Source organism: Campylobacter sp., assembly GCF_030528245.1.
Classification (GTDB): Bacteria; Campylobacterota; Campylobacteria; order Campylobacterales; family Campylobacteraceae; genus Campylobacter_D.
Window position 1 is genome coordinate 1 of record NZ_JAUMZG010000006.1, and the last position, 52,660, is coordinate 52,660.

A 52,660-nucleotide genomic window follows, 5' to 3' on the forward strand; every position below is an offset into this window, starting at 1 on the left:
TAAGAAGAGGAAAGTCCGAGCTGCAAAAGACAAGCATTCCATCTAACCGATGGCTAGGGCGACCTAAGGGAAAGTGCAACAGAAAGCAAACTACCGCGAAAGCGGGAAAGGTGAAACGGCGGGGTAAGAGCCCACCAGCGATTTTGGCAACAAAGTCGGCTATGTAAACCCAATGCGCAGCAAGAAGGGGTGGTTATCGTCTTTATTTTTAACCCTTCGCTTGATTTTGTTTGCGAAAACAAAACCAGACAAATGAGCATTCACGACAGAACTCGGCTTATCGCTATGCTTTGATGTAGTTGAGAGCCTTTTGGATTTTTTGAATTTCTAGGGCCTGAGACTCTTTTTTGGCGCTTAAGAGCGTGGAGGCTTCTTTGAGGAAGGCTTCGATCTGGGGTAAAATTTCACTCAAGCCCTCTTTTAAATTTCCCTCTTCGGATTGGTTTTTTAGGAATTCTTTGAGATCAAGCTCATCCAAAAGCCCCTCAAGCCTCGCGCTATCCTCATCGATGAGCGCGAGCTTGAACTCATCTAGCCACCTGTGGATTTTCATGCACTTCTCTCCAAGCCTCAAGCAGGGCCTTGGTTACCTTGATGACCTCATCGATCCTCTCCTCATTATTTTCTAAATTCGCCAAGGATAAGAGCTGAAGCTCACGCGTGTAAAGTCCGCTCAGATAGTGCGCGACCTCCCCGCCCCTTTTGTAGTCGAGATTGTTGATGAGCTCGATGAAGATGGCCGTGATCCTCTTGATGAAATACACCCTCTGCTCTATGTCCTCGTTTCTTATCGCGTGCTTTGCCCTTGAACAAAAGCGCAAGATCCCCTCATAAAGCATCTCAACAAGCCTCTGCGGGGACTCCATCCCGACTTGATTTTCCGAGTAGGCGTTGAAAGCGAGATTATTTTGCATCCTTCATCCTTGATCATTTGGAGTTGTTCATCGCGGCTATCATGGCGTTGACATTTTTTGCTTGCAGATCAAGCTTGGTCAAAATGCTCTCGTATTTTTTAAACTGCTCCACCATAGTGTCGTATCGTGCGTCGATGAATTTCTGCGTGGCCTCTTGGCTCTTCTTGAGCTTTTTGGTGTCGTTCGTCAGTCCCTCATCGTATTTGGTCAGTGAGCCTTTTTTGCCCGTCATATTTTTAAGCGTATTTTTAAGCTTAGCAAAAATTCCTTTCCCCTCGATAGGCTGAGCAGCGATATTCGTCCTAGAAAGGCCAAATTTCTTAAGCACTTCTTCTTTCCCCTCTATGCCAAAGTCCGAGCCATTTTCGCTGTGGAATCTAAGCTTAAAGCCGTTTTTAGTCCCATCTCTCGCTTCTTCCATTCTCACGGTCAAGCCCTCTATACCAAGGCTGTTGATATGAGCGACAAGGTTATTCATCCTCTCTGCTTCATCTTTTCCAGCGAGTTTGAAATTTGTGCCGTCCTTATTTTTACCTAAGTCATGCACTTCGCCGTTAAAGACGATTTTAAAATCACCCGGCTTGAAGTCAATATCTTGGTTTAAAGCCTGCTGCGCATCAATAAATTCACTCTTATGATCGATATCTTTATATTTGGTCGTGCCAGAGAAAAAGCTTTCCGCAAGATCTGGATTTTCCTTCATCTTTTTATCGAAGGTGCTTTTTGAGAAATTCAGCGTCCCCTCCTTCGTCATCGTGATGCCAAAGTCCTGCATCGACAGCATCACGGTCGCATTGACATCGTTGCCATTTTTGTCCTTGACCTTACCCACCACAGGCTGGGAGTCAAAGAGGACTGAGGTGATGTTGGAGCGGATGCTTGTTACCTCAGTGATGCCGTTTAGCACTCCTGCGGTTTTCGTGTCTGTGTTGTAGTCGGTCGCGACATTGAGGTTGGTTATGAGGTCGTTGTAGGCATTGACTAAGTCCTCCATAGCCTTACTTACTGCTTCGGTATCTTGCTGCACTTCAAAATTTACCTCGCCTACTTTATTCAGCGTGAGCGTAAGCCCTACGCCTAGGTCGGTTACGGTATTGCTAGGGCGTATCATCTTCACCCCATCAAGGGTGAATTCCGCATCGCCGGCGGTTTTAAGGTGATTAGTTTGGTCTTTTAGTCCATAGCCCTTTTTATTTTTCTCCACATCTTCAGGTTTTAAAGAAGTGCTAGTATTAAGCTCCCAGCCTAAATTTTTAAAGATATTTGAAGCTTCATTGCTTTCTTGATATTTCCATTCTTTTTTTCCTGTTTGTTGGTTAGTTACCTCCACCTTAGAACCCGGATAAAAGCTTATGGCATTATCCTCGCCTGTTTCTTTACTTGTGATGGTAAGGCGGTAGCCATCAGGCTTTTCGCCTGTGTTGATGACCTTAGCGATGATGTTGCCTCCACTTGCGGTGTTAATCTTCTCCGCTAGGTCTTTATAAGTCGTGTTTTTATCAATGGTTACTGTGTAGGCTTTTTCATTTTGGAAAAAGGTGATTTTTGTTTCTTTTGTTAAGCTTGTATTGATAAAGCCTGTGTCGTTATTTAAAGCCTTACTTTGATACACATCTTTTTCGGCAAGTTTTTTCACATCGATGTGCATATTTTGCACTGCCACACCAGAGTCTGCCTTAAGACTAGCGGGTGGGTTTTCTGTGATGCTTGCTATCACTTTTCTCGCTGCAAAAGCAGTCGCATCGCCTAGTGAAGAAACGGCAGTTTGAAAGGCTAAAAGCTTGGTTTTTATCTCCGTGAGGTCCTTTTGTATCGCGGTATTTTTTTCAATGCCCTTTTTATACAGGCTGAGTCGATGCGTCTCTTCGTGCTTTTTGAGCTGATCGATCTTATCTTGCGTCAAAAGTCCCGAGCCAAAGCCCAAATTTGAAAGTGTCCCTTGTGCCATCTCGCCCTCCTTTAGCTTTTCTTGTCGAAAATCAACCCTATCACATCCCTAAAATGCTCAGTCAAGCGCATCGCCTCCTCGCTTGGGATTCGGCGTATCTCCCTGCCCGTGCTTTTTTCCGTCACGCTAAGATACAAGGAATTGATCTTGTCGTTATAGCCAAAGTGCAAGTCCGCCCCCAGCCTCTCCATCTGCTCGTTGAGCTTTTTGGCGATGCTATCAAGCTGCTGGGCGTCAAGCTCCTGCTTTTCTTGCCTTTGCTCTTGCTGCGCTTTTTGCTGCGCCACCACCTGCTGCGTCTTTGTTTCGCTTGCTTTTTGTGTGTTTTGCAAGGCCACCTCAGCCTGCGCGTTTGTCTTTGATATATCCATCTTACATCCTTGTTTTTTTTTTTTTTGATAGTATCAAAAAAACAACTTAGTACCGCTCATATCGGCTAAAAAAATTTTTTCTTAACCCCCTCCGCTTGAGCCAATTTAAAAGCAAAATTCGTGCCAATTTTCACGCCGCGCGTTTTGCTCCCCCGCATCGCCCTCGCAGGGCAAAAGCTTTAAAAAATTTCAAATTTTTTAAAAATTTCCGCCTCATCCTCCAAAATTTTACGCAAGATGAGGCTATCCACCACGCTTTTCGTGCAGTCGGTCTGCTGCGGCCACTCCCGCTCATAGCCCTCAAGCTCCCCCTTTGCCGTAGCATCCACGCCCACTCTGCCCTCTTGGATGAAAATATCGCGCGCCGCATCGATGCAGTTAGCCACCCTCCACACCAGCATGTAGGGATTTTCTAGGCGATTTTGCGGGTCCAAAAACACCAAAATTCTAAAATGCTTTTTAAATTTCAAAAGTCGCTCAAAGCTCTGCTTGACTTGCTCCCGCTTCTCGCACAAAATGCACACGATGGGGCTTTTGCTTTCTTTGTAAAACTGCCGCAGTTTTAGCTCCACCCCAAGCTCCCGCTCAAAAAAGCCCCTCAAATTTTCATCCTCTAAAATTTCAGGCCCCTCCGCGTCAAAATTCTCAGTCGCATCAAGCCCCGCCTTTCCCCCAAAGCAAGCATCGGGTGAGGCGTGATCAAGCTGATCGCAAATGCCCTGAGAGATGAGAATTTTCCCCGCATCAAAGCGGTTTAAAATGTAAGGAATGATAGCCCCATAGTCCTCCAAATGCGGCGCGTCCTTGCCCACAAAAATAGCATGCTTGACAAAGCTCATCTGTCCTGCTCCCCAAAGCGCGTGCATGATTTGCTGCGCATGGGCGGGGTAGCGGGGGTCGATTTTGGCTAGGATGAGATTGTGAAAGACCCCATTTTCTGGCATTTTATAATCAAGCAAATCAGGCACGGTTGTTTGTAAAAGGGGTAAAAATATCCTCTCCGTCCCCAAGGCCATCACCCTATCCTCAAGCGGCGGCTTTCCCACCACCGTGGCCTGATACACGGCGTCTTTTTTCGCATAAATTTTCTCCACCCTCATCACAGGAAAAAGCTCCGGCGGGGTATAAAAGCCCGTGTGATCCCCAAAGGGGCCCTCAAGCTTAAAATTATCTAAATCCACCCAGCCCTCAATCACAAAATCACTATCAAAGGGGACGAAAATCCCATTTTCGCACGGGGTGAGCCGCGCGTTTTGCCGCTTAATGAAGCCATAAAGTAAAAGCTCAAATATGCCCTTAGGAAGTGGAGCTTGTGCGCACCAAATGTAAAGTGGATCGCCGCCTATCGCCACGCTCACGGGCATCCTAGAGCGCCCAGCCCTTTTATACTCGTGGTAAAAATGCGCCCCGTCCTTGTGAATTTGCCAGTGCATCAAAAGCTCATTTTCCCCGCTCACCTGCAAACGATACATACCAAGATTATTCTGCGTCCCATCCACGCTTTGCGTATAAACCTGCCCCATCGTGATGAAGGGCGCCGCGTCCTGCTCCCAAGTCTTTAAAATAGGAAGTTCCTTGAGGCTTTTGAGAATCTTGTGCGCATAAAGTGCCTTTGTTTTAGCAAGGCGACGCGGCGGGGCAAAACGCAGCCTTGAAATTTGGCTGAAAAAGTCCAATTTCGCCCTCAAAGTCGTGGGGATGTGAAGCTTAGTGAGGCTTGAAATTTCAGCCGCCACCCCCTCAAAATCACGCCCAAAGGCTAGATTGAGGGCTTTTTGAGAGCAAAAGGTATTCATCAAAACAGGATAAGCGTAAGCCCCTTTCCCCCTCACAGGCTGGGTAAAAAGCAGAGCTCTGCCCGCTTCAAATTTTTTCGCCTCGATGTAGGCGATGTGCGCCATTTCAAGCTCCACATCCACAGGCTCATCGATGATTTTTAGCAAATCATTCTCCCGCAAAAGTTCCACAAAACGCCTCATAGCATAGCCTCCGCTCTTTTTAAAAGCTCCCGCGCGCCCTGCTCTAAAAATTCATCGGCTAATTTCGCCCCAAAGCCCACCACCTCGCTTTTTGATAGCACTTTTTTCTCGCGTAAAATTTCGCTCCCATCGGGCAGTCCAAGCACGGCTCGCACGGTGATTTGCCCTCCTGAAAATTCGGCATTGATGCCGATGGGCGCTTGACACCCTCCCTCTAAAACACGCACAAATTCCCGCTCTATCATACTCTCAATCATAGCTTCTTCATCATTAAGACACTCAAGCAGGGCTAGAATTTCGCCCTCGTCCCTAGCCTCAATGCCCAAAATCCCCTGCGCCGCGGCGGGGACTAGCTCATCTTTACTAAAAGGCGCGATGAATTTTACCGCCCCCTCAAGCCCCAGCCTTTTCACCCCTGCCATTGCTAAAACGATGGCGTCAAATTCCACGCTTTTTAGCCTTTCAAGGCGGGAATTAACATTGCCACGCAAGGGGAGGATTTGCAAATCCGGACGCAGGGCCAAAAGCTGCATTTTGCGCCGCAGGCTTGTGGTGCCGACTTTCGCGCCCTTTGGCAGGGCGGCTAAATTTGCATAACGCTCGCTCAAAAAGGCATCACGCGCGTCCTCTCTTTTTGAAAGAGCGGCGAGAACGAGGCCGCTAGGTAAAAGGCTGGGGACATCTTTGAGGCTGTGCACGGCTAGCTGCGCGCGGCCCTCCAAAAGCGCGTTTTCAAGCTCTTTTGTGAAAAGTCCCTTACCGCCGATTTTAGCAAGAGGGCTATCTAAAAGCGCATCGCCCTTAGTTTTAAAGCCCTCAAGGCTCACTTTTAACCCGTGCGTTTTTCTTAAAATTTCTGCCACAAATTCACTCTGGCATAAGGCTAGCGGACTTTTGCGTGTGGCTATGATGAGTTTTTGCATGCTTTTCCTTTATAGTAAATCCTCAGGCGCGAAAAGCCCTATATTTGCTTCTTTTAAGCGCCATTTATCCGCTATTTTTATAGCGACTTTTTCTAAGACATCGCGTATTAAATCCTCGCTAGGCACTACGCCATTTTTCATCATCGGTATGCACTCAAGGCAAACATCATCAAAGCTCACGCTCTTATTTTGCCTTTGCATAGACCTAAGATAAGAGACGATGAAATACTGCGCCCTTTTTTCTATGGGGATATTGTGGCTTTTTAGCTTCGCGCCTTTTTTAATGTGGTATTTCTTGCTCTCTTTATCATAGTCAAAATTTTCATTGATAAAGGGCGTTAAATCCACATAATCTTTTGCCAAGATATGCAAATACCCAAGCTCTAAAGCGTTTTTATTGATCTCCCCATAAAGCGTTTCTAAGTCCGCCCCGTCATTTTTGACGATCACGGCCTCAATGTGATTTAAGGCTAAATTTAAAACATCCTCCCCAAGCTCTACCATAGTCAAATGCTTAGGGTCTTTTACCTTTTTAAAATACATTATAAGTTGTCCGCTTAACACGGTAAAAGAATATTGCCTTTTTTTAAAGCTCGTTTGGCCGTTACTCTGCCTTACGCTTCCTACATACTCAAAGCCTAGCTTTTGTGCCTCTTCGACTAAAATTTGCCAAAGCTGCAAGTCTTGATGCTGAAAGACAAAGGCAAGCCACCTATTATATTTTAGCACCCTATACATTTCTTTAAGACTTGCTATCATAAGGTTTTTATACTCTTCTCTACCCTTATCTAAGCTTCCCTTCTCTATACACTCTTTTTTTCTCGTGCTTAAATCGACCTCTAAATCAAGCCACGCATTCCACATCGTGCTTAGGTCTAAATAAGGAATTTTAGCCCCATATGGTGGGTCGGTGTAGATGAAATCCACGCTTTCTTTTTGTATCTCTTTTAAATTCGTAGCGTCCGCTTGAAAAATTTTATCGCCATCAGTCTTTTCATAAAAAGCGTTGGTCCTAGCTAAATCCTCTTTTGCCATCCTTGGCTCTAAAAAGCTATATTTGAAATCTTTTATCACGCTACTTAAAGGTCTAAGATACACTTCATAAAATATAAGCGAGTCCTCAAGCTCTTTTTTGCCCTTTATCACGCGTTTGATTTTATTTTCAAAAATTTCGCTTGGGTTGAGAAAATCAGGTTTTGGAGCTAATCTATAACGGTAATATCTAGTAATTGCCGAAGCGGGTCCGCCCTTTGGTGCATTGTGATAAGTTAAATTGATAAGGCTAAGGGTATTATAAAACCCAAGCATCAACGAAACCCTAAGCCTCTTTCTTTTCTCCCAAAGCTCCTTATCCCTCGTTTTTGCCGTTTTTTCAAAGATGAGCTTTCTAAGAAGGGCAAGCTCAATTAATTGCAAGGGGCTAAAAAGCTTTAAAACGCTCTCTACATCACTACCCTTAGGTAAAAGCTCATCTTTAGGTATCCATAAGGTTTTTTGCAAAGCCCCACTTGCCACCTCGCCAAAGTCCTCGCTTATAGCGTTTGGGTAGTATTTAGCCCCCTTTAAAAGCTTTTTTGCTTCTTTTTCATCTTTAGGACGCGTGAGATTAAATTCCTCAATAATCTCTTGCGTCAAGTCCCAAAGCTCGCCCAAATTTATCTTAGTCGTCAAAGCCTTTGTCATAAAGATAGAAAGCGGATTAAGGTCGGTATGAATCCCCTGCCTGCCGTTCATCATGGCCTCCACCGCCGTTACCCCGCTGCCTCCAAAAGGATCAAGCACCACATCGCCAAGGCTTGTAAAATGCGTGATGTTTTTAGCCACCACATCCCAGCTTTGGCGCGTGAAATACGCCGTGCAGCCAAAATGCCTCGCCTTGGCTTGCTTTTGCGGGATGCTGATGCTTTCAGGCAATTCTTTCTTAAGATACCACGCATCATCCTTTGTATTGATAACATAATGCGGCCTTAAATCAGGCACTTCCGTGCTCAAATAATTCTTTAAAATTTCAAAAAGATAGCCCTCGCTTAAAATTTCACCAAGCTTATAGTCCAAAATCAGCCCCTGACTCGTGCCAAAAAGCTTAAATTCCAAGCCATTGCAAAGGGCGTAAAAAGGCGCCCTGAGCGCGTCATTGATCGCGTAGTAATAAACCTGCGCCTCGTTTTTGCTGCCCTTGTTGATGTTTTGATTGGGCGCTTTGGCGTCTAGGACGCAGTGTGCTTTGGAATTTAAAAAGAGTATGTAATCAGGCGTGATAAGATCCTTGACCTTAGAATTGGAGCCCGTGATGGTAGGGCGGCTTATGTGATGGGAGCGTAGCAGCTCAAGCGGAGCGTTTTTTTCTAAGCCCTTCTCCACAAAGCCAAGCCTTTCCAAAAGCGGCGCGATGAGCTTTTCACGCACGGAGTCCTCTTTAAAAGCCGCACGAAATTCTTTATCGTTTTGAAGTTTTTCCAACCATTTCATTGTCATCCTTACTTAAATTTAAAAAATGCACCATCTGGCCAAGTGCGATGGAGCTGTCATTGCAAGGATAGCGAAGTGGGACGAAAAAGACGAAATTTTTACGCTTTAAAATTTCAAGCAGGGTTTTGTTTTGAAAGACGCCGCCGCTTAAAATGACCTTAAATTCCTCCCCCACCTGCCCCCGCAAATCCTGCGAAAACCGCACAATAAAGTCCGCCAAAGCATTGAAAAAGCCTGTCACCGCCCTGCCCTTCTCATCCCGCAGCGCCCCCAAAACAAGCTCTCTAAAATCCACCTGTCCGTCCCTAAATTCAAGCGCGTAAGAAAAGTCTAAATCCGCATCATAAAAACGCTCGCACAGTAAGCCAAGCTCGGCCTCATAGCTGATTTTTTCCGTGCCAAAAACCAGCGCCGCAAAGCCGTCAATCACACGCCCGAGCGAACTCGTCCAAAGACTGGAAGCGCGGTGGATTTTTTTGAGATTGGACAATTTTTGCGGCGGGATTTTTGCTAAAAATTCCCCCGCCTCCTCCTCCAAATCATAATGCCAAATGAGACTCAGGGCCAAATTTTGCACATTTTTCACATCCGCATTGATGAGCTTAAAGCGCGCAAAATGCCCCACCCGCTCATACGCCTTCAAATTCGCCCACAAAAGCTCCCCACCCCAAACGCTCCCATCCTCCCCATAACCCGTGCCATCAAAAATAAAGCCCAAGGCCTTCTCGTCAGGGTCAAAATGCTCTTTAAATTCAAAATAGGCCGCACAAAAATGCGCGTAGTGATGCTGGATTTTAAGAGGCCCTTCGAAGGCCTTTGCGGCGTGAAAATGCGGGTGGGCATCGCATAAAATTCGCTCAAAATCAAGTCCGTAATTTTGCGTGAAAAAATCCAAGCTTTTAAAAAATCTCTCCTGCGTCCTCACGCCCCTCAAATCGCCGATGTGGCCGCTAAGCAAAAGCCTGTTGGCGTAAAAAATCACCCACTCGTTTTTAAGCTCGCTACCCAAGGCTAAAAAATTCCCACCACGCTCCCCATCACGCTCTCCAAGTCGCCCCCCCTCATACGCCACATAAGAGGGCCTAAAAGCCCGGCCCATGCGCAAAAACATGGGCTTTTCGTCAAAAATTTGCACGAGGCTATCATCGCTGGGATTGTGGATTTCCCTCTCGTGGCTTAAGACAAAGTCAAAAACGCCGCTGAGCCTTTCTTGCAAAATTTCATCGCGATGAATGATGCTCTCCCCGCTTAAATTCGCGCTGGTCGCCACCAAAACCCCGCTAAAATGCTCAAAAAGCAAAAGATGAAAGGGCGTGTGGGCTAGCATGATGCCGATTTTATGGATATTGGGCGCGATGAGAGGGAGGGGGGATTTTGCGCGCAAAAGCACGATGGGCGCTTCCTTACTCGTAAGAATTTGCGCCTCGATTTTGCCGATGTGGGCGAGTTTGCGCGCGGCACTCAGATCCGGGCACATCAGGGCAAAGGGCTTGGCGGGGCGGTTTTTGCGCGCCCTTAAATTTCTCAAAGCCTCATCGTTGAGGGCATCGCACATCAGGTGAAAGCCGCCGATCCCCTTCACGGCTAGGATTTTCCCCTCCCGCAAAAGCCGCGCCGCCTCCACAAAAGCCGCGCCATCACGAGCTAAAATCGCGCCCCTTTTGTCTTTGAGAAAAACGGGGATTTTGCACTCAGGACAGCTCACGGGCTGGGCGTGGAAGCGGCGATTTTTCGGGTCCTCAAACTCGCTTTTGCAAAAGTCGCACATTGGAAAGGCCGCCATCGTGGTGTTTGCCCTGTCATAAGGCAGGGTTTTGATAAGGGAAAAGCGCGGTCCGCAGTGGGTGCAGATGATGAAAGGATAGAGGTGGCGGGGGTTTTGGGGGTCGTAAAATTCCTCCCTGCATGCCTCGCATAGGGCGAAATCGCTCAAAATGGGCGTGGTTTTGGCATCGTCGGCGGAATTTTCAATGACAAAGCCCTCGTTTTTCTCGGCCCAAATTTTTGTGATTTTAAGGCTATCGATGCGCGCAAGGGGGGGGAGTCTGTGCCTTAAAATGCGGACGAATTCCTCGCACTTGGCCCCATCGCAAAACAAAACAAGCTCCACCCCAAAGCCCGAATTCCTCACCCAGCCGCAAAACCCAAGCTCGTGCGCTATGCTATGGGCTAGGGGGCGAAAGCCCACGCCCTGAACCAGCCCTGAAATTTCAAGCCTAAATGCAAAGTGGGACATGGCTTGTTTGGCAATTTTTGAGATGCTTTAAGGTATTTTTCAGCAAGGAAGTATGGCGAAAAAGCGAACCACTGATGATGGCACTTTGCACCTGATTTTTCTCCCGCAGCTCATCGTAAAAATCGCGCAGGAAAAAGGCCAGACTCTCCACTGCCCCGTAGGCGATATTTTCAGCCTCAACCCCCGCTAGCTTAAAGCTCATCGCGCTCCTTAGCGTGCGCGTATGATCAAGGCTCTTATCCTCGCGCAAACGATAGTCAATCTTCACCCCGCGGGGCATCTTTGTCCCATCGGCCACTTCCAAAAGTCGCCGCCCAGCGCCCACAAAATCCTCACTAAGCCCCAAAATCCTGCCCAAAATGCAAAAAAGCGAAAAGAAATTATTTTTCACCTCAAAATCCTCGTTTAAAAGGGGGAATTCTTGCTGGTAATTTTGCAAAAGTCGCGCTCCAACCGCATCCTCGTTGATGTCGGCGTAGAGCGTTTGGGAATTTTGCGGCAGGGTCAATTTGAGCAAATTGAAACTCTTATCAAAAAGCAAAAGATCCTCATAATCCTCGCTAAGCTCCAAAATCAAGGCACTTTCTTCAAGCGTGGAAAGCAAATAAGAAAGGCGCGCCATGTTTTTGTCCTCTTTGGCAAAAATCAGCTCCCTAGCCTCACGCCTAATGAAGTCAAATCCCCGCAAAATAAGCGTCCGCCCCTCAAAATTCAAAAGCTCAAATTCGTCTTTAAAATTTTGCAATTTTTTCACGCTTAAAAATTTAAAATCCTGCCCGTAAAGCTCGTGGCCAAGGGCAAAGCTGAACAAATCCTCGGCCATTTTGACGCGAAAATCCTTAGTGCCCAGTTTGTGATTTTGCCTGAAAATCGCACTGAATTTAAGCCACATCAAAGGCTTTTCAAGGCTGGCTAAGAGCTTGAGTTTTTCATTGGAGCAAATGAAGGCGGTGGGGAGGGCTTTGATGTCGCAGGGCATTAAAAAATCGCCCTTCAAAACCCCATCGTATAAAGAAAGCTCAAAAATTCCCCTGTGATTTTTGAGATAAATCGCCCCCCCGCTTGTGAGAATTTCAAGCGCGCTCCTCAAAAGGGCGGCAAAATTTTCCTCGCGCACCGCTTTAAAACTATCGCCATTTGGGGAAAATTCCACCGCGCAAAAAACGCCCCACTCGTTGGCTTTGAGGGTCTTGTTTTGCGTGTAGGCTTGGGTGTTAAAATGCGTGATGAGGGGGACTTTTTCGCTTTCAAAGGAGCGTTTTTGTGGCTTGAAATCCTCCCCCGCGCGCACATCAAAGCCCTGCAAAAAAACGCTATGACTGATCCGCTCCAAGCACTCACAAAAGGCGACAAGCTCCGCCTCGTCCCCCTTGATTTTTAGCAGCAAATTTTTTCCGCTAAAACTTAAATCATGGGCATGATTTTGCGCGTAAAAATTCAAAAGAAAGGCTAGATTGTCGTTATCTGCGTTGTATTGAAAGTCAAATTCCAAAACCATCTCTAGCCCACAAAATCCGCGATTTTCTCGCCAAATTTCACCCGCTCTCCCGCCCCAACCCTGAGGCTCAAAAAGCCACTTTGCGCCAAAATCACTATGGTAGATCCCAGCTCAAAATGCCCAAGCTCCTGCCCCTTTTTGAAGTGCAAATTCACATATTTTCGCGTGAAGTTGTGGGAATTTTTAGCGTTAGTTTGCAGCGCCTCATCAAAGCAAAAGCGCATTTTGCCGACATTTTGCGCCCCGACAAAAACGAGCCAAAACACCGACACGCCGCTTTTGCACCTGAGGCTGACGCGCTCATTTTTCGCATAAAGATTAGAAATTTTACCCACAAATTTCGCCGCCACGCTGTGAAGACTGCCCCGCGTGTAGGTCGCGCTTAAAATCTGCAAATCACAAGGGGCATGAAAGCGGTGATAATCCTTAGGCGCGAGGTAAATATTGACACCATCAAGCCCCCCCTCAAGCTCCTCCCTTTCAAAGCCATCCCTCAAAAGCTCGCCCACGCTGTAAGTGTGCCCCTTGATGCTGAGGGCAAAAAGCTCCCCCTCGCCCCAAAAACTGCGCCCACTCTGCAAAATTTCCCCATCGCTTGGAGAAATGAAGCCCTCATCCAGTGGGCGCGGGGTCCTCAAACCCCTAGTAAAAAGGGCGTTTAAACTCTCATACTTAGCCGGAGGGTCAAAGTCGCTCATGTCGATTTTAAAGCATTTCACATAGCTTTCGTTGATGAATTTTTGCACGAATTTGGGGAAACGAAGCCGTGCCAAAAGTCCAAAAAGTCGTGAGCTGTCCCTTGAAAAACTCATTGCTGTCCCTTTAAATTTAAAATCACAATCTCACTTTGCGCGAAGGTCCTAAAACTCGGCCCCCAAAAACCCGCGCCCGTGCTGACAAAAAGCCTCGTTTTCTCACCAAGCTCGTAAAGTCCGCTCACAAAGCCCTGCTGGAGCTTTACTAAAAGCCCGAAGGGGAAGATCTGCCCCCCGTGCGTGTGCCCGCTCAAGATCAAATCAAAATCGCTCACATCGTAAAGCAGGACTGTTTTGGGCTGGTGGGCTAGGAGGATGCTGGGCTTGCTGGCGTTTAAATCCGCCCTCACTCTGGCCAAATCCGGGGCCAAAACGCCCTTTTTAAGCCCTGTCAAATCGGCAAGTCCTGCGATGTTGATGAAGCCCAAATCCCTGCTTTCATTGACTAAAATTTGCATGTTGGTCTTTTTTCTCAAAAGCTCCAGCACCGCATTCACGCCGTGGTAGTATTCGTGATTGCCTAGGACATAGAAGGTGCCGTATTTGGAGCGGAGTTGATTGAGCTTGGAGATGTAGGATAAATTTTTAGGATCCGTATCCACCAAATCGCCCACGATGACGATGAGGTCGGCTTTTTGCTCATTCACCTTCGTGATGAGTCCGCTTAGAAAATCCTCGTGCAAATTTTTCCCCAAATGTATGTCTGCGAGTAGGGCTATGCTGAGGTTTTGCTCAAGGTTTTCTAAGTGCAAGTCCACGGTTTTTACCTGTGGAATTTTAAGGGCGCCGCCGACACTCTCATAGGTCGCAAAAATCGCGGCAAAAACGAGGACAAGCTCTAAAAAAAATCGCCCAAAAAGCGCGCATTCTTTGTAGTCTTTCCCCAATAATTTTAAAAAAAATTTCAGGGCATCAAAGAGTAAGGCGGCGAAAAACAAGCAGTAGGTGGGGGCAAAAGAGATGGCCAAAAGCCCATACCAAAAGTCGCCCAGATACTCACTGGAGCGGAAGATGATGAAAAAGGCCTGAATGAGGGAGAGGAGGAAGAAGATGGATAAAAAAAGCTTTTTGAAGGGCTGGCAAAATGAAATTTTGCCCACAAATCTCTTATAACTATAAAAATTTGCGAGGGTGAAAATAAGAGCCATCCCCAAAGAAAAAAGCACAAAAATCATAATTTCTCCCAAAATAGAAAGCCCGATTATACAGGCAAAAATTAAATATCCGTATAAAATTCTCTGCTACAATCGCGCCTTAAAAATAGCAAAAAGGTTAGCATGATGTATCGTTTCGCGCCCTCCCCCACCGGAGACATGCACATAGGAAATTTGCGAGCGGCTTTGATCAATTTCATCCGCGCGAGGCAGGAGGGGGAGGACTTCATTTTACGCATCGAGGACACGGACAGGGAGAGAAACATCGCGGACAAAGAGGAGGAAATACGGGAGCTTTTGAGGCTTTTTGGGGTGTCTTGGCAGCATTATTATGTGCAGAGTGAAAATTTAAAATTCCATCGTCAAATGGCCCTGCGACTCGTGAGTGAAAAAAGGGCCTTCGCTTGCTTTTGCACGGCTCAGGATCTGGAGGCTAAAAAACAAAGGGCTAAAAAGGAGGGCAGGGCCTACCGCTATGATGGCGCTTGTGAAAATTTAGAGGGTGCCTCCCTGCTGCAAGATGAAAGGCCCTTCGTCATCCGCCTCAAAAAACCAAACGAAACGATGAAATTTAAGGACCTTATCAGGGGTGAGCTTGGCTTTGAGCCTGAAAATATCGACAGTTTCATCATCCTGCGCGCGGACAAAACGCCCACTTATAATTTTGCCTGCGCGGTGGATGATATGCTCCAGGGCGTAAGCTGCATCATAAGGGGCGAGGATCATATCTCCAACACGCCCAAGCAGGAGCACATCCGGGCGAGTTTGGGCTTTGAGAAAAAAATGACCTACGCGCATTTGCCCATCATTCTCAACGAAGAGGGGCTGAAAATGAGCAAGAGGGAGGCGCACTCTAGCGTCAGATGGCTTTTGGATGAGGGGATTTTGCCCGAGGCGGTGGCAAATTATCTCCTGCTGCTTGGCAATAAGACCCCTTGCGAAATTTTCACGCTCGCTGAGGCGGCGGAGTGGTTTGATTTGGCCAAGCTTTCCAAATCTGCGGCTAAATTTGACATGAAAAAACTCCTCCAAATCAACCGCGAGCACATAAAAAGGCTTGAAAACGCGAGGCTCAATGCGCTTTTGGACTTGGGCAGGGATGTGGCGGATTTGGCTAAATTTTACACTCAGGAAGCGAGCACTTTGAAGGAAATCAAAGAAAAAATTCAAGGCATTTTCGGCCCTAAGGACTATGCGGAATTCAAACAAGAGGCCGCCATTTTAAAGCGCATACTCGCAGAGGATGGCTCGTGGGAAAATTACGCGCAATTTAAGCAAAATTTAATGCAAAAAAGCGCCCTCAAAGGCAGGGCCTTTTTCATGCCGCTTAGAATTTTGCTCACAGGCAGCACCTGCGGGCCTGAGCTTGCGGATCTTTACCCCCACATCAGACCCTTCATTAAAGAACTTTCAAAGGATTTTCAATGACCGATGCCCTCCTACTCTCCCTCGTGCAAATCGTGCAAATTTGCATCAACACCTACATGTGGATCATCATCATCCAAGCCCTCATCAGCTGGGTGAGTGCGGACCCCTACAATCCCATCGTGCAAATACTCTACAAGCTCACCGCCCCCGCCTACACCCTCATCCGTAGAATCCCCACCCGCATCGGTAGCGTGGATCTTGCGCCGCTTGTGTTGGTGCTGGGCTTGCAATTTCTCAACATCCTCGTTGCCAATTTAGCGGTGAAACTTCTATGAAAAAAATATTTTTGCTTTTGCTTTTTAGCTTCGTGTGGGCGAAGGATTACGATCTGCAAAGCCTGAAAAAATACGAAAATTCCATCGCTAAGGATTATTACATCCACCGACTTTTGGAGCAAAAGGCCATCGACAAAAAGCAAGCGGCGGGACTTGGCGCTCACATTTTTCGCTATGTGGGGAAGATCAAAGACGAGCTGGAGACAATCATCCCTCCAAAACCCTACACCGACCCAAAATTTGCCGCCTGCTACGGCTATGTCAAGGAAGCCATTTTGGATGCGAATGCTAGTTGTCAAGAGCTGCGCTTGCGGTCTAATTATTTCATCACGAGTCTAAAGCCCCAAACCCGAAGCGCCCTCGCCCTGGAATTTCAAGCGAAAAATCCTAGCTTGGCCGTTTTTTTGGAGGCCTTCAATCAAACAGACCCCCTCGCTCTCATCGTGCAAAAAGAAAGCGTGGGGGCCTTTTTTAGATACTACAATTATTCCAAAAAAAACGACCACGATTTGGGTGCGAATTTTGTCAATAAGCTGGCCCAAAACGCTAGCTTTAAGGCTTTTGCCCAGCAAGTCATCATCAGGCAAGAGGGGGAGAAATTTAGAAAATCCCTCCTGAGGGTGAGTCCCGAGCTTGTGAGCGAGGATAGTGCCTTTTATCTGGGCGTCAATGCCTTGGTTTTTGAGGATGAAAATTTGGCTTATGAATTTTTCAAAAGGGCTTATGAGAGCTTTAAAATGCAGAGCAATAAGGACAACGCACTGTTTTGGATGTGGAAGATTAAGGGCGATGGGGGGCTTTTGGAAGCGCTTGCAAACAGCGCGTCCTTGAACATTTACAGCATTTACGCTAAGGAATTGCTCGCTAGGCCCTTTGTGGAGCTTAGTGTTCTTGAGGCCAAGGAGACGGGAAGCGATTTTGACATGCAAGATCCCTTTGCCTGGCAGGATCTTGCGGTGAAAATTAGAAAGGCGAATGATGAGGAGCTAAAGATCCTCGCGCAAAAATTCAACACAAAAAACACCCTGCCCATCTACGCTATCATCATGGAAAAGCTGCATCAGTTCAAAAAACACTATTTCATCATGCCCTATTTTGAGCACATCAAGGGCTACGATCCCCAAAGACAGTCGCTCATCCTAGCCATCGCAAGGCAAGAAAGCCGCTTCATCCCCACCGCCATCTCGACCTCTTACGCCTTGGGGATGATGCAATTCATGCCCTTTTTGGCCAATCACATCGGCCATAAGGAGCTCAAAATTGAGAATTTTGACCAAGATTTTATGTTTGAGCCGCAAATGGCTTATCGGTTTGCTAACCACCATTTGGATTATTTGCAAAAGCACCTCCACTCGCCCCTTCTTGTGTTTTACGCTTACAATGGAGGCATAGGCTTTACGCGAAAGATGCTAAAGCAGGGTTTATTCAGGGGCGGAAAATTTGAGCCTTTTTTGTCGATGGAGCTTGTGCCTTATCAGGAAAGTCGCATTTATGGGAAAAAGGTTTTGGCTAATTATATTGCGTATCAACACCTTCTGAGCGGTAATACAAAGATTTCGGATATTTTTGAAAATTTAATTCAAAGCAAGCAAATTCCGCAGAACAAACCCTAACCCTAAGCTCCCCCTCCCCCTCCACACCCTCAAGGGCTACTTCAAAGTGCTGCGTGTAGGCGTTAGTGATGAGGTATTTTGTCCATTCGTTTTGCCTATCCAAGGCCTTGATTCGCGCTTCTTTTTCATTGATGAAGACCTGAAGTTTGCTTATTTTCACATCATCAGGCGTGAAAGAAAGGATGAAAATATCCTCAGGACTTTTCGCGTCCAAGATGGGATTCAAATAGCTCAAAATAGCGACAAAACTGGTATCAGCAAGGGCTATTTTTTGTTTTTTTGAAAACATGAGCGTCTGCGTTTTTAAATTCAAGTCCCTAAGCTGGGGGTTTTCAGGCACACAAGCGCTCAAAAAAAGGGTCAAAATCAACACAACACACCGCATACGATTTCCAAATTTTTTCCCAATTATAAGCTTTTAATCCTATTTTTGCTTTAAGAAGCTATAATTTTTCAATTTTTATGGCCTCAAAAATGATCGTTTGGCTTGAAATTCATGCCCACATTCTTAAATTTTAGGAGAATTTTACATGCAAGAAATCATCACCCACATACAAAAAGCCGTTTTGCAAATCAGCAAGGCCCTTAAATCCCCCGACACCTCCCACACCCAAAATAAAAACTCAAGCGGGGATGTGCAGCTTGGATTTGACATCCTAAGCGATGCGATCATCACCCAAAACCTCAGCCAATGCCCCAGCATCAAGGCCCTCATCAGTGAGGAAAAAGACGCGGCGCTTGCTTGCAACGATGGGGCAAAATTCATCCTCGCTTACGACCCACTGGACGGCTCAAGCCTGCTTGATGTCAATTTTGCCATAGGCTCCATCTTTGCCATCTATGAGAATGAGGCGGGGGCCAAAAACCTCAAAGCCGCCCTTTATAGCATTTATGGGGCTAGGCTTGAGCTTGTCGTCTGCACGGGGGAGAGGCCGCGGCTTTACCGCCTTGATGATGCGGAGAATTTCATTTTTGTCAGGGATCTTGCCCTGTCTCAAAGGGGCAAAATCAACGCCCCAGGCGGGACGCAAAAATTTTGGAGCGCCAAGCATCAAGCCCTCATCAAAAGCCTATTTGACGAGGGTTACAGGCTAAGATACAGCGGGGCTATGGTGAGCGACATCCATCAAATTTTACTCAAGGGCGGCGGGCTTTTCAGCTACCCGGCCACTGAGGATGCCCCGCAAGGTAAGTTGCGCGCCCTTTTTGAGGTCCTGCCCCTTGCATTGATCGTTGAAAAAGCGGGGGGCAAAACCAGCGACGGACTGAGCGATTCGCTTTTGGGGCTAGAATTTTCACAGCCTCACGCGACCACGCCCTGCTTTTTTGGCTCAGAGTATGAAATCACAAAGCTTTTAAGGGTCTACAATGACTAAGGATAAATTTGAACAGGATCTGGACGCCAAAAAGGAAATTTTGCAGCATTGTCAGCTTTCTAGGCGTTTGAATTCTTGCTACAATTGCGAGGAAATTTTCAACTGCCCAACGCGCAAAAACTATGTCAATGCCGTTTATAGCAGCATGTCTAAGGATAAAACCGATGGCGGATTTGATTTTTAGGGGAGAAGATGCGTTATATCACCACACCGATTTATTATGTCAATGATGTGCCCCACTTGGGGCATGCCTACACCACGATCATCGCCGATACCTTGGCGAATTTTTACCGCCTGCAGGGGCACGAAACCCTCCTGCTAACCGGCACTGACGAGCACGGGCAAAAGATAGAACAAGCCGCTAAAAACAAAAATTTCACCCCCAAAGAATACGCCGATAAAATCAGCCTAGAATTTAAAAAACTCTGGGATGATTTTGAAATCAAATACGACCTTTACGCAAGGACCACCGACTCAGGGCATGTCGACTTTGTGAGGGCGATGTTTTTGAAAATGTGGGAGGGGGGAGACATCTATAAGGACGCCTATGAGGGGCATTATTGCGTCTCGTGTGAGAGCTTTTTTGCCCCGAGCCAACTCGCCAATGAGGCCTGTCCTGACTGTGGCAAAAAGACGCAAATTCTCAAAGAAGAGAGCTATTTTTTCAGGCTTTCTCGCTATGCGGATAAAATTTTGGCCTGGTATGAAGAGGCAAGGCCCATACTCCCGCAAAACAAAACCCGCGAGCTGATCAATTTCATCAAGGCCGGACTCAAGGATCTCTCCATCACGCGCACGAGCTTTGACTGGGGCATCAGGCTGCCCGAACCAATCAACGATGAAAAGCACATCATTTATGTTTGGCTGGATGCGCTCTTCATCTATGTAAGCTCACTGGGAAAAGATGGGGGGCGATTTTGGCCAGCGCAGGTGCATCTGGTGGGCAAGGATATTTTGCGCTTTCACGCCATTTACTGGCCGGCTTTTTTGATGAGCGTGGGTCTGCCCTTGCCCAAATTCATCGCTGCGCACGGATGGTGGACGAAGGATGGGGAGAAAATGAGCAAATCCAAGGGTAATGTCTTGCATCCTAAGGAGCTCGCGGATGCTTATGGATTGGAGGCTTTGCGCTATTTTTTACTGCGCGAGGTGCCCTTTGGTAGCGATGGAGATTTTAGCGAGGCGGCCCTCATCAAGCGCATCAATACCGAGCTTGGCAATGAATTTGGAAACCTGCTGGGGCGCATCGTGGGGATGAGTGAGAAATACAGCGGCGGGAGGATTAGCAAAGATAGGCTTTTGGAATTTTTCAGTGCCGAGCTGGATGAGGCTAAAGACTGCCTCAAAAACGCAGAGGAATTTTTAGAAAATTTGCAATTCAATCGCTATTTGGAAGAGCTTTTTAGGGCCTTAGGCGTAGCGAATTTGGCCATCAGCAAGTATGAGCCTTGGAATTTGATAAAAAATGGGCAAGAAGACAGGGCGATCGCCCTCGTGTCCCTGTGCGCCAATATTCTCGCCCGCGCCAATCTCCTCCTAAGCCCCGTCCTGCCAAAATCTTGCGCTAGGGTTGCGGGGGCCCTGGGGTATGCTTTAAGCGGGGAAAATTATCAAAATTTAATCAAAAACGATGCGCTTTTAAATTTTCAGACCCGCAATTGCGAACCCCTGTTTTCTAAGGTAGAAGGGCCGCTTTTGCCTGCAAAAACCGAGCCTCAAAAAGAGCCTTGCGATAAAATTAAGCTCGAAGATTTCGCTAAAATCCACATCCAAGTCGCCCTTGTGAAATCCTGCGAGAGGGTGGAGGGCAGTGAGAAGCTTTTGAAATTGCGGCTTGAGCTTGCAAATGGGGAGCAAAGGCAGGTGGTTTCGGGCATTGCGAAATTTTACGAGCCCGGTGAGCTTGTGGGGAGGCAGCTGTGTCTCCTCTCCAATCTCAAAAAGGCAAAAATTTTTGGCCAAGAAAGCGATGGGATGATACTCTCGGCTAAAAGTGGCGACAAACTCGTGCTCATAGGCCCTGAAAGCCTTGTAGAAAATGGCTCTTTTGTCGGCTGATGCAAATTTCAAATCTCAGTGAGCTTTTAAACGCGACCCTCATCAATGAGGGCTCTGTGCTGAGTGTGGGGGGCTTTTGCATCGATCTTGCCTCGCTCAAACCTAGCTTTGCTTTTTTTTCCAATGATGCGAGCGAGGTGGATGAGGCCGTGCGGAAGGGCGCCTTTGTCGTGGTGAGTGAGGAAAGGTTTGCCGTCAAAGATGCGGAGGTGTTTTATCTGCAGGTGGAGAATTTGCAAAACGCTATTTTGCGGCTTTTGCGCTTTTTGTGTGAGGAGAAGGGACTTGAATTTGTCCTGTGCGAGGGGGGGGATTTTCGGCTTTGCGAGGGCTTTGGCTTGAAGAAATTAAGCGGGAGAGTTGCTTGGGACTTTGAGCCCTTAAGCCGTGCGAGGGCTGGGGAAATTTTCTGCTGCGAGGCTGCGGATTATCTTTTAAAACTCGGTGCGTTTTATGGACGCCTAGAGGATGAAAACTATGAAATTTTAAGCCGCTCAAGCCCCTTTTATACCAGTGTGCTGTGTGAGAATTTGTATTTTAAAAACATCCCCTTGCCTCTTATTTATGCTGAGAATTTTGCAAAATGGGTGGGCTTTTTGCAAAAAAGGGGCCAAAAGCTTCGTTTTGATGCGGGGAGGCTTGATTTTTTTAAAATTTATTTTGTCAATGAAAATAATGAAATCCTAGCCTTTGGAAAAGGGGCTAGAGCTTTTATTGTGGTGTTTTGCGAGGAGGATTTTAACTTTTGGCTGGAAAATTTTAGGCCGCAAAAGGAGTTGAAAACGGCCTTAAAAAATTCTTTATTTTGTGATTTTTCTTATCAAAACCTTGCGGATTTAAAGAATTTTAAAGATTTTCGCTACTGCCTTGTGCTGGTGGATGATGAGGGGGAATTTGTGAGAAATTTTGAGAAGAGGGAGGGTGGGGAAAAAAACTTATTGAACCCGTAAAAATTTCGTAAAATCAAATCCTTTGACAAAATGATGTTGGTCTTAGCCCTCGTTAGCTACACAATTTTATATTAATTTGTAGCATATTGCTTATGATGAACTCATGTCCTATAGTCTATAAATTACCTAAAAGTCACTATGCTCGACGATGTTTAACAATCAATACAAACTTATTTTCAATGCCTCCTTAAAATCATAAATCATCACAACAATACTATGTCCCACCGCTCACATTTCCATCCTAGTAACGATGCAATTTGTATCCTCGTAAATTTCTAGAGGATTGACCTTCGTATCACTCTATAATCATTATCATCTTAAATTCCACAACCATTGGCAAGATTTATATTTGTAACTTAAAGTTTCTTGAATCGATTTTTCATTGTCGTTAACTCTTCATATAAAAACATTTTGAGGTTAAGTGATTTAAATTTTCCACAACAAATGTGGCAGTTTAAATTAAAGCCACAATGCCCTCTTGGGTATATTAAAATATTATCTTTCAGCATCCACAAGTCGATGCGAGCTGCAAAATTTCAAAAAATTTAGCTTACTGCTCAAAGCCAAATTAGGTTGTTTGATTGCTCTTAAATGTTCTTTATGGTGTAGCCGATTATCATATTTTCATATTTTTTAAGGTTCCATAAAATAAATTGCAAACCATTGTATTTGAACAAATGGCAAATTCATCAACGCTCTATCGCAAATATCTTGTAACTTTTAACAAAACAAAAAAGTAATTTTTCCAAACAAAGCACCAAAATTTACATCCGCTGTGAAGTATCATATTAGCCCCCTGCTAAGGTCACTCAAATCATCATTTTCTACACCTAAGGGCTATTTTCTTTAAAAATTTTTTACACCTTGCACAAATCCTCATCATTTCAAAATTTCTTAAACATATTTACTTTAAATATTGGTTAAAAGATCCCGCTACAAGGCGCATCCACCTGCTTATCCATTCCATCACTTTTAAAAAGATTGGCCAATTTTCACACTTAACTAACGAATTTATATTAATTTTGAGAAAAATTTTTCCCTCAATAATTCTTTAGAATCTCACAAATAAGCGCGTCTCAGTTTATAATTTTTCGCAAGTGCACCGTTTAAATTTTTTACAATTGACAATATTTAAAGCCTAATAAAATTTCATCAATACAAAATAGTCCCATCATAAATATCCATCAAGCTTAGAGATTTGACCCCCTTGTCGCTTTATAAATATAAAAATAAATCATCAGTTTTATCGAGAAATTTCGATTTAGGATTAAATTTCCCTGTATCATTCAGTAACAAAACCAAATCTCATTGCCGATTTTAAATTTTTTTTATTCTTTAAAGGCTAAAATTCCAAGAAAATCACAAAGGAGCCAACATGTCTTTCACGCAAGATTATCAAGAGTCAGTCGCCCAAAGAGCCGCCCTCGCTGTCCCCCCCCTCCCTCTCAATGCCGAGCAGACTAAGGAGCTTTGTGAGCTACTTCAGGGCAGCACAGACGAGGCTCTGGCACAGCTTTTGCAGGATCGCGTCAGTCCCGGCGTGGATGATGCCGCCCTTGTTAAATGTGAATTTCTAGCCTCCCTTTTGAAAGGAAAAATCACCTGTCCCATCATCGACAAAAAAAGGGCCCTAAAGATGCTAGGCACGATGCTTGGCGGTTATAATGTCAAGGTCCTGATCGAGGCTTTGGGGGATGAGAATTTAGCCCCTCTGGCCGCGGATGAGCTTAAAAACATCATCTTCATCCACGATGATTTCCACACTCTGGCAGAACTCAGCCGCACCAATCCCCACGCAAGGGCGATCCTGCAAAGCTGGGCAGATGCGGAGTGGTTTTTAAAACGCCCCAAACTCCCCGCAGTCATCCCCTGCATAGCCTTTAAGGTCCCAGGCGAAACGAATACGGACGATCTGAGCCCTGCTGGCGATGCCTTCACGCGAAGCGACATCCCCCTCCACGCCAACGCCATGCTAAAAGTGCGCCAAGCCGGCTCACTCGATATCATCAAAAAGCTGAAAAAAAGCGGCCGAGAGGTCGTTTATGTGGGCGATGTGGTGGGCACGGGCTCAAGCCGCAAATCGGCGATAAATTCCATCCAGTGGCATTTGGGAAAGGAGCTTGAAGGAGTGCCGAACAAGCACAGCGGGGGCATCATCCTAGGATCAACCATCGCGCCGATTTTTTTCAACACAGCCCAAGATAGCGGCGCCTTGCCCATCGTGTGTGATGTGAGCGCACTGGAAACGGGCGATGAGTTTGAGATCCACACCTACGAGGGCAAAATCATCAAAAAGGGCCAGTGCATCGCGACCTTCACCCTCACGCCCAACACCCTGCTCGATGAAGTGAGGGCTGGGGGACGCATCCCCCTCATCATCGGGCGGGGACTTTGCGCGAGGGCGCGAGAATTTTTGGAGCTTGAGGGGGAAGAAATTTTCACCAAGCCTGAGCAGCCGCAAAATTCAAGCGGGGGCTACACCCTAGCGCAAAAAATGCTCGGCAGGGCTTGCGGCGTGGAGGGGGTGCGTCCGGGGATGTATATCGAGCCTAAGACCTTAACCGTAGGCTCTCAGGATACCACAGGGCCGATGACGCGTGATGAGATTAAGGAGCTTGCGAGTCTGGGATTTAATGCGGACTTCGTTTTGCAGAGCTTCTGCCATACCGCCGCCTACCCGAAGGTGAGTGATTCTAAGCTTCACAAAACCCTCCCCGCCTTCATCACGAGCCGCAGCGGGGTGAGTTTGAGACCCGGAGATGGGGTCATCCACTCCTGGCTCAATCGCTTCGTCCTGCCCGATACCGTCGGCACGGGCGGGGACTCGCACACACGCTTTCCCATCGGCATCTCCTTTCCAGCCGGAAGCGGGCTCGTGGCCTTTGCGGCGGTAACGGGCGCCATGCCGCTCAATGTGCCTGAGAGCGTTTTGGTGCGCTTTAGCGGGGAGTTGCAGCCGGGCGTAACGCTTAGGGATCTTGTCAATGCTATCCCTTATTATGCGATTAAAGAGGGCTTACTCACGGTGGAGAAGAAAAACAAAAAAAATATCTTTGCGGGGAAAATTTTGGAGATCGAGGGGCTGCCAAATTTAAAGGCTGAGCAAGCCTTTGAGCTTAGTGATGCGAGTGCGGAGCGCAGTGCGGCGGCTTGCTGTGTGGATTTGAGTATTGAAAGTGTGAGTGAGTATATGTGCTCCAATGTGGCCCTGATGGAGGCGATGATAGAGGCGGGCTATGAGGATAAAAAAACCCTCGCCAGAAGGGCGGAGAAGATGAGGGCGTGGCTTGAAAATCCTAGCCTTTTGAGAGCGGATAAGGATGCAAAATACGCGCATGTTTTTGAGATCGACTTGAACGAAATCACCGAGCCGATCTTGGCCTGCCCTAATGACCCTGACGATGTGGCGACTTTGAGTGAAATTTTGAGCGATGAGAAAAGGCCAAAGAAGATCGATGAGGTTTTTGTGGGCTCTTGCATGACAAACATCGGGCATTATAGGGCCTTGGGTGAAATTCTTAAAAATCGGGGCATACTCAAAACCCGACTCTGGGTCGTGCCGCCTACGAAGATGGATAAGGCGCAGCTTAGTGCGGAGGGCTATTATAGTGTTTTCGGTGCGGCGGGGGCTAGGATAGAGGTGCCGGGCTGCTCGCTGTGCATGGGGAATCAGGCTAGGGTTAATGACGGGGCTGTGGTTTTTTCAACCTCAACGAGAAATTTTGACAACAGAATGGGCATGGGCGCGAAGGTCTATTTGGGTAGTGCTGAGCTAGCGGCGGTGTGTGCGATTTTGGGTAAAATCCCTAGCAAAGAGGAGTATTTGCAAATCGTGCGGGATAAATTGAGCGATGAGTCTAAGGCGGAAATTTATAAATACTTAAATTTCAATCAAATTAAAGATTTCAAGCTGGAAGATTAGCGCGTGCGCGGTGGGTGCGATGATGAAGGTATTTGCTAAGGATTTTGGTTGAAAAATTGGCTGTTTGTCGTCTTTCTCCTTGCTGGTTTTGGCATCGTGCAGGCTAAGACTTGCGAGGAGCTTAAGACTGGAAGTGGGGGTTTTTTTGATGCGGGGGCCGACTTTAGCGATAAAAATTTGCTCGAATGGATCGACACTTGTGAATTTTCTTTGAAAAATCAAGCATTCACGAAAAAGCTCTATCAAATCGCCAATCAAATTCGTGGCAATAGTAGCGTTTGCTCGGGGCTTTCTTACTTGGAAAAACTACGAAAATTTCAATACCTGCTCCTGCAAATCCCCCTAAACCCCACAACTTACCAAAAAAAACTTCAAAAAGCTGAAATTTTAGAGCAAAAATACGATGTCCTTAAGGCTTATTTTAGATACTGGGCCTATCAAAGCATAGGAAATTTCAGGCTTTACCGTGAATTTTGGCAAGAATACAACAAGGCCCTAAAGCCTTTGGAGGAGTATTTTGAAAGCAATTTCAACTTTGACAAGGGCAGTAATATCTATTACACCAGTAATGCCCTGAATGAATTTTTAAACTGGGCAGTGGGTGGGACGAAGATTCACAAAGATATATCCGCTTTGTCAAGATTCGTCGCCAATAAGCACAATGACGCAATGCGCCTGGAGCAATACATCCTCGCCCATCAACCCACCCCATCCGAGCTCACTCTAGCCCTGAGATCTGCCCTGCTCAATCAAAGGGATGTGAAAATTTTAGGGACCTTGCTTGAATTTGGAGCCAAATTTGATGAAGGCTATGAAAGTGCGATATTTTACGCCCTAGAAAATGAAGCCAACACGGCTTTTTTGATCGACAAAGGAGCTGATGTCAATCACAGCAATGCCTTCGGGAAAACCCCGCTTTTTTACGCCATTGAATTTAACGATAAAAACATCATCAAGCTTTTGATCGAAAGGGGCGCGAACATCCACCAAAAATATATCAACAATAACGAAAAGCTGGCCCTAAGTGCCAATATAGGCAGCGATACGCCCTATTTTATCACCCTTTGCGCTTTGGAGCACACCTCTAAGAATGTGTTCATGCACGCGGCGAGCTATGCGGATGTGGAAATTCTTAAATTGCTAGTGGCTGGGGGTGTGGATATTTTCGCTGTGGATGATTTGGGCTTTAACGCACTGGATTTTGCCCTCATAGCAGACAAAAAAGAAAACGCCGCCTACCTTGAAAAATTAGGACTTAAGGCCAATAAAAATTTATTTTACGGGGACAGATTGGAATGAAAACAGCCCTCATCACAGGAGCGAGCTCGGGCTTTGGTGCCGCTTGCGTTAGAGCCTTCATCGGAGAGGGTTATCAGGTCATAGCCCTTGCCCGCCGCAGAGAGAAATTGGAGCGCTTGAAGCAGGAATTTGGAGACAAAATTCACCCTCTTTGCGTGGATGTGAGGCAGCAAAAAGAGCTTTTTGAGGCCATAGAAAATTTACCCCAAGCCTTCAAAAATATCAGCATACTTTTTAACAACGCAGGCCTAGCGCTAGGCCTTGAGGAATTTGACAAACTAAGCCTCGAGGACATCGATACTATGGTGGATACGAATATCAAAGGCTTTTTATATGTCGCAAGGGCGATCATCCCTCTTTTGAGGAAGCAAAAGGACGCGCACATCTTCAATATCGGCTCCATAGCGGGTAACACGCCCTATTTTGGTGGCAATGTCTATTGCGGCACGAAGGCCTTTGTGCGGCAGTTTTCGCGAGCCTTGCGTAACGATTTGAGGGGCTCAAACATCAAGGTTACCAATATCGCCCCAGGTCTTTGCAAGACAGAATTCAGCAAGGTGCGCTTTAAGGGCGATGAAGCGAGGGCCGATGCGCTCTATGAAAACACGCACTTCATCACAGCAGAGGACATCGCGAAGCTCGTGCTTTCCCTCATCGCCCTGCCAAGCCATGTCAATGTCAATGAAATCGAGCTCATGCCCCTAACGCAAACTTGGGCAGGAACCCACACAGAAAGGATACAATGAAAATATTATTACTATGCTTCACGCCTTTATTTTTATTTGCCGATGCGAGGGCCAATGCCGAATTTTTTGGCGCTTTCACGCTTTTACCGCCCCTCATTGCCATTTGCCTAGCCTTCATCACTAAGGATGTGATTTTGTCCCTTTTCATCGGGGCACTCAGCGGGACCTTTATGCTTTCTTTCGTCGAGCACAATGCCCTTCACGCCCTTGTTTTGAGTTTTTCCATCTTTGTAGAAAAGGCGGTGCAGTCCCTCTCAGATCCCTCAAATGCGGGCATCATCCTCCAAATGCTCACCATAGGCGGCATGGTCGCCCTCATCACGAAAATGGGCGGGACAAAGGCTGTGGCGCTGTGGTTCGCGCAAAGGGCCAAAAAGGCCAAAAGCTCGCAGCTTGCTTCCTATTTTTTGGGCTATTTTATATTTTTTGACGATTATGCCAACTCCTTCATCGTAGGCCCCATCGTCCGTCCGCTCACGGATAAATTCAAGGTCTCAAGGGAAAAACTCGCCTTCATCATGGACTCCACTGCCGCGCCCATAGCCGGACTTGCCATCATTTCCACTTGGATAGGCTTTGAGCTCTCTGTCATCAAAGAGGGCTACAATCTCGCCAGCGAGGAGCTTTTAGTCGGCCTTCATCAAAGCAGGGAGCAAATCAACGCCTTTGAAATTTTCATCCAAACCCTACCCTATAGGTTTTACAACATCCTCATGCTGGCCTTCGTTTTTTTCACCATAATACAAGAGCGTGAATTTGGACCCATGCTAAGGGCCGAGAGGGCAGCGAAAAAATCACAACAAGGCATCGATGCCCTGAGTGAAAATTTAGAAGACAAGCTTTTAGAGCCCAAAGAGGGCATCAAAATTCAAAGCTCCAACGCCCTCCTTCCCCTCGCCGTCCTCATCATCTTCGCCTTTGTGGGCTTTTATTTTAGCGGGTTTGCCAGCATCACAGATCCAGATCTCAGGGCTCAAATTCAAGCCGCCCCGCTAGGCCTCACCGCCCTGAGAGAGACCTTCTCGGCGGCCAACACCGCCACCGTCTTGTTCCAAGCCGCCCTACTGGCTAGCATCACCGCCATAGCCATGGGCGCATGGAGGAAAATTTTCAGCATTCGTGAGGGCATCATCACCTGGACCTACGGCTGGCGGATGATGATCATCACGGTGATCATCCTAATGTGCGCCTGGCCGCTCTCATCAGCGATTAAGGACTTGGGCACTTCGATTTATTTGGTCGATTTGCTCTCGGATAAAACCCCGCTTTATTTATTGCCCATGGCGGTATTTTTGCTCGCCTCCATCGTCTCCCTCTCCACAGGCACAAGCTACGGCACGATGGGGATTTTGATGCCCCTCACCATCCCCCTAGCCCTCGGCGTGGGCTCTCACAATGCCCTCGTCGGGGCCGATTTGCACTACTATGTGGTTCTTAGCATTTCAGCGGTTTTAAGCGGCGCGATCTTTGGCGATCACTGCTCGCCTATCTCCGATACCACCATACTCTCAGCCATGGCTAGCAAGTGCGACCTCCTAGCCCATGTCAAAACGCAAATGCCCTACGCCATCTTCATCTGCGCCATCTCACTTTTTGCGGGCTATTTGCCTGTGGCTTTGGGGCTTAGCATCTGGCTCGTTTTGCCCTTAAATTTAGTCCTCATTGCCCTCTTACTGCGCATTTTTGGAAAAAAAGTTTGCTAGTTTCTGAGGATTTTGACGCAAAAGTGCATTTCGCAAAAAAATTTTTCGCCCCCTTTTTCACGGGGGAGTTTGAGTCCTTTCCCTCGCCCCTTGCGCATTATCGCACGAGGGCGGAACTTAGTTTTTACCACGAGGGGGATGAAATTTTTTACGCGATGTTTGACCCTCTGAGTAAAAAAAAATACAAAATAAAAAGCCTCAATTTTGCCGATGAGAAAATTTGCGCCCTCATGCCCCCGCTTTTAAAAGCGCTCAATCAAAGCCCAGCCCTCAAAACCAAGCTTTTTGGTGTGGAATTTTGCGCCAGCAAAACAGAGCTTTGCACCACCCTGCTCTACCACAAGGACATCGAGCTCATCCGTGGCGATTTGGAAAAATTAAGCTCAAATTTAGGATCAAATCTCATCGCCCGTAGCCGCGGCAAAAAGCTCATCTTCGGCACAGCAGAGCTACGTCAAAGCCTCAGCATCAAGGGAAGGGAATTTTTCTATACCTTTGATAATGACTGCTTCATCCAGCCCAACACCCTCATCAATGAAAAGATGATAGAATGGGCGCTAGAGAGGCTCAAGCGCCCCCGCGATCTTTTGGAGCTTTATTGTGGCTATGGGAATTTCACCCTACCCCTGGCCCCGCATTTTGGGCGCGTTTTGGCCACGGAGCTAGCTAAAAATAGCCTCCGCTTCGCCGAGCAAAACCGCCAACAAAACGCCGCGCACAACATCACTTTTTTGAGAATGTCCAGCGAGGATTTAAGCCGCGCTTTGGCCGGAGAGCGGGAATTTTTCAGGCTAAGGGGGCTTGATTTAAACGCCTTTGATTTTTCTCACATCCTGCTAGACCCCCCGCGAGCCGGACTTAGCCAGAGCGTGATGGACCTAGCGCAAAAGCACCCCCACATCCTCTATTTTTCGTGCAATCCCACCACCCTCCACGACAATCTCAAAAGCCTCACGCGCACCCACCGCGTGGAAAATTTCGCCCTTTTTGACCAGTTCGCCCTCACCCCGCATCTAGAATGCGGCGTTTTTTTGAGTAAAATGGGACACTGAAAGGACGATGATGATAGCACTTGATCAAATTTACAAGGCTAGAGAGAGGATTAAAAATTTCATCCTCAAGACCCCCCTCACCCCTGCGCCCCTTTTGAGTGAGCTTTGCAAACGGGAGGTTTTTTTGAAAAATGAAAACCTCCAGCTCACGGGCGCCTATAAAATTCGCGGTGCTTACAATAAGATCGCTAGCCTCACCCCTGCGCAGCTTCAAAGAGGCGTCATTTGCGCGAGTGCGGGCAACCACGCGCAAGGCGTCGCCCTGAGTGCGAAAAAATTCCAAAGCAGTGCCACCATCATCATGCCCGAATCCACCCCCCTCCTCAAGGTGATGGCGACCAAAAATTTAGGCGCGGAGGTGCTTTTACGGGGGGATAATTTTGACGAAGCCTACGCCTTTGCTAAGGAATATGCGACTAGGGAGGGCTTGTGCTTCATCCATCCCTTTGAGGATAAGCTCGTGATGGCAGGGCAGGGCACGGTGGCTCTTGAAATTTTGGAAGAGCTTGAAAATGTGGATATGATGGTCGTGCCAGTGGGCGGCGGTGGGCTTATTAGCGGGGTGGCAAGCGCAGCTAGGCAAGTAAGGCCCGAGATAAAAATCATCGCCGTCAGTGCCAAGGGGGCGCCTGCGATGTTTGAGAGCTTTCATGCTAGGGCGCCCTTAAATTCTCCTTTCGTGCGCACCATCGCCGATGGCATCGCCGTGCGGGACACGAGCCGTGTGAATTTGGACCTCATCTTGGAGGGCGTGGATGACTTTGTGCAAGTGGATGATGAGGAAATCGCCGCTGCGGTGCTGTTTTTGCTTGAAAAGCACAAAATCATCGTCGAGGGCGCAGGGGCCGCTCCCGTAGCCGCCCTTTTGCATCAAAAGGTCCCCCTCCACGCCGCGCAGAAAATCGCCCTCATCCTAAGCGGGGGCAATATCGACGTGCAAACCCTCAATCTCATCATCGAAAAGGGGCTTTTCAAAGCAGGACGCAAGATGCAGATCAGGGTTACTCTCATCGACAAACCCGGCGCCCTCATGGCACTCACCGATAGCCTCAAATTCGCCGGAGCAAACATCGTAAAAATCGACTACGACCGCTTTTCGACCAAGCTAGACTACGGGGAGGCGATGATCTTCATCACGCTGGAGACTAAGGGGGAGGCGCATCAGGAGCAAATCCGCCAAATTCTTAGCCAAAAGGACTTCATTTTCTCGGAGAATTTTTGATGATCGTGAGCAAGGTTTTTTTTACGCCCTCCTGCGATGATGTGGAGCTAAAACTCAAGCGCAAGGCAAGGCTAGAATACCGCGTGAGCTATGATAGCGCCCGATCGCCTAGGGCTGTGGTTTTTATGGTTGGGGGCTGGGGGGCGACTAAAAATCCTAAGCTCTGGGACTTTGAGCGCGAGTATGTGACTAAGACCTTTGGCGTCATTTGCGTGCAGGTTTATCACCACGGCATACACCGCAGGGAGTCGATCGAGCCTAGGTATAGTGCGAAGAGAATTTTTGAAAAAGAGGATGTGGAGCGCGTGAAAAAATACTGCCAAGGCATAGGCTGGGATGTGAGCGTCGATGCAGACAATGCCTTTAGCATCGCACACAATCTTACAGAGCGGGTCAAAATTTTAAAAGAGCAAGGAGCCTTGGCGCCTGATTTTAGGCTTGAATTCACCCTAGGCCTCATCCCCGCACGCGACAAATACGAAAACGCCGGCCTCATGTCCGCTCTGGATACCCTCAACGCCCTCAAGGCCTTGGATAGAGTGATGGGGGGGGGGGGGGGGGGTGAAATCTTGAGCCTGCCTAAAATTTACGCGGGAGGCAGCTACGGGGGCTACCTCGCCCTGCTGTGCGCTAAAATCGCCCCCTGGCACGCGGATGCCGTCCTTGACAACTCAGGCTCGGCCCTGCCTCAGGTGCGTTTTATCCTAGGCCGTGAGATGCAAACCTGTGATATGGTCGAAAATTTCCCGCACAATCAAATCCAATACTTCACCCGCACCCTCTGGTCGCGCCGTGAGGGAGCGAAGCACTATTTCAGCGATGATGCCTACCTTGTGCGAGCGATTTTAAACGCCGAGCATCTCAAGATCCAGCACGCGGCAAACCCGCACACCATCTTTGTGAGCTATCACAGCGCGCAAGATGGCCTAAATCCCGTCGCGGATAAGAAAAACCTCTATGAAATTTACGCGCATCTTGGCTTTGATGCGACTCTGAATTTGGCGCGCGATGAGGGCGATGTGGATGGGCGCCTCATCAAGAGCCTAGATCACGGGCTTAGGATGAGTGATAAGGCGATGATCCGAAAAGAACTGCCCCTCGTTTTAGAAAAGCTGCAAGGGAGGAAATTGGCGCCTGCCTCAAAAAATCTCGCTCCGGAAAATTCTGCCGCTAAAGATCCCGATGCGGGGGGCGATTTGGCTCCGGTCCCAAAAAATTCTATCCCTGCAAATCCTGCCGCCGCACGAGGACTGGGCGCAAAAAATCCCACCGACGGGAGCGCAGAAATTTGCTACCCCTGCAAGGATAAAATTTATCGCTTCAGGGAGACGGAGGCTGGCTTGGTGTGCGAAATTTTAAAAAAGGAAGCCGATGCTTAGAGATGAAAGGTTTGAGATAGATCCCAGCGAGGACGCCGAGCTTGGCGTGGCTAGAGGGGGGAGGCTGGAATTTTGGGTGAGTCATGAGGAGGAGGTGCGGGGGATCTTGCTCCTCGTGGGAGGTCAGGGGGCTAATGAGGACCTTTGCGCCCTGCATGCGCTTAGAAAATGGGCGGCTTCGCGTTTTAAGATCGCAGCGGTGAGCGTGTTTTACCATGGCTTTGATTGCCGTTTTAGCGAGGATGAGGCGCATCACCCCAGACTCGATGCTGATTCGGTGGAAAATTTGCGCAAAGGCTTGGCACGCATTGGCATCAAGGCCGATGAGCTCAATGAGAAAAACTACCTTGCCTTTTTGGATTTTTACAATCAGGCCCTTGGCTACATGGGACTGGGGAGCAAGAAGGAGCTAGAATTCACGCTCATCCCGCCCAATGGGGACTATCAAAATCACGGCATCTTGGCCGCACTTGACTGCCTCAACGCCCTCAAAGCCGTGCGGAAAAAATTCGCACAAGCGGGGGGGGGGGGGGGTAGGCTCCCGAGCATTTTTTATGGCAGTTTTTACGGGGGCCACCTCGCCCTGCTGTGCGCTAAAATCGCCCCGCAGGCTGTGGACTGCGTGATCGAAACGGCGGGGGAGGCCCTGCCCGTGCTTGAGCGCATTTTGGCTAAGGACTTGGAGCGGCACGAATTCGTGATTGAGTATGAGAAGGTGCGTTTGAACTGCCACACTTACGGCCTCTGGTCGCGCCGTGAGGGAGCGAAGCACTATTTCAGCGATGATGCCTACCTTGTGCGAGCGATTTTAAACGCCGAGCATCTCAAGATCCAGCACGCGGCAAACCCGCACACCATCTTTGTGAGCCTTGGCGCGCGAGAGGATGGTGGCTTTAAGGACAAGCAAACGCTGCATCTAGCGATGCAAGAGCTGGGTTTTAGGGCGCGGCTTGAGGCCTATGCGGGGGAGGGCGATGCGGAAATTTTAGAAAGAGAGCTGCCCCCAATGCTTGAAGCATTATCCAGTTTTTTTAGCATCAGTCCCGCAGCCCAAAACCCAGCGCAAAATCCTGACGGGCAAAATTCTACCGCCACAAATCCCGCCGACGGGAGCGCAGAAATTTGCTACCCTTGCAGGGATAAAATTTATCGCTTCAGGGACACGGAGGCTGGCTTGGTGTGCGAAATTTTCAGTAAATGACGCGGCGCAGATAAAGCCCGCACGCTGGGGCTAGGAGGCGGTGGTGGCACTTTTGCGCGGCGATTTGCTCCCTCAAATTCTCCGCACTCAAATCCCCCCGCAAAACGGCCAAAAGCGCCCCCACGCTCAGGCGCACTTGGGCGCGTAAAAAGCCGTTGGCCTTGAATTTAAAGACGCTCAAATCGCGATGCGCGTAGGCCCCGGCTTCAAAAATTTCGCGCACCGAGCTTTTGGAATTGCCGCCTTCTTTTTGAAAAAATTTAAAATCCCTCACGCCTACGAAGTCCTGCAAAAGTGCGTTCGCTCTCACCATATCAAAGCGAGGGGCAAAACACACAAAGCGCGCAAGAAAGGGGCTGAAAGTGCCGTGATGAAAGACATAGCGATACTCCCTAGCCCTCGCGCTAAAACGCGGGGAGAAATTTTCAGGGACCCTTTCAATCCTCTTAATGTGGATGAAGGGGTGGGCGAAGCGGTTGAGCTGATTTTGTAGATAAAATAAATCCGCAAAATGCTCCCCGCAATCAGCACTCGCCACTGCTCCAAGCGCGTGAACGCCTTTGTCCGTGCGGGAGGCAAAGAGGGGACGGGAGAAAATCCCAAGCCGCTCAAGCGCGCCTTGCAGGGCATCGGCCACGCCGCGCCCGTGAGGCTGGGAGGCTGAACCCAAAAAAGCCGAGCCGTCATAGGAAAAGGTGAGTTTTAGGCGCACTAATAGCGCCTCACAATCATCTTTTGAAAGCAAAGTAGCCCCGAAAAAAAGGTCGCGCAAAAGATCGTAAAGATGGCCAAAAGGGGGGGGGTGTGAAAATTCGCCAAAAGCCCAAAATACACGCCGATGACGCCTAGCATACCCGCATAAATGAGGCCCCTTTCATAGCGATAGGTTACGATGCCAAAACTGAGCGCGAAAAGGGTGCTAGCCAGTGGAAAGAGGCTGATACAAACATACATGACCAACTCCTTCGCGCGAGCCTTATTGTGGCTAAAATCGCTCCAGTATTGGTAAAAATTCCGCACCTTTTGCATGGAGTCGTTGAAGATGGTATGGACAATCAAACGCTCAAAATCTCCCACAAAAAGCCTCTGCTCGCCCTCAAAATTATAAATTTTGCCCGCCTTCAAAACGAAGGAAAGTCCCGCGTCATTTTTCTCCACCCTAGCCTCTTGAGCGATGATGAGCTGCTCTTTGTCCTCTGCGGTGCGTTTGGGGTGATACATGAGGATGTTTTCGTATCGGTCTGCGCTTTGATTTTCGATGAAAATCATCCATCCTAAGAATTTTTGACCGAATTCGCCCGTTTTGTAATTGAATTTCACCTGTGTTTTTTTGTAATCCACAAAATTATCCTGAAGCTGAAAGACTATGGGTATCATCACAAGGGCTAAAATGAGCATCAGGCCGCTGAGTAAAAGGGCGATCTTGAGGAAAAATTGCGCCATTTTCCACGGCTCAAAGCCCAAAGTGAAGAGCACGATGCTTTCATTTTCCCTTGATAATCTGAACAAACACAGCATCAAGGCCACGAAAAAAGCCACCGGCAGGGTGAAGAGCAAAACGCGCGGCAGCATGAAGCCATAAAGCATGAAGAGGTCGAAAAAATTCACTTCTATGTTGGAGGTGATGTTGGCCACGCGTAGGAAAAATATCATGGAAACGATGCCAAAAAGCACGAAAAAGATGGATAAATAGGTGCTTAGGAATTGATTGAGGAGGTATTTATAAATGCGCTTCACGCGCCCCCCTTTAGAGCCAGAAGGAGGAGCTGGAGTGAAAAGGCGGCGTGAATGAGGGGCAGGAAGGCTAGCTCTTTTTGTCCTTTTTGACGCATCCAAAAGAAAAAAGGCAGGGCTATGAGGGAGGCAAAAAACAGGGTCAAAAAGGCGAATTTCAAGCCAAAAAGTCCCGATAGAGCTGATAAAATGATGATGTCTCCATCGCCTAAATTGTCCTCAAGGGACTTATTTTTGAGATTTTTCAGGCTTTGCAAGAGGCTTTTTAGCAAAAAAACAAATCCCGCAAAAAGCAGGGCATCCCGCAAAAAACCCTCCTTAAAATGCTCAAAAATCAGCAAGTGCAAAAGCTCATTGGGGTCAAATTTCAAAGCAGTGGCCAGAAAAAAGGCCAGCCAAAGCGCAGGGCTTGGCACGGCTTTGAGCCTCAAATCCACCAAGGAGAGAAACAAAAGCGTGAGCGAAAAGGCCGACAAAAGTGCAAAGTCCTTAAAATTTTCCGCCACAAAAAGGGCCAAAATCACCCCAAAGGCGCCCAAAATTTCACTCAAAAAAATCCGCAGCGCAATCCTCCCCCCGCAAAAAGCGCATTGCCCCCTCAAGAAAATATAAGAAAAAACGGGCACGAGATGCCAAGCGGGGAGGGAATGGCCGCAAGAAAAGCAAAACGATCGCATCTTAAAAAGGGGCCCTTTTTCGCAAATCCTATCCGCCAAACTCGCGATGAATGAGCCCCAAACCGCCCCCGCCACGCCCGAAAAAACAAGCAAAAGACTATTTTCCAAAGGTGCGTTCTCTTTTTCTAAATTCTTTAACAATCTTTTTAAATTCCCGCTTGGTGAGTGAGGGGAAAAGCGTTTGGCTGAAATAAATTTCCGCATAAGCGCTCTGCCAAAGCAAAAAATTTGAAAGGCGCTTCGCATTACCCACGCGCAGCATCAAATCCACATCCAAGGGCAGGTCCAGATGCGCTGCTAAATTTTCCTCACTCAGCTCCAGCCCCCGCTCCACCACACGCCGCGCCGCACGGATGATCTCGTCCTTAGCGCCGTAACTGATGGCTAAATTCACACAAAGCAAATCACAATGCGCCGTCGCCTCCTCCACGCGTTTGATTTTTTCCCGCAAAGGCGCATCAAGGCGCGACAAATCCCCGATAGCCCTGAGGCGCACCCCGTTTTTTTCAAACTGCTTCAAAGCATCATCCAAGCAGCGATGCAAAAGCTCAAAAATAAAATCCACCTCATCCTTAGGACGAGCCCAGTTTTCCGTGCTAAAGGCAAAGAGGCTTAGTTGGGAAATTTTTTCCTCCACGCAGGCCTCCATGAGCTTTCGCATCGTCTTCACGCCCTGAGAATAGCCAAGCTTGGTCAAAAAGCCCCTCGCCCTCGCCCAGCGTCTGTTGCCGTCCATCACCACCGCCAGATGCCTTAGCTCATTCATCGCTAACCCTTAAAATCGAACAATTTTTTAAACGCAAACAGGGGCTCGATCTTGCCCTCGCACAAAATGGGAATTTCTAGCTGCGTGCTTAGGAATTTTTGCACCTTCAAAAAGGGCGTGAAAAGCCTCACTCCCGCCTCATCACTCAGCATTTTCAAGGCCCCAAAAACGCTAAAATACAAATAAAGCTCCAAATTCCCGCCCCGCTTTTTCATTTGAAGCAAGCAGGCCCTGCCCTCAAAAACGAAGGGGATGTGAAAAACCCCCTCAAGGCTCGCAAAAAGCATCTCCTTGAGGACGCGGTAAGTGGCGCTATCCTTACACTGGGCTAAATTTTCCACAATATAGGCCTGAAAATCCAAATCCCCCTCCAAAAGCTCCACGATGAGGCCAAGCCCCTCCTCAAAGGGACTGATTTCGGGGCAGCGCGACAGATGCTTGAAATGTATCATCCCCGCTTGCATGTAGGGCTCGGCTAGATACTGCGCCCCCAGCTCAAGCTCGACATAGCTTTTTGTCTTCATTTCTTTGTGATTCAAAAGCAGGGTATAGTGCCCAAGTCCTGATTTTGCCACGACCTTTATCAAAATCGGCAGGGTAGAATTGATCAAATTCACAGCCCCTCGCACCTCCTAACGAGCCAATAAGCAAGGTCCTTTTTGGGACAGAGGGGGCTTTTTTCAAGTTTCCAGGGCGTGATGCAATAAAGCTCATTTTCCTCGCTGCCAAAATGATTTTTCTCGCCCAAAATATTGAGGCAAATCATATCCAGCCGTTTTTCTTCAAGGGCGGCTCGGGTGTTTTCTAGGGCGTTTTCGGCATCAAATTCCATCTTAAAGCCGATTTTTTTGCCCTCAAAGGGCGTATTGGCAAGCAGATCCTCGCCCGGTTTTAAATTCAAAACGAGCCCCTTGGGGAAGTCTCTTTTTTTGAGTTTGCCCTCGTGAAATTCGGGCACAAAATCACTCACCGCCGCCGCCATCACTAAAAAATCTGCCTTTTTGTATTTTTCCAAGAGTTTTTTCAAATCCTGTGAGCTTTCAAAACACTCCAAAATGTAGGGCACGCTCAATCCCACCGCGCTCAAAAAAACCACCTCCGCCCCGCTAAAATAAAACGCATCCGCAAGCGCCTTGGCCATCTTGCCGCTGGAAAAATTACTCACGCAGCGCACGCAGTCGATCCTCTCTCTCGTGCCCCCGCCCGTGATGATGACGCTTTTTCCTCGCCAAAAATCCGCCCGCAAAAGCTCCCTTTTAGTGCGGGCAAAAATTGCCTCAAGCGGGGCCAGCCCCCCCACGCCCTCGTCCTTGCAGGCGAGCTTTTTGCGCACGGGCGGGATGAGGGTGGCGCCGTTTTTTTCAAGCAGGGCTAGGGAATTTTGCGTGCTAAAGTGCAAAAACATCGCCGTGTTGGCAGCTGGGGCGATGATGAGCTTTGCGGGGGGGCAGGCGAGGAGGGTTTGGATGAAAAGCGTATCGGCGATGCCCTGGGCGAGCTTGTTGATGGAGTTGGCACTTGCAGGTGCCAAAAGCACGACATCGGCGTCCTTGCTAAAAGCGATGTGATTGTTCGTGCCGCTCCAGCTTTCATTACCCTCGTGAAGTAGGGCATCGCACAGGGCCTCAAAGCTAGCAGGGGTGGCAAATTTCAAGGCGCCCTTTGAGAGCAAAACCTTCACCCCAAAGCCTTCTTTTTTGAACAAAGAAATCAGCTCATAAGCCTTGTAAAAAGCTATGCTGCCGCTCACGGCTAGGAGGATGGTTTTCATTTTTTAAATTTTTTATAATAAAAATTTTGGACCATGCTAGCCGGGGCCCTGTTGATGAAAAGTGCCCCGCTTGGCACATCCTCACTCACCGTGCTGCCGGCGGCGATGATGACCTCATCCTCCACCTTCACGGGCGCGATAAACTGCGTATCCGAGCCGACAAAGACCCTCTTGCCGATGAGGGTTTTGTGTTTTTTCACGCCATCATAATTGCAAGTGATCGTCCCGCAGCCGATATTGCTCCCCTCGCCCACCTCGCAGTCGCCCAGATAGCTAAGATGTCCGGCCTTTGCGCCCGTGAGCTTGGCATTTTTGCACTCGACAAAATTGCCAATGTAGGCGTTTTTCAGCACGCAATGCGGACGCAAATGCGCCAAGGGTCCCACATCGCTATCCTCCACGATGCTCTCCTCGATGACGCTGGAGCTTTTGATGAGGGAGCGGATGATCCTGCTTGCGCCCTCGATCCTCACATTTTCCTGCACCTCGCACTCGCCGACAAATTCCACATCCGCGCCGATGAAAATGCTGGATGGATTACGCAAGATCACGCCCTCGCGCATCCAGTGGGATCTGATTTTTTCCTGCAGCAAATTTTCAGCCCTGCTCAGCTCTAATTTGTCGTTGATGCCCATGAATTCATCCTCATCCACAAAGATGGCTTGAATTTTCGCATCCCTAGCTCTGGCGAGTTTCACGATGTCGGTGAGGTAATACTCCCCTGCGTTGTTGTTGTTTTCAATCAGGGGCAAAAGCTCCCTCAAAAGTCCAGAATTCAGCGCATAAACGCCCGCGTTGCAAATCGTTATAGCCCTCTCATCCGAGGAGGCGTCTTTGAATTCCACAATCCTCTCCACGCTCCCGCCGCAAAGCACGACACGCCCGTAACTTTTCGCGTCTCTAGCCTCAAAAACGGCCAGCCCTAGCTCCGCCTCGCTTGAGAGTAAATTTTCTAGGCTTTTTTGACCAACCAAGGGCATATCCCCGCACAGAATCAAAGCTCGCTCATATCGTGGCTCAAGGCCCCTCAAGGCTCCCGCTGTGCCGGGGAAACGCTCCAAATCCTGCTCTAAAATTTGCGTCTGCGGGAAGTGCTTTAGAATTTCTGCAGAAATTTGCTCTTTTTGATGGGCTAAAATCACGCTCACATCATCGCTCAAAGCAAAGGCCTTTTGCAGGATGTGTAAAATCATACTTTTGCCGCAAAGTTTTTGCAAAACCTTGGCGTTAGGGGATTTCATCCTCGTGCCCAGCCCTGCGGCGAGGATTGCTATGGAATTTTTCATCGTTTGGACCTTGGATTGATGTTGCAAAATACTAGCAATTTAAAGTTAAAAAACACGCCCATAGGTGCTAAAATTTTAAAGCTCTTTTTTAGTCATCAAAAGTTAGAATTTCGGCTTTAGAATTCATTAAGGTTACGAAATTTTGAAAAAAATATTTTTTTTATTTTTTGCTTTGAACGCATTCGCCGCGCCTGAGGCGACCATACCCACGGTGAATTTAAGCCTCAGCGCCCCCGACACCCCCAATCAACTCGTAACCACGCTCAATATCATCATCGTTTTGACCATACTCGCCCTCGCGCCTAGCATCATCTTCATCATGACCTCCTTTTTGAGACTCATCATTGTTTTTTCTTTTTTGAGGCAGGCCATGGGGACGCAGAGTATGCCGCCCAATACCATTTTAGTAACGATGGCTTTGATTTTGACCTTTTTCATCATGGAGCCTGTGGCGAGCAAATCCTACAACGAGGGCGTCAAACCCTATCTGGCCGAAGAAATAGGCTATGAGGAGGCCTTCGCTAGGGGGGTGAAGCCTTTTAAGGACTTCATGTTGAAAAATACCAGAGAAAAGGACCTCGCCCTTTTTTACCGCATCCGTAACCTCCCCAATCCAAAAACCATAGACGATGTGCCGCTGACGGTGCTGGTGCCTGCCTTTATGATTTCTGAGCTTAAGACGGCTTTTGAGATCGGCTTTTTGATTTACCTGCCCTTTTTGGTTATTGACATGGTGGTGAGCTCGGTTTTGATGGCTATGGGTATGATGATGCTGCCGCCTGTGATGATTTCTCTGCCCTTCAAGCTGCTCATTTTTGTCCTCGTTGATGGCTGGAATTTACTCGTGCAAAGGCTTGTGGAAAGCTTTGTAAGTTAAAATTAACTTACAAAATTCCACAATTTTTAGAATTTAAGCTTTAAAATCCACTTAGCCTCGATAATTCTTTTTAAATAATTTGCCAAAATTCCTCGTATGCTGACCCCTCCTATGACGCCCACAGCATAGCTGTATCCTACGGAGCATATGGTGCCTTTGTTGTTGTAGGAAAAAGGCTCGGAGCTTGTTAAATTGCTGTTAAAAATGCCCGCTAAATATTTACCTTGCTGCTCGGCCATTTGCGCGGTGGGTGGGTAAAATCTCCCTGTCGCTTCGTCCTTGAGTGCTGCGCAATCTCCAAGCACAAAGATGTTTTTCATTTCCTTTTTCTGCTGGATGGGATTTAGGAAAGCATTGACCTCCACCTTGCTGCGTGCGGTTTTGAAAAAGGGTGAATTTTGCATCACTTCATTGCCCTTAACTCCAGCCGTCCAAAAGGTAAAATCGCTTTTAAGCTCTTTTTGTTCGCCATTTTTTTCGACGATGACGCTATTTTGTTTTAGCTCTAAAATTTTAGCCCCAAGCTCAAAATTCACGCCCCTCTCTTCAAGATAATTTTTAGCTTTGAGGGCCAAATCGCTATCAAACATCGGCAAAATGGCAGGCATGGCTTCTACGCAGTGCAAATTGGCCTTGCTGGCCCAATCATTCGCTAAATTTCCTAAGAGCTCTATGCCCGTAAAACCAGCTCCACAAACAACAATATCCTTTTGACCCTCTTGCAAAAGCGTTTCTAGTTTTCTGTGAATATCTAGGCTATTGTGGTAATTCACCATGCTGTGAGCGTAGTCCTTAACGCCCTTGATGCCAAAATCATCGCTGCTAAAACCAAGAGCTATAACCAAAATATCGTAATTGTATTCGGCTTTTTTCCCCACAACTGCGGCGTCTTTAATCTCCTTAATCTCATCTTGGATGAATTCAATTTGTCGTGGCAAAATTTTTTCATACGCTAGGGTTATATTTTTACCCGCACTCGCAACATTGTGCAGCAAAATGCTCGTGTAATGCTCATTTTCCTTACTGATAAGAGTGAATTGATAATCACCCAAAGCGTCCAAATGCAGATTTTTTATGAAAGACAAGCCCGCATATCCCCCACCGAGAATCAAAACTTTTTTCACAATTAAGCTCCTTTGAAAATAAAATTTAAATTTAATGCAAATATTAGCATATTTTATGCTAAAAAAAATTTCAATCATGAGAATGGCTGGGGATTTAAATGTCGCTTCTGGACCTTGAAGATTGTTGAATATATCGAGCTTGTAGCCCTGTTTTGCTGGGAAAATAGTCTTAATTACAAAAAGTAACATAGATTTAAATTTAATTTTTAAAATATTTACCATTTTTAATATTTTGGTGTTACAATGAAAACACTTACATCTAAAAAGAAAGGAGAGTAATGTAATGAGTAAGTATAAAGATAGTTCTATCGTATTTAAATCTCAATACGAGAACTTTATAGGTGGCAAGTGGGTCGCCCCTGTAAAGGGACAATACATAGAAAATAAAAGTTCAATCAACGGCTCTGTGTTGTGTAAGGTGCCACTTTCTACCGAAGAGGACATCGAGCTAGCCCTTGATGCTGCACATAAGGCGAAAGACAAGTGGGCGCAGACGAGCACGACGGAACGCTCCAACATCCTTCTAAAGATCGCCGATAGGATTGAGGCGAATTTAGAGCATATCGCTTATGCGGAGACTTGGGACAATGGCAAGGCAGTGCGCGAAACGCTCAATGCGGACATTCCTTTGGCGGCGGATCATTTTCGTTATTTTGCAGCATGCCTAAGAGCACAGGAGGGAAGCATCAGTGAGATCGATAAGGACACCATAGCCTATCACTTTCACGAACCTTTGGGCGTGGTCGGACAAATCATACCGTGGAATTTTCCCATCCTCATGGCAGCGTGGAAGCTTGCCCCAGCTCTAGCGGCAGGCAACTGCGTCGTCATAAAGCCAGCCAGCGCTACGCCTGCTAGTATTTTGGTGCTTTTTGATTTTATTGCCGATTTGTTGCCTGAGGGCGTGGTTAACATTGTCAATGGTAGCGGCGGTAAGATTGGCAAGGCTCTAGCGACAAACCCACGCATTGCAAAAGTAGCCTTTACGGGCTCTACAAGCGTTGGTAAGCAAATCATGGAGTACGCGACTGAGAATATCATTCCATGCACGCTTGAGCTTGGGGGCAAGTCGCCAAATATTTTCTTTGAGGATGTTTTCACGCACGAGGATGAATATTTGGACAAGGCGGTTGAGGGCTTGGTACTCTTTGCTTTCAATCAAGGCGAGGTTTGCACCTGCCCTAGTCGCGCACTCATCCATGAAAAAATCTATGATAAATTCATAGAAAAGGTCCTAAAAAGGATAGAGGCCATCAAAGTAGGCAATCCTTTGGATTTGGATACAATGATGGGAGCGCAGGTTGATGAAAATCAAGTCAAAACCATTCTTGGTTACATCGAAGCGGGTAAAAAAGAAGGCGCCCAATGCCTCATAGGCGGTGAGCGAAATCAGCTAGGAGGCGAGTTGGCTAATGGTTGCTATATCAAGCCTACCATCTTCAAGGGGCACAATAAAATGAAAATTTTCCAAGAAGAAATTTTCGGTCCTGTGCTAGCCGTGGCAACCTTCAAAAACGACCAAGAAGCCCTAGAAATCGCTAACGATACGATTTACGGACTGGGCAGTGGCGTTTGGACTAGGGACATTAACAGAGCCTATCGTTTCGGACGAGGCATTCAGGCGGGTCGTGTTTGGACAAATTGCTATCACGCATATCCAGCGCATGCTGCCTTTGGTGGGTATAAGCAATCAGGTGTGGGTAGAGAAACGCACAAGATGATGCTTGAGCATTATCAACAAACCAAAAATGTGCTAGTAAGCTATTCCATTAACAAACTTGGATTTTTTTAATCATTAAATTTTTTGAAAGGATAAATTATGAGCATACCAAAAACTATGAAAGCAGCTGTTTCTAAAGAATTCGGCAAAGCGCTTGTTATCGAGGAAGTTCCTGTTCCACGCCCAAAAGCGAGAGAGGTTCTAGTCAAAATTGAGGCTTGCGGTGTGTGCCATACCGATCTTCACGCGGTGGATGGAGACTGGCCTGTAAAACCTAAATCCAACCTCATCCCCGGACACGAGGGCATCGGTAAGGTTGTGGAATTGGGCGAGGGTGTTACCCATCTCAAAGTGGGAGACATTGTGGGAATTCCTTGGCTTTATAGTGCTTGCGGACATTGTGAGCATTGTTTTGGAGGTTGGGAGACCCTGTGTGAGGGACAGCAAAATGGCGGCTATTCCGTTAATGGCGGCTTCGCAGAATACGCCGTAGCGGCAGCAGATTATGTGGGAGTGTGCAATCCAAATTTAACCCACAAAGAGCTCATCGATATGGCTCCGATTTTGTGCGCAGGCGTTACCGTTTATAAGGGTCTTAAAATGACAGAAACGAGGCCGGGTGATTGGGTTACCATTTCAGGAATCGGTGGATTGGGACACTTGGCTGTGCAATACGCAAAGGCCATGGGGCTGAGGATCGCTGCTGTTGATGTGGCTGATGATAAGCTTGAGCTTGCGAAAAAATACGGCGCAGAAGTGGTTGCAAATGCTAAAACCGAGGATGTGGTGGAAAAAATTCGCAAGGCTACCAACGGCGGCACACATGGCGTTTTAGTTACGGCTGTTTCGCCGAAGGCCTTCGAGCAAGCGGTAAAACTTGCAAGACGGGGCGGCACTGTAGCGATGAACGGCCTACCACCGGGGGAATTTCCGCTTGAAATTTTCAACATGATTTTAAACGGCGTAACCGTGCGCGGCTCTATCGTGGGCACAAGACTTGACTTGCAAGAAGCGATCGAATTCGCTCAAACTGGCAGGGTAAAAGCGCATGTGAGCGCGGCTGTCAAGCTGGAGCAGGTGAATGAGGTCTTTGACAAGATGAGAAAGGGACAAATAGAGGGCAGAATGGTCCTTGATATGGGTGCCTAAATATAGGCCCCGCTTTAATGAAATATAAAGGAGGGAAGTTATGTCCATAAGAGGTTTTGCAATGCTAGGCATTGGTAAGGTCGGTATAATTGAAAAAGAGCATTTGGAGGAGGTTACTACGGGCAAAAAGCTCGAATTGGGTCCTTTGGATGCCATACTTCGTCCCATAGCGGTGGCGCCTTGCACCTCCGATTTGCATACTTGCTACGAGGGGGGCATTGGCGAGAGAACGAATATGTTTTTAGGCCACGAGTCTGTCGGTGAAATTTTGGAAGTCGGAGCCTTGGTTAAGGACTTCAAAGTGGGGGACAAGGTCATCGTCCCCGCCATAACACCCAACTGGAACGCCATCAACGCTCAACGAGGCTTTGCCCAGCACAGTGGCGGACCACTTGCGGGATGGAAATTTTCAAATTTCAAAGACGGGGTCTTCGCGGAAAGATTTCATGTCAATGACGTGGATGGGAATTTAGCCCATCTGCCTGAGGGCGTGGATCCTGTGGAGGCCGTTATGCTTTGCGATATGGTTACTACGGGCTTCCATTGCGCTGAAAATGCCAAGATCGTCCCTGGTGAGCGCGTGGCCGTTGTGGGCTTGGGTCCTGTGGGGCTTATGGCTTGCGCGGGTGCGAATTTGATGGGCGCTAGCGAAATTTATGCGGTTGATTGCGTGGATTTTCGTTACGAGGTGGCGCATAAGCATTATGGCGCGACCCATTACATCAACTTTACCAAAGCAAGCTTCCAATCTCAAATCATGGAGCTCACCAAGGGTGAAGGAGTGGATAAGGTCCTCATAGCAGGAGGTGGATTGACCACTATAGGCGATGCTTGCGAGTGCTTGACGAATGGCGGTATCGTTTCTAATGTTAATTATCTTGGAAGCGGTGAGCACATCACCATACCAAGAGTGGCTTGGAATGTAGGCATGGGGCATAAGAGCATTCAGGGTGGCTTGACCCCTGGTGGTCGGTATAGGATGGAAAAACTAGCCCGACTTTTGCAAACCAAAAAACTCAATGTGAGCCCTATCATCACGCACAAGCTCGAGGGTAAATTTGAAGCCATCGAGCAGGCCTTGGCTATGATGAAAGATAAGCCAGCAGGGCTGATCAAGCCGGCCGTTAAGCTTACTTGGTAGCACCTTAGGATGGGTTTTTGCCCATCCGCCTCAAAACCCTTTCATAATCCTCCAGCGTATCAATCCCCACACTCTGCGTTTTGATTTCAAGCATTTTGATTTTTTTGCCATTTTCAAGAGCCCTCAACTGCTCGAGTTTTTCAGCCCTTTCCAAGGCCGAAACCTCCCAGCTGCAAAATTCTCGCAAGGCTCTTACCCTATAAGCATAAATTCCCAAATGCACCCTAAAATCCTCCCCAAAACTCTCCCTTTCATAAGGAATTTTCGCTCGGGAAAAATACAAAGCAAGGCCCGCTTTGTCGCACACCACCTTCACCAAATTCGCATCCTGCGCCTGCTCTGCCTCCACTCTTTTATAGCAGCTCATCATAAAAGCATCCTCACAAGAGAGGGCAAAGTCCCTAAATTTCAGCACATTTTCCCGCTCGATGAGGGGCTCATCGGCTTGGACATTGATGATGAGCTCATCATCTTTGAGGCCCAAAAGCGCGCAGGCCTCATTGATCCTATCCGTGCCGCTTTCGTGATTTTTTTGAGTGAGGATGGCATCAAAGCCGTGATTTTTAGCGATTTCAAGCACACTCTCCTCATCCACAGCGATGCAAATTCTATCCAAGCCCTCCACGCGTCTGGCCGTAGCGATGAACATCGGCACATCCCCGATGGGGCGTAGAATTTTTTCCACGAAGCGGCTGGATTTTAGCCTTGCGGGTATGATGATCATCCAAGCCCCCTTAAAATTTCAGCATCCAAACCCTCCAAATCATAACTCTCAAAGGGCTCACCCTCAAGCGCGAAAAGCCTCAAAATCTCCTCTTTGACCCCATACCCAAAGGCCGCGGCGATGCCCAGCAAATCCGCCCTCTCATCCACGCAGGCCCTACCATAAAGCGCCCGAACCATACTCGGCGTGAATTTCGTCCACTCGGCTGTGCTGGTGATGACTTGCGTTTTATCCCCCCCCACGAGCTTGAAACAGGTCGCCGTGTGCGGATCGATTAAAAATTCACAGCCCCTAATGAAACCCATCGCCTCCTCATCCGTGCAAAAATCCGCCTCAAAGTCCTCCCGCAAGGCCTCAAGCTCCTCCCCATTCAGCACAAAAACGCCCTCGTTTTGCAAATTTTGCATCAGTTCTTTTGTGCGCGCGTCGCCAAATTTAGCAAAAAGCAGGCGCTCAATATTGGAGGATACCAGTATATCCATGGCGGGCGAAATGGTCTTTATGAGCTTCTTGCCCCGCAGGTCGTAGCGGCCTGTGTTGAAAAATTCGCTCAAGATATTGTTGGCATTGGAGGCGATTTTGATCTTATCAATCTCAGCGCCCATAAGCTTGGCATAATAGGCCCCAAGAGCGTTTCCAAAATTCCCACTTGGCACGATGATGTCAAGCTCACGGCCGATTTTTACCGCCGCATAGTAGTGGTAGATGATTTGGAACAAAATTCGCCCGAAATTGACAGAATTTGCCGCGCAAAGCTCATACCCCCTCCCCGCTAAATTTCGCTTAAAATCCTCGCTCGCTAGCAAATTTTTAAGGATGCGCTGCGCCGCGTCAAAATCGCCCCTAAGCGCTATGCTTCGTAGCCCACGGCCGTCCATCGCCCTCATTTGCAGGGCTTGGATCTTGCTCGTGCCCTCGCAAGGGTAAAGGCAGCAAACCTTGACATTTTGGGAATTTTCAAAGCTTTTTAGGGTCGCAGGACCCGTATCCCCACTGGTCGCGCATAAAATCAAAAGCCTTCTGTCCCTAGCCAATGCCTCAAGCAGGACGCCAAAGGGCTGCAGGGCCATGTCCTTAAAGGCCCTCGTGGGCCCGTGGTAAAGTGCGTTGAGGTGGAGCTTCTCTCCTATTTTTTGAAGGCTTAGGGGACAGCTTGGATCGTCAAATTTTTCATAGCTTTTTAAGGCTTTTTTGAACAAATCCTCATGGCCAAATTCAAAGCTTTCGATGAGCTTGAGCGCAAAGTCCTGATAGCTCAAATCCGCGTGCGAATACCCACAAAAGCGCGGTAAAAATTCAGGACTATAAAGTCCCCCACCGGCGGCGCTAGGATGCAGCAGGGCCTCCTTAAAATCCACAGAATTTTTAGCATCCCTGCTCTCAACCAGCCTCATTTTCAAACCCCTCAACATAATTTTTCAAGCGCCTTTTCAAGGGCTCGCCCAGCTCGATGTGAAGCTCGATGATTTGGCACTTGAAGCCAAATTTTTCCACCCGAACGAAGTCCTTAAAGGTCAGCATCAAAGTGTCGCAGTGATGCCTAGCAAGCAGGGCTTCAAGCTCTTTTTTTTTGAAGGCGTAGTGGTCCTTGAAAAAATAACAGGCCCGCGCCTTGATAAAATGCTCATGCAGCCTGAAAGGCTTGGCGATGGCACTCACCAGCACGGCCTTGGGATTTTCTTTGGTCGCGCTGTATCGGTAAAAATCCTCCCCTTCCCGTGCCACAAAATCCGCCCTTTTGGCGAAAAATGGGGGCAGCCTGTATGCCCCGCTTGGCAGGACAAAGTCAAAATAAGGACGGGGCCTTCCCTCGAGCAAAAGATTCAGTTTGACGATGTGAAATTTAGAAAAAGCATCATCAAGCAGGACGATTTTAGCGCCCATTTCAAAGGCCTTTTCTACGCCCAGAACCCTATTTGCGCTCACTATCACGCCCGCAACGCTCTCCTCATAGGCATACTCCATAGCCTCATCGCCACCTTGCTCAAAATCGCACAAAATTTCACCCCCGCATTTGACGAGGACAAGCCCCTTGCTTTTTCTCTTATACCCCCTAAGCACGACGAAAACGCCCTCAAATTCCCGCGCCACCGCCTTGCAAAAGGGCGTTTTGCCCTCGCCCCCCACGCTCAAATTCCCCACGCTGATCACAGGCTTTTTAAAATCCACCCTCCTGCGAGAAAGGCTATTTAAAATCGCCCCGAGTGCGTAAAAAAAGCTCAAGGGCAAAAGCAAAAAGGCCAGAATTTTCTGCGCCCAAGAAGGCTGATAAAAATAACGATCCAGCCAAGTCATAAAAGTCCTCTTAGCTCCAAAATTTCGGGCATTTTTCTTTTGAACGCGTTGCGTTGTATCCTTTGCTTTAGCATGGCAAGCAAGCCCGCATCCAGTCTGGAAATCGCCCCCTCATCGCCCTTTTCCAAGGCCTCAAGCCCCGCATCAATTTGTGCGTAAGAAAAGCCCAAATCCCCCTCATCGCTCTGATCCTCCCACAGGTCCGCGCTGGGGGGCTTGGTTAAAAAGGCGGAGGGTAAATTCAAAAAGGCCGAAAGGGCATAAATTTCGCTTTTATACAGGGAGCCGATGGGGTTGAAAGCGCAGGCCAAATCCCCGTAAATCGTGCCATAGCCTAGCATCAATTCGCTTTTGTTGGAGGTGCCAACGACCAAGTAATCTTTCAGGGCGGCTAAATCGTAAAGCAAGCTCATCCTGATGCGTGCGGCAAAATTCCCCATGCGAAGCGAGCTAGCGCCAGCACTCTGGGCCAAAAAAGCGTCCAAAATGGGCTGGATGGGGAGGATTTTGTGGGCTAAATTCAAATCCGCGCAAAGCCCTAGGGCGTCGTTAAGATGAGCCTTGGCGGAGTGTTTTGTCGGCATCAAAAGGGCAAAAACCCTCTCCCCCAAGGCCCTCTTGCAAAGCAGGGCGACCAAGGCAGAGTCCACCCCTCCGCTAAGTCCCAAAACCACACCTCTAGCCCCAGCGCCCCTTACGCGCTCCCTGATGAAATCATCGATTTTTTTTAAAATTTTCTCCCAGCCCATCAGCCTAGCCTTTAAAAATAAATGTATAATTGTAGTCCTAAAAAGCAAATTGAAAGGCGATGAATGCAGATTTTAAAGCAGCCTTGCGGGGCGTATGAGACCAACTGCTACATTTTAAGCACGGATGAGGGAGAATTCATCATCGATCCGGGCGTGGGGGCGGCGGAATTTGTGCGCAAAAATGTCAAAAATCCTCGCGCCATCCTGAACACGCACGGGCATTTTGATCACATTTGGGACAATGCGAGGGTGAAGGCGGAATTCAACATCCCCCTTTACATCCATAAAAACGATGAATTTTTCCTCAAAGACCCCTTCAATCAAGGCGTGGAATTTTGCGAGGCGGATGTTTTGGTGGAGGATGAGAGCGCCCTTTCCATCGCGGGGGTGGATTTTAAATTTCATTTTTTGCCCGGGCACACTCCCGGATGTGCGATGATAGAGGTTGTGGGCGAGGGGGTGATGTTTAGCGGGGATTTTTTGTTTTACCGTAGCATAGGGCGGTGGGACTTTCCCTACTCGGATGCTGGGCTGATGAAGCGGAGTTTGGAAAAAATTTTGGGCTATGAGGAGGATTTCAGGCTGCTGCCCGGACACGGCGGGGAGACGAGTCTGCGAGAGGAGCAGTCGCATCTGCCCTCGTGGCTTAGGTATTTTTGATGGATTTGTTTTTGCTTTGTTTTTTTGCAGGACTGGATCTTTTTGCCCTTCTGGGGCTGAAATTTCAAAAAAAAGCCGCAAAAAGCACGGCGAAAATTTACCGCCACTGCCCCTGCAAGAAGATGGCGGATAATGGCTCTTTAAGCACGCTTTGTATGTATGCGGCGATGGGGGGGTTTTTGTATAGCGGCTATGCCTTGAGCTTCGTGGGCTTGGGGGATTGGGTGCTTGATGGTTTGTTTTTGCTGGTGCTCGTGTGCGGGTATCTGGGATGGAATTTGAAGAGGGAGTGAAATTATTTTTGTAAATTTGTGAAATATTTACTATGGTTTATATAGAATCTAAATTTTTAGAAAATTTAAATATTTTAGGGAGGTTTTAATGTTTAACAATTTTAAGTTAGGGGCAAAAATTTGTATCGTTGTATCCGTTTGTGTTTTATTGATGGTTTTGATTTTATCTTTTATCATTTCCTATCAGAGTCACAAAATTTTACTAAAGGAAGCAATGCTTTTAATCGACAATGCCAACTCAAGAACAACCAATAGAGCTGTTGGTTTATTTGATCAAGTTTCTGCTACTGTGCAATTTGCATCCGACAGAATGAATGCGGCACTCATTCGCAATGAAATCATTAGCGAGCAAGAAACCTTAGATATCGTTAATTCTCTTTCAAAAACTTCAGAATTTATAGAGTATGCTTATGTTATATTTTCAAATTCTCACTCATTTTTATCCAAAAATGGTAATGGATTTAGAATGGATGATAGCGTTAAGAATATTCTCAATCAAAACAATAATAACGATGGTTTACATATTTCCGATCCTTTTCGCATTCAAATTCAAAACGAAAATATTTTTACCATCGAATTGAGTGTCAATATTCTAAATGCGCAAAAACAAAAAATAGGAACTTTAGGAATTTTATACAATCTTGATGTTCTATCAAAAGATTTACTCCATGCAAGACGCAGCATTTTCGAAGGGGATAGGAGATTTTTAATGACGCGAGAGGGAGTCATTTTCTTACACCCCAATAAGGATTTCTTGGGAAAAAATTTAAAAGAAATTAATCCCCATCAAAGCGCTCAGGATATCTTGACTGCTTCATCCAATAATGAAAGAGGAATTTATGATTATCACTTCAAAAATCAAAATGAAGACTACATGGCAGCAACACAGCTTTTCAATATTCTCAATTCAAAACAAACCTTCATCATGGTCACTTTAGCACCGAAAAAAAGCATTTATCAACCCTTTTACGATCTACTTTTTAATATCATCGTCACCTCTTTGATAAGCATTCTTGTAGTTATCGTCATAATCTCATACTATGTGAAATTTTACATATCCACAAGAATTGAAAATGTATCCAAACATCTATTTTCTTTCTTTAAATACATCAATTTTAAAAGTAACGAATTGCCAAGAGATTTACAACCCAGGGCCAACGACGAAATAGGTCAAATGGCCAAAGCCATCAACGAAAACATCCTCGCCACCAAGCAGGGCCTAG

The 52,660-nt window shown here is 47.5% G+C and carries 45 protein-coding genes, 1 other RNA gene and 1 pseudogene; 23 read left to right on the forward strand and 24 right to left on the reverse strand.

The genetic code is table 11. The features are described from left to right. An RNA gene (gene rnpB / locus Q4A73_RS02055) (RNase P RNA component class A) lies at positions 1-296 on the forward strand; the annotation flags it as partial. Here rnpB and Q4A73_RS02060 read toward each other — a convergent pair. From Q4A73_RS02060 to Q4A73_RS02110, 11 genes are all read right to left on the reverse strand, one after another. Continuing rightward, a complete protein-coding gene (locus tag Q4A73_RS02060) occupies positions 284-547 on the reverse strand; it encodes a hypothetical protein (protein WP_368492643.1) in 264 nt (87 codons plus the stop codon). The two genes, rnpB and Q4A73_RS02060, sit on opposite strands and share 13 nt — an antisense overlap. After that, positions 528-914, reverse strand: coding sequence for a flagellar export chaperone FliS (fliS, locus tag Q4A73_RS02065; protein ID WP_303205776.1), 387 nt, complete (start codon positions 912-914; stop codon positions 528-530). Before fliS ends, Q4A73_RS02060 begins: the two co-directional genes overlap by 20 nt. Before the next feature lie 13 nt (positions 915-927). Then, complete coding sequence (gene fliD, locus Q4A73_RS02070) at positions 928-2,862, reverse strand: flagellar filament capping protein FliD (protein WP_303205777.1); 1,935 nt, start codon at positions 2,860-2,862, stop codon at positions 928-930. An 11-nt stretch (positions 2,863-2,873) separates the two neighbouring features. After that, positions 2,874-3,233: a FlaG family protein gene (locus tag Q4A73_RS02075; RefSeq protein WP_303205778.1), complete on the reverse strand. Its 360-nt coding sequence runs from the start codon at positions 3,231-3,233 to the stop codon at positions 2,874-2,876. Positions 3,234-3,412: 179 nt separating this feature from the next. Then, the gene (locus Q4A73_RS02080; protein WP_303205779.1) at positions 3,413-5,212 is read right to left on the reverse strand and encodes a menaquinone biosynthesis decarboxylase; all 1,800 of its coding nucleotides are present in this window, start codon (positions 5,210-5,212) and stop codon (positions 3,413-3,415) included. Continuing rightward, positions 5,209-6,135 (reverse strand): hydroxymethylbilane synthase, encoded by a 927-nt coding sequence (gene hemC, locus Q4A73_RS02085; RefSeq protein WP_303205780.1) that lies wholly within the window; start codon positions 6,133-6,135, stop codon positions 5,209-5,211. The genes Q4A73_RS02080 and hemC overlap by 4 nt, the downstream gene beginning before the upstream one ends. Positions 6,136-6,144: 9 nt before the next feature. Continuing rightward, on the reverse strand, positions 6,145-8,604 hold the full coding sequence (locus Q4A73_RS02090) for a DNA methyltransferase (protein ID WP_303205781.1): 2,460 nt from the start codon (positions 8,602-8,604) through the stop codon (positions 6,145-6,147). After that, positions 8,573-10,840, reverse strand: coding sequence for a carbamoyltransferase HypF (gene hypF, locus Q4A73_RS02095; protein ID WP_303205782.1), 2,268 nt, complete (start codon positions 10,838-10,840; stop codon positions 8,573-8,575). The genes Q4A73_RS02090 and hypF overlap by 32 nt, the downstream gene beginning before the upstream one ends. Next, complete coding sequence (locus Q4A73_RS02100) at positions 10,821-12,338, reverse strand: hypothetical protein (RefSeq protein WP_303205783.1); 1,518 nt, start codon at positions 12,336-12,338, stop codon at positions 10,821-10,823. Before Q4A73_RS02100 ends, hypF begins: the two co-directional genes overlap by 20 nt. Positions 12,339-12,340: 2 nt before the next feature. Continuing rightward, complete coding sequence (locus tag Q4A73_RS02105) at positions 12,341-13,150, reverse strand: phosphatidylserine decarboxylase (protein WP_303205784.1); 810 nt, start codon at positions 13,148-13,150, stop codon at positions 12,341-12,343. Continuing rightward, on the reverse strand, positions 13,147-14,268 hold the full coding sequence (locus Q4A73_RS02110) for a metallophosphoesterase (protein ID WP_303205785.1): 1,122 nt from the start codon (positions 14,266-14,268) through the stop codon (positions 13,147-13,149). The genes Q4A73_RS02105 and Q4A73_RS02110 overlap by 4 nt, the downstream gene beginning before the upstream one ends. A gap of 105 nt (positions 14,269-14,373) precedes the next feature. Between Q4A73_RS02110 and gltX the strand changes: the two genes are divergently transcribed. From gltX to Q4A73_RS02125, 3 genes are read left to right on the forward strand one after another with little or no spacing between them, the layout of a single operon-like run. Further along, positions 14,374-15,675 carry a glutamate--tRNA ligase gene (gene gltX, locus Q4A73_RS02115; protein ID WP_303205786.1) on the forward strand — a complete coding sequence of 434 codons (1,302 nt, stop codon included), beginning with the start codon at positions 14,374-14,376 and terminating at the stop codon, positions 15,673-15,675. Further along, a complete protein-coding gene (locus Q4A73_RS02120; protein WP_303205787.1) occupies positions 15,672-15,950 on the forward strand; it encodes a YggT family protein in 279 nt (92 codons plus the stop codon). Before gltX ends, Q4A73_RS02120 begins: the two co-directional genes overlap by 4 nt. Beyond that, positions 15,947-17,563 carry a lytic transglycosylase domain-containing protein gene (locus Q4A73_RS02125; protein WP_303205788.1) on the forward strand — a complete coding sequence of 539 codons (1,617 nt, stop codon included), beginning with the start codon at positions 15,947-15,949 and terminating at the stop codon, positions 17,561-17,563. The genes Q4A73_RS02120 and Q4A73_RS02125 overlap by 4 nt, the downstream gene beginning before the upstream one ends. Here Q4A73_RS02125 and Q4A73_RS02130 read toward each other — a convergent pair. Beyond that, entirely contained in the window at positions 17,460-17,948 is a 489-nt protein-coding gene (locus Q4A73_RS02130) for a hypothetical protein (protein WP_303205789.1), read from the reverse strand. The two genes, Q4A73_RS02125 and Q4A73_RS02130, sit on opposite strands and share 104 nt — an antisense overlap. Before the next feature lie 145 nt (positions 17,949-18,093). Between Q4A73_RS02130 and Q4A73_RS02135 the strand changes: the two genes are divergently transcribed. The 12 genes from Q4A73_RS02135 to Q4A73_RS02190 all read left to right on the forward strand — a co-directional run bounded on the left by Q4A73_RS02135 (position 18,094) and on the right by Q4A73_RS02190 (position 34,471). Then, positions 18,094-18,939 (forward strand): class 1 fructose-bisphosphatase, encoded by an 846-nt coding sequence (locus Q4A73_RS02135; protein WP_303205790.1) that lies wholly within the window; start codon positions 18,094-18,096, stop codon positions 18,937-18,939. After that, entirely contained in the window at positions 18,932-19,123 is a 192-nt protein-coding gene (locus Q4A73_RS02140; protein ID WP_303205791.1) for a hypothetical protein, read from the forward strand. The genes Q4A73_RS02135 and Q4A73_RS02140 overlap by 8 nt, the downstream gene beginning before the upstream one ends. A gap of 8 nt (positions 19,124-19,131) precedes the next feature. Further along, positions 19,132-20,997, forward strand: a complete 1,866-nt coding sequence (gene metG, locus Q4A73_RS02145) for a methionine--tRNA ligase (protein ID WP_303205792.1) — start codon at positions 19,132-19,134, stop codon at positions 20,995-20,997. Continuing rightward, positions 20,997-21,947, forward strand: coding sequence for a hypothetical protein (locus Q4A73_RS02150; RefSeq protein WP_303205793.1), 951 nt, complete (start codon positions 20,997-20,999; stop codon positions 21,945-21,947). Before metG ends, Q4A73_RS02150 begins: the two co-directional genes overlap by 1 nt. A gap of 1,375 nt (positions 21,948-23,322) precedes the next feature. Beyond that, the gene (locus tag Q4A73_RS02155) at positions 23,323-25,869 is read left to right on the forward strand and encodes a bifunctional aconitate hydratase 2/2-methylisocitrate dehydratase (protein ID WP_303205794.1); all 2,547 of its coding nucleotides are present in this window, start codon (positions 23,323-23,325) and stop codon (positions 25,867-25,869) included. A gap of 48 nt (positions 25,870-25,917) precedes the next feature. Further along, positions 25,918-27,168 (forward strand): ankyrin repeat domain-containing protein, encoded by a 1,251-nt coding sequence (locus tag Q4A73_RS02160; protein ID WP_303205795.1) that lies wholly within the window; start codon positions 25,918-25,920, stop codon positions 27,166-27,168. After that, a complete protein-coding gene (locus Q4A73_RS02165; protein ID WP_303205796.1) occupies positions 27,165-27,914 on the forward strand; it encodes an SDR family NAD(P)-dependent oxidoreductase in 750 nt (249 codons plus the stop codon). Before Q4A73_RS02160 ends, Q4A73_RS02165 begins: the two co-directional genes overlap by 4 nt. Next, positions 27,911-29,617 carry a Na+/H+ antiporter NhaC family protein gene (locus Q4A73_RS02170; protein ID WP_303205797.1) on the forward strand — a complete coding sequence of 569 codons (1,707 nt, stop codon included), beginning with the start codon at positions 27,911-27,913 and terminating at the stop codon, positions 29,615-29,617. The genes Q4A73_RS02165 and Q4A73_RS02170 overlap by 4 nt, the downstream gene beginning before the upstream one ends. Then, positions 29,611-30,669, forward strand: a complete 1,059-nt coding sequence (trmA, locus tag Q4A73_RS02175) for a tRNA (uridine(54)-C5)-methyltransferase TrmA (RefSeq protein WP_303205798.1) — start codon at positions 29,611-29,613, stop codon at positions 30,667-30,669. The genes Q4A73_RS02170 and trmA overlap by 7 nt, the downstream gene beginning before the upstream one ends. A gap of 10 nt (positions 30,670-30,679) precedes the next feature. Continuing rightward, entirely contained in the window at positions 30,680-31,891 is a 1,212-nt protein-coding gene (gene ilvA / locus Q4A73_RS02180; protein WP_303205799.1) for a threonine ammonia-lyase, read from the forward strand. Beyond that, the gene (locus tag Q4A73_RS02185; RefSeq protein WP_303205819.1) at positions 31,891-33,270 is read left to right on the forward strand and encodes a DUF2920 family protein; all 1,380 of its coding nucleotides are present in this window, start codon (positions 31,891-31,893) and stop codon (positions 33,268-33,270) included. Before ilvA ends, Q4A73_RS02185 begins: the two co-directional genes overlap by 1 nt. Next, positions 33,263-34,471, forward strand: coding sequence for a DUF2920 family protein (locus tag Q4A73_RS02190; RefSeq protein WP_303205800.1), 1,209 nt, complete (start codon positions 33,263-33,265; stop codon positions 34,469-34,471). The genes Q4A73_RS02185 and Q4A73_RS02190 overlap by 8 nt, the downstream gene beginning before the upstream one ends. Here Q4A73_RS02190 and truA read toward each other — a convergent pair. The 7 genes from truA to glmU are packed head-to-tail and all read right to left on the reverse strand — an operon-like array spanning position 34,461 to position 40,705. Further along, positions 34,461-35,183 (reverse strand): tRNA pseudouridine(38-40) synthase TruA, encoded by a 723-nt coding sequence (gene truA / locus Q4A73_RS02195; RefSeq protein WP_303205801.1) that lies wholly within the window; start codon positions 35,181-35,183, stop codon positions 34,461-34,463. The two genes, Q4A73_RS02190 and truA, sit on opposite strands and share 11 nt — an antisense overlap. Next, positions 35,183-36,208 carry an LptF/LptG family permease gene (locus tag Q4A73_RS02200; RefSeq protein WP_303205802.1) on the reverse strand — a complete coding sequence of 342 codons (1,026 nt, stop codon included), beginning with the start codon at positions 36,206-36,208 and terminating at the stop codon, positions 35,183-35,185. Before Q4A73_RS02200 ends, truA begins: the two co-directional genes overlap by 1 nt. Next, positions 36,205-36,990 carry an A24 family peptidase gene (locus tag Q4A73_RS02205; RefSeq protein ID WP_303205803.1) on the reverse strand — a complete coding sequence of 262 codons (786 nt, stop codon included), beginning with the start codon at positions 36,988-36,990 and terminating at the stop codon, positions 36,205-36,207. The genes Q4A73_RS02200 and Q4A73_RS02205 overlap by 4 nt, the downstream gene beginning before the upstream one ends. Then, positions 36,980-37,648, reverse strand: coding sequence for a polyprenyl diphosphate synthase (gene uppS, locus Q4A73_RS02210; RefSeq protein WP_303205804.1), 669 nt, complete (start codon positions 37,646-37,648; stop codon positions 36,980-36,982). Before uppS ends, Q4A73_RS02205 begins: the two co-directional genes overlap by 11 nt. Before the next feature lie 2 nt (positions 37,649-37,650). Beyond that, positions 37,651-38,265 carry a hypothetical protein gene (locus Q4A73_RS02215; protein ID WP_303205805.1) on the reverse strand — a complete coding sequence of 205 codons (615 nt, stop codon included), beginning with the start codon at positions 38,263-38,265 and terminating at the stop codon, positions 37,651-37,653. Further along, positions 38,262-39,419, reverse strand: coding sequence for a bifunctional phosphopantothenoylcysteine decarboxylase/phosphopantothenate--cysteine ligase CoaBC (gene coaBC, locus Q4A73_RS02220; RefSeq protein ID WP_303205806.1), 1,158 nt, complete (start codon positions 39,417-39,419; stop codon positions 38,262-38,264). The genes Q4A73_RS02215 and coaBC overlap by 4 nt, the downstream gene beginning before the upstream one ends. Beyond that, on the reverse strand, positions 39,416-40,705 hold the full coding sequence (gene glmU, locus Q4A73_RS02225; RefSeq protein ID WP_303205807.1) for a bifunctional UDP-N-acetylglucosamine diphosphorylase/glucosamine-1-phosphate N-acetyltransferase GlmU: 1,290 nt from the start codon (positions 40,703-40,705) through the stop codon (positions 39,416-39,418). The genes coaBC and glmU overlap by 4 nt, the downstream gene beginning before the upstream one ends. A gap of 142 nt (positions 40,706-40,847) precedes the next feature. Here glmU and fliP point away from each other — a divergent pair, with 142 nt between their 5' ends. After that, positions 40,848-41,582 carry a flagellar type III secretion system pore protein FliP gene (fliP, locus tag Q4A73_RS02230; RefSeq protein ID WP_303205808.1) on the forward strand — a complete coding sequence of 245 codons (735 nt, stop codon included), beginning with the start codon at positions 40,848-40,850 and terminating at the stop codon, positions 41,580-41,582. A 26-nt stretch (positions 41,583-41,608) separates the two neighbouring features. Here the strand turns inward: fliP and Q4A73_RS02235 are convergent, their stop codons facing one another. Next, the gene (locus Q4A73_RS02235) at positions 41,609-42,706 is read right to left on the reverse strand and encodes an NAD(P)/FAD-dependent oxidoreductase (protein ID WP_303205809.1); all 1,098 of its coding nucleotides are present in this window, start codon (positions 42,704-42,706) and stop codon (positions 41,609-41,611) included. Between the two features lie 283 nt (positions 42,707-42,989). On the opposite strand from Q4A73_RS02235, the gene Q4A73_RS02240 reads away from it, so the two are divergent. Genes Q4A73_RS02240 through Q4A73_RS02250 form a run of 3 tightly spaced genes read left to right on the forward strand, consistent with a single transcriptional unit; the run spans position 42,990 to position 46,716 of the window. Then, positions 42,990-44,498, forward strand: a complete 1,509-nt coding sequence (locus Q4A73_RS02240) for an aldehyde dehydrogenase family protein (RefSeq protein WP_303205810.1) — start codon at positions 42,990-42,992, stop codon at positions 44,496-44,498. Between the two features lie 27 nt (positions 44,499-44,525). Next, on the forward strand, positions 44,526-45,575 hold the full coding sequence (gene adhP, locus Q4A73_RS02245; protein ID WP_303205811.1) for an alcohol dehydrogenase AdhP: 1,050 nt from the start codon (positions 44,526-44,528) through the stop codon (positions 45,573-45,575). A gap of 40 nt (positions 45,576-45,615) precedes the next feature. Beyond that, the gene (locus tag Q4A73_RS02250) at positions 45,616-46,716 is read left to right on the forward strand and encodes an NAD(P)-dependent alcohol dehydrogenase (RefSeq protein ID WP_303205812.1); all 1,101 of its coding nucleotides are present in this window, start codon (positions 45,616-45,618) and stop codon (positions 46,714-46,716) included. Positions 46,717-46,720: 4 nt separating this feature from the next. On the opposite strand, the gene kdsB is transcribed toward Q4A73_RS02250, so the two are convergent. The 4 genes from kdsB to Q4A73_RS02270 are packed head-to-tail and all read right to left on the reverse strand — an operon-like array spanning position 46,721 to position 50,484. Continuing rightward, positions 46,721-47,440, reverse strand: coding sequence for a 3-deoxy-manno-octulosonate cytidylyltransferase (kdsB, locus tag Q4A73_RS02255; RefSeq protein ID WP_303205813.1), 720 nt, complete (start codon positions 47,438-47,440; stop codon positions 46,721-46,723). Then, complete coding sequence (gene thrC, locus Q4A73_RS02260; protein ID WP_303205814.1) at positions 47,437-48,834, reverse strand: threonine synthase; 1,398 nt, start codon at positions 48,832-48,834, stop codon at positions 47,437-47,439. The genes kdsB and thrC overlap by 4 nt, the downstream gene beginning before the upstream one ends. After that, positions 48,821-49,735, reverse strand: coding sequence for a tetraacyldisaccharide 4'-kinase (locus tag Q4A73_RS02265; protein ID WP_303205815.1), 915 nt, complete (start codon positions 49,733-49,735; stop codon positions 48,821-48,823). The genes thrC and Q4A73_RS02265 overlap by 14 nt, the downstream gene beginning before the upstream one ends. Next, the gene (locus Q4A73_RS02270; protein ID WP_303205816.1) at positions 49,732-50,484 is read right to left on the reverse strand and encodes an NAD+ synthase; all 753 of its coding nucleotides are present in this window, start codon (positions 50,482-50,484) and stop codon (positions 49,732-49,734) included. The genes Q4A73_RS02265 and Q4A73_RS02270 overlap by 4 nt, the downstream gene beginning before the upstream one ends. 63 nt (positions 50,485-50,547) lie before the next feature. Here Q4A73_RS02270 and Q4A73_RS02275 point away from each other — a divergent pair, with 63 nt between their 5' ends. The 3 genes and pseudogenes from Q4A73_RS02275 to Q4A73_RS02285 form a co-directional block, all read left to right on the forward strand. Continuing rightward, positions 50,548-51,144: an MBL fold metallo-hydrolase gene (locus tag Q4A73_RS02275; protein WP_303205817.1), complete on the forward strand. Its 597-nt coding sequence runs from the start codon at positions 50,548-50,550 to the stop codon at positions 51,142-51,144. Beyond that, positions 51,144-51,437, forward strand: coding sequence for a hypothetical protein (locus Q4A73_RS02280; RefSeq protein WP_303205818.1), 294 nt, complete (start codon positions 51,144-51,146; stop codon positions 51,435-51,437). Before Q4A73_RS02275 ends, Q4A73_RS02280 begins: the two co-directional genes overlap by 1 nt. A gap of 88 nt (positions 51,438-51,525) precedes the next feature. Then, positions 51,526-52,660, forward strand: a pseudogene (locus Q4A73_RS02285) (methyl-accepting chemotaxis protein); the annotation flags it as partial.

Excerpts from the sequence above, each read along its gene's own strand:
- fliS (WP_303205776.1), bottom strand. The coding sequence starts at position 914 with ATGCAAAATAATCTCGCTTTCAACGCCTACTCGGAAAATCAAGTCGGG.
- fliD (WP_303205777.1), bottom strand. The coding sequence starts at position 2,862 with ATGGCACAAGGGACACTTTCAAATTTGGGCTTTGGCTCGGGACTTTTG.
- Q4A73_RS02075 (WP_303205778.1), bottom strand. The coding sequence starts at position 3,233 with ATGGATATATCAAAGACAAACGCGCAGGCTGAGGTGGCCTTGCAAAAC.
- Q4A73_RS02080 (WP_303205779.1), bottom strand. The coding sequence starts at position 5,212 with ATGAGGCGTTTTGTGGAACTTTTGCGGGAGAATGATTTGCTAAAAATC.
- hemC (WP_303205780.1), bottom strand. The coding sequence starts at position 6,135 with ATGCAAAAACTCATCATAGCCACACGCAAAAGTCCGCTAGCCTTATGC.
- Q4A73_RS02090 (WP_303205781.1), bottom strand. The coding sequence starts at position 8,604 with ATGAAATGGTTGGAAAAACTTCAAAACGATAAAGAATTTCGTGCGGCT.
- hypF (WP_303205782.1), bottom strand. The coding sequence starts at position 10,840 with ATGTCCCACTTTGCATTTAGGCTTGAAATTTCAGGGCTGGTTCAGGGC.
- Q4A73_RS02100 (WP_303205783.1), bottom strand. The coding sequence starts at position 12,338 with ATGGTTTTGGAATTTGACTTTCAATACAACGCAGATAACGACAATCTA.
- Q4A73_RS02105 (WP_303205784.1), bottom strand. The coding sequence starts at position 13,150 with ATGAGTTTTTCAAGGGACAGCTCACGACTTTTTGGACTTTTGGCACGG.
- Q4A73_RS02110 (WP_303205785.1), bottom strand. The coding sequence starts at position 14,268 with ATGATTTTTGTGCTTTTTTCTTTGGGGATGGCTCTTATTTTCACCCTC.
- gltX (WP_303205786.1), top strand. The coding sequence starts at position 14,374 with ATGTATCGTTTCGCGCCCTCCCCCACCGGAGACATGCACATAGGAAAT.
- Q4A73_RS02120 (WP_303205787.1), top strand. The coding sequence starts at position 15,672 with ATGACCGATGCCCTCCTACTCTCCCTCGTGCAAATCGTGCAAATTTGC.
- Q4A73_RS02125 (WP_303205788.1), top strand. The coding sequence starts at position 15,947 with ATGAAAAAAATATTTTTGCTTTTGCTTTTTAGCTTCGTGTGGGCGAAG.
- Q4A73_RS02130 (WP_303205789.1), bottom strand. The coding sequence starts at position 17,948 with ATGCGGTGTGTTGTGTTGATTTTGACCCTTTTTTTGAGCGCTTGTGTG.
- Q4A73_RS02135 (WP_303205790.1), top strand. The coding sequence starts at position 18,094 with ATGCAAGAAATCATCACCCACATACAAAAAGCCGTTTTGCAAATCAGC.
- Q4A73_RS02140 (WP_303205791.1), top strand. The coding sequence starts at position 18,932 with ATGACTAAGGATAAATTTGAACAGGATCTGGACGCCAAAAAGGAAATT.
- metG (WP_303205792.1), top strand. The coding sequence starts at position 19,132 with ATGCGTTATATCACCACACCGATTTATTATGTCAATGATGTGCCCCAC.
- Q4A73_RS02150 (WP_303205793.1), top strand. The coding sequence starts at position 20,997 with ATGCAAATTTCAAATCTCAGTGAGCTTTTAAACGCGACCCTCATCAAT.
- Q4A73_RS02155 (WP_303205794.1), top strand. The coding sequence starts at position 23,323 with ATGTCTTTCACGCAAGATTATCAAGAGTCAGTCGCCCAAAGAGCCGCC.
- Q4A73_RS02165 (WP_303205796.1), top strand. The coding sequence starts at position 27,165 with ATGAAAACAGCCCTCATCACAGGAGCGAGCTCGGGCTTTGGTGCCGCT.
- Q4A73_RS02170 (WP_303205797.1), top strand. The coding sequence starts at position 27,911 with ATGAAAATATTATTACTATGCTTCACGCCTTTATTTTTATTTGCCGAT.
- ilvA (WP_303205799.1), top strand. The coding sequence starts at position 30,680 with ATGATAGCACTTGATCAAATTTACAAGGCTAGAGAGAGGATTAAAAAT.
- Q4A73_RS02185 (WP_303205819.1), top strand. The coding sequence starts at position 31,891 with ATGATCGTGAGCAAGGTTTTTTTTACGCCCTCCTGCGATGATGTGGAG.
- Q4A73_RS02190 (WP_303205800.1), top strand. The coding sequence starts at position 33,263 with ATGCTTAGAGATGAAAGGTTTGAGATAGATCCCAGCGAGGACGCCGAG.
- uppS (WP_303205804.1), bottom strand. The coding sequence starts at position 37,648 with ATGAATGAGCTAAGGCATCTGGCGGTGGTGATGGACGGCAACAGACGC.
- coaBC (WP_303205806.1), bottom strand. The coding sequence starts at position 39,419 with ATGAAAACCATCCTCCTAGCCGTGAGCGGCAGCATAGCTTTTTACAAG.
- glmU (WP_303205807.1), bottom strand. The coding sequence starts at position 40,705 with ATGAAAAATTCCATAGCAATCCTCGCCGCAGGGCTGGGCACGAGGATG.
- Q4A73_RS02240 (WP_303205810.1), top strand. The coding sequence starts at position 42,990 with ATGAGTAAGTATAAAGATAGTTCTATCGTATTTAAATCTCAATACGAG.
- adhP (WP_303205811.1), top strand. The coding sequence starts at position 44,526 with ATGAGCATACCAAAAACTATGAAAGCAGCTGTTTCTAAAGAATTCGGC.
- Q4A73_RS02250 (WP_303205812.1), top strand. The coding sequence starts at position 45,616 with ATGTCCATAAGAGGTTTTGCAATGCTAGGCATTGGTAAGGTCGGTATA.
- kdsB (WP_303205813.1), bottom strand. The coding sequence starts at position 47,440 with ATGATCATCATACCCGCAAGGCTAAAATCCAGCCGCTTCGTGGAAAAA.
- thrC (WP_303205814.1), bottom strand. The coding sequence starts at position 48,834 with ATGAGGCTGGTTGAGAGCAGGGATGCTAAAAATTCTGTGGATTTTAAG.
- Q4A73_RS02265 (WP_303205815.1), bottom strand. The coding sequence starts at position 49,735 with ATGACTTGGCTGGATCGTTATTTTTATCAGCCTTCTTGGGCGCAGAAA.
- Q4A73_RS02270 (WP_303205816.1), bottom strand. The coding sequence starts at position 50,484 with ATGGGCTGGGAGAAAATTTTAAAAAAAATCGATGATTTCATCAGGGAG.
- Q4A73_RS02275 (WP_303205817.1), top strand. The coding sequence starts at position 50,548 with ATGCAGATTTTAAAGCAGCCTTGCGGGGCGTATGAGACCAACTGCTAC.
- Q4A73_RS02280 (WP_303205818.1), top strand. The coding sequence starts at position 51,144 with ATGGATTTGTTTTTGCTTTGTTTTTTTGCAGGACTGGATCTTTTTGCC.